Origin of the sequence: Paenibacillus xylanilyticus (assembly GCF_047246825.1) — a bacterium.
GTDB lineage: Bacteria > Bacillota > Bacilli > Paenibacillales > Paenibacillaceae > Paenibacillus > Paenibacillus xylanilyticus_B.
This window is the reverse complement of record NZ_JBFOLB010000002.1, coordinates 909,054-966,724: the sequence shown is the minus strand read 5'-3', so window position 1 is coordinate 966,724 and position 57,671 is coordinate 909,054. Positions and strand designations below refer to the sequence as shown.

Below are 57,671 nucleotides of genomic sequence, written 5' to 3'. Positions count from 1 at the left end.
TGACGCCGGAAGATTCGGTGGGTGTCAGCCATATTCTTCTCATGGTTGGGCCGAGGGAATTATCCAGGGAGAGCCTGGAGGTTCTCAGCGAGATCAGTGCATTGTTGCTGCAGGACGAAATGATTGTGCTGCTGGAAAAGGGAATACGGGATGATCTTATCCATTACCTTTCCCGGGAGCTGGTTGGATTTTATCGAAGTAAAACTGAAATTGGAGGTTAACAAAAATGAGTATACTTACAACAGATAAAGTGGTTATGAACGCGACGGCACAGGACAAATATGAGGCTATTCGCATGGCAGGACAAATTTTGAAAGACGCAGGACATATTACCGCAGATTATATCGACAAGATGCTTGAGCGTGAGGAAATTGTATCCACCTATGTGGGCAACGGACTTGCGATTCCGCACGGAACCAAAGAATCCAAATCGTTCATTCTGTCCACGGGTATTTCTGTCATCCAGTTCCCGCAAGGTGTAGATTTTGGGGAAGAAAAAGCTTACATGGTCATCGGCATTGCCGCTCAGGGCGGTGAGCACATGGAGATCCTGACGAGCATTGCGGTGATCTGTGCCGAGGATGAGAACATGGAAGCACTCCGTTATGCCAAAACGGCAGAAGAAATCATTACCATTCTCGAAAGTGAAATGGAACTATGAAGGCCCTTCATTTTGGAGCAGGGAATATCGGACGTGGGTTTATCGGATTAATCCTGTCTCGCGCAGGATATAACGTTATGTTCTCGGATGTGAATCAGGAGCTCGTTACCGCACTCCAGCAGCGCGGGCAGTACACGGTGGAACTGGCGAACGAGTTCAAGGATACGGAGACGGTAACAGGTGTGAGTGCGATTGATGGAACACAGCTGGAGACGGTTGCCCAAAACGTTGCGGAAGCAGATCTCGTTACAACCGCAGTCGGTGTGGGGATTCTGAAACATATCGCGCCAGGCATTGCCAAGGGTCTTGAGGCGAGATTGAATGCAGGTTTGGTACAGAAACCTCTTCATATTATCGCATGTGAAAATGCCATCGGTGCCAGCACGCAGCTAAAAGAACATGTGTATGCTTTGTTGGAAGAACCTGTTCGGGTTCTTGCCGATCAGTATGTATATTTTCCTGACTCCGCAGTAGACCGGATCGTACCTATACAGCATCATGAAGACTCGCTGCATGTGCAGGTTGAACCTTTTTATGAGTGGGTTGTGGATCGTTCACAGATGGCACCTGCGTTCCTTCCGATCGAAGGAGTACTCTATGTTGATGATCTCGAACCTTATATTGAGCGCAAACTGTTTACCGTAAACACGGGACACTGCTGTGCCGCGTATATCGGTTATGTGAACGGATACGATACGATTCAAAAGGCGATTGCCGACGACAAGGTGAAATCCCTAGTCTATGGAGCCTTGCAGGAAACGGGTGAGGTTCTTGTGAAACGATTTGGTTTCAACCCGGAGGACCATCAGCAGTATATATCGAAAATACTTGGACGCTTCGTGAATCCACATCTCACGGATGAAGTTACCCGGGTAGGCCGCTCCCCGCTGCGGAAGCTGTCCCCCAATGACCGTTTGGTCCGTCCGGCACTTCAGGCATATGAGTATGGGATGGAAACGACTAATCTGGCAAGAGGCATGGCAGCAGCCTGCAAATTTGATGTACCGGATGACTCCGAGGCAGCAGAACTGCAGGATCTGATCAAACAAAAGGGTATCGCTGCAGCACTCAGTCACTACACATCCATGGATGAGCAGCACCCGGTGCTCAAGCAGGCTGTGGAACATTATCATCAAATGTAAATTGAAATTCAACCCCATATATTGATTGAGGTCTATAATAGCAACTCAATAGCAACCCAATCGCAAAACAAGAGCCTCACAGTGGTTAACTGTGAGGCTCTTGTTCATGTTCAGCCTGATTCTTATACGTCTCCAGGCATCGCTGACAGATGCATGACTTGCGCCGCTGCTCCGCCGGAATGCGATCAAACACGCCTTCGGGAAATTTAGCGTGATTACACCAGCATTCGGAGTGAGGGCGGCCGGCCGCATAAGAGCAGCCATTGGCTTCACCACACAATGGGCATATGAGCACATTGGGTTTGGATGCAGTTGTATCTGTCGTTTTGGCCTGTGAATTCGAACTTCCGCTCATGGATGGTACGCCTACTTTCTCCATATCGTCATACCTCATAGTATAACAGGGACGGACTTATTCTTCAGGTGGTAATTCAATCATCAGCCCTTCGACATGTTTGCGTCCCATTAATTTGCGCTTCTTCCGATTCTCCTTCGTCTCCAGCACAATATCCAGGTCATAGTCATCGCCTGGATACAGCTCATCTGCGGAAATATGAAGCGTTAGGCGTTTCTTATGAATCTTGACTTTGCGTCCGCGCAGCATCACCCCGATGTTTCCGCGGCTGTCTTCCACGTCACAGACTATTCCTGCTTGATTCAGATAGGCTGCGTAAACACGATCCCCTTTTCGGAATTTTTTTGCTGGGAGAGCAGGCTGCGTCCCTTCTGACAGACGGGATGAATTGCTTGCTTCACTCTTCACTGGCATCTCTGCTCTTTTCACCTTTTTCTGTACAGCTATGGGGTGAGGAGGCAGCTCCCGGGCAGGACGTTCTGTGAATGTTGGCTTGGCTGCAGGTTCAGTTGGACTGAGGCTGCTGGATTGACTTGGTGAAACACCTTGATTCGAGATGGATTTGGAGCGATCAATAATGCGCTGTGGCATCCCCAATTTTAATGCGATGGAATATGCGTAGCTCTCTCCAGCTTCCCCGATCCGCAAACGGTAAAGGGGCTGCAGCGTAACCGTATCAAATTCCATCCGTGCATTTTCAAATCCTGGCGTGGCAGCGGCAAAATGCTTGATCTCGCCGAAATGGGTCGTGGCCACTACAGTTGCTCCGCGGCTGTGAAGTTCCTCTAGCATAGCGATAGAGAGGCCCACACCTTCACCTGGATCCGTCCCGGAGGCCATCTCATCAATGAGCACAAGCGTGGATGCATCAGCCTGCTCCAGGATGCCGATCATGTTGCGGATATGTGCCGAGAAGGTGCTGAGTGCCTGCTCCAGACTCTGTCCGTCACCAATATCGACAGCCACTTCGTGATAAACGGCCATCTCGCCGCCTTCACCCACAGGAACAAGCAGACCGGACTGCATCATCAGGGTGAGCAGTCCCAGTGTCTTGAGCGCAACTGTTTTGCCGCCCGTGTTCGGTCCTGTAATAATGAGCGAGGAATAGTCCCTGCCGATAGCAAAATCCAGTGGAACCATGGAAGCACCCATTAAAGGATGACGTGCCTGTCGAAGCGTAACCAGGCCCGATGTATTCACTTGTACAGCACGTCCGTCCATGGTTGCAGCATATTTCGCTTTGGCAAACAGGAAATCCAGTACCCCTACCGTTTCGGTATTCAGTGCAATCTCGCGATTATACGACTCTGCCAAGGAAGTTAAGTCACCCAGGATTTTCATTTCTTCCCTGGACTCTTCGGCTTGCAGCGAAGTGAGCTCCATCTGCAGACCTACCAGCTCTGCCGGTTCAATATATACGGTTTGCCCGCTACCGGATTCATCCAGCACACTGCCTTTGACCTGTTTGCGGAATTCTTTCTTGATGGGCAATACGGTTCTGCCGCCGCGCTGACTGATCACGTTCTCCTGCATGATGGACCGGTGCTTGCTAACGAGGGAATCCAGCTTGCGCTTCATTCGTTCCTCGTGCACGGTCATCTTTTTCCGGATACGTGTCAGCTCCTTGCTCGCCTGATCCTGAATACGCCCGCTGTGGATGCAGCGTTCAATCTCGCTTAACAGGGATTCCATCCGCATCATGGAAGAAGCATAACGACTCACTGTGGGAGCTGCTTCGGATTTGCCCTCCATGTATTTCATGAGTTGTGCACAGCTTCGCAGAAATTGCGCAAGTTGACTGAAGTCGCGTTCACTGAACAGATAACCGGTACCGAGCAGGTCCATAATGGTTTCCATGCCGTCTAGCGAAGGGATGGGAACACTGGCGCCAAAACGGATCAATGCCGCTGCCTCTTCTGTTTCGGCGAGTCGCATCTGGATCAGTTGCGCGTCCACCATGGGTTTCAACTCCCTCGCGTACCGTTTGCCCAGATAGGAAAGGGCGCAGGATGCGACGTTGTTTTGAATGTGGTGATAGCCCAAAGTGTTCAATGTGTTTTCATTCATGCTTGATCTCTCCTTGAATATAAAATGTAATTTCGGTCGGTTCCAACTCTGAATCTATTCCTGAAAAACGCAAAAAGGGCGGAGAATGAACAAACGTCATTCTCCGCCCTAAATGTAGGGGAAAGCAGAGTCCATGATAGGTCTATACAAAAAAATCCACGCTGAACACAGCGCGGAAATAGACCCGGACAAGTACAATCCCGGAGGCGATTTATGATATCCGCTGTTCTTAACTAAGTACAGGGTTACGGCGCATCATGAAATACACGTATGCCATAAGGCACAAGCGACATGAAAAGCCAAACTCCTGAATATGAAACTTGATTAGTTAAGAACGCTCACCGACATCAAAATCTCTCCTTTGATTGAGGAATATGCCTCCACTATAAACTGGAAATTGCCCGAAAGTCAACCTTAAGAATAAATAGTGGACTTGAATAAGATTGGGTTTTAAAATAACAATAGTAAATTAATCCAATGAAAGCGATATTATACAGATGGTTTTACATACGAACAGGCATTAAAACATGCATATTCTATACAAAGGAGGATGCTCTCATTGCCTAAATATTTGCTGCGTTTGCTCTGCTTTACCATGATTCTTGGAGCCCTTCCGGTCATCGTGATTGGTTCAGTCTCTTATTCGATCGCTTCACGTGACATTGAACAGAAAGTACGTGAAAGCAATTTGCAGATTCTGCATCAAACCCAAATGCGAGTAGAGCAAGTTCTGCGCAGCCTGCAATTGTCATCCATCCAGTATGTGAATTCTCCATTGGTATTAAAAGCGATGAAAAAACCGCTGGACAGCTCTGAATTTCAAGAAATACGTGATCTCACGTCCGGGTTCAACAATCTGCAAGCGGTTACAAACATAGATCAGGCCTATCTGGTTAACCTGGATCAAGACTGGGTGGTTTCCATGAGGTCATTTGGGAAATTGGATGATTTCAGTATTCGGGATCGGATTGGCTCCTACCTCACGTATACGAACAGTCTGTTCTGGGTGACTCAGAATGAAAATTCGTCATTAGAAAGCGTGCCGGCTTCAGCGGGGCTGGGAGAAAGTTCACAAGAACAGATGCCCACACTTATTTCATCGGACAATGTGGTTAGCATGGTATTCAAAATCCCGATGGTACCGACCAATGTCAAGCCCAAGGGATTTCTCGTAATTGATATCGCAGATGCAGAGCTTAGCACCTTTTTGAGCCGGAATCCGAATTCCGGAGATATGTATGTGCTGGACCGGGAGCAGAAGTTTTTTCTGAATGATACGGAACAAGAGGGGAAATATGCTGCCCTGAATGAGCAGATCCATGAAAAGGTGGAATTGACCAGCCAGGCAGAGGGTTTCTTTAATGCTGAAGTGGAAGGAAACCCGGTGGCCGTCAGTTACAGGAAATCTCCACTCAATGGGTGGTTGTATGTATCGGTCGTATCCCTTGGACAGATCACCGCCCAGTCGCAGAAAATTGCACTGGTTACAGGAGTTGCTACACTGGTCATGTTATGCGTGACCGGATTGTTCGCCATATATGGCAGCCGCCGGATGTATTCTCCCATTTCCAGACTGCTGCAGTTTACCAAGGGGCTGGATTCGCCTGCCCTGCAGACGGGCCGGCGACAGGATGAATTTATTTATATTGAAGAGCGTTTATCGACATTGTTCAGCTCGGAAAAAACGCTGCGGGAACAGATGAAGGGACAGCATATTCATCTGGAGGAGTTTTTTATGACCAAACTGCTAACCGGCAAAATCTCCGAAGAGGATTTCAGATATCAGGGAGAACGTTATGACTTCCCGGCAGGCTGGTCGAGTTTGGGTGTACTTACGCTTCAGATTGATACTCTGGAAGGAACAAGGTACGAAGAACAGGACAGGGACCTGCTGCTGTTTGCCGTGAACAATATGGTTGGAGAGCTTCTGCCAGCGGAGCTGCGCTTCACGCCGGTTATGATCGATGACGCCCAGGTGACGGTGCTGGCATCCGAACTGAATGATGAGCTGCAGCTTAAGGAGTGGATGCACACACAGGCAGAATGGATTCGAGAACGGGTCGTAACCTATCTGAATCTGCCCGTAAGTATCGGCATAAGCCGTGCTTATTCTGCCATAGGAGACACACCGAGAGCGTATCAGGAGAGCCGGGAGGCACTGCAGGGCCGGGTGAGTCTGGGAAGCCGCATCATTTTGCATTATGAAGATATTCAGCCGCGTGGTCAGACAGAGGCTGCCTTATATACACAGCTCAGAATGATTGAGGATCAGCTTGCTTCGGCCTTGAAACAAGGGGATGAAGAGAAAACGGATGCGTATTTTACCCAGTATCTGGGGCTGCTTGCTGATAAGAAACTGCATTTCAGTGAATATCCGGTCATTATGGTTCAGCTTTTGTCCCGTGTATACCAGCTTGTGCAGGAACAGGGCGGAGATGTGGCGGAAGTGCTGGGTGAGAAGGCATCCATGGCCCATTTGCTGAAGCTTTCCACGCTCGATGAAATGACGAAATGGTTCCGAAAGCGTTTGTTTGTGCCCGTGATTCGGTTCTGGCGTGAGCAGGAAGAATCCCAGTACATGAATATTGCCCGGCGAATGATCCGATTGATTGAGGAGCGGTATGACCGTGAGCTATCCCTGGAAGCTTGTGCGGAAGAACTGAATTTTCATCCCGTCTATTTAAGCCGGGTATTCAAGAAGGAAGCCGGGGTGAATTTTACCGAATATCTGGCCGAGTACCGTATGGAAAAAGCCAAGACCTGGCTGCAGACGACCAACCTCAAAATATCGGAAATCGCCGAGAAACTAAACTACACCAATCCAACCGCATTTATTCGAACCTTTCGCAAAATCACGGGTACGACCCCCGGCAAGTACCGGGAACAGCAGCGGTAAAACAAGCCTGCTCTGCCTGCCACGGCGGGCAGGCTTTTTCATGTCTGTAACCCCCATGTAACCGGGCTGTCTTCTTCCGGGTTAAGACAGGAACATCGAGGTTAAAACGAGTTCATCCACGTCTGAGATCCAACAGAGTAATCGAGGAAAACCCTTGCAGGGCAAGGAAAAACAAGAAGCTAAAACCGGACGATAGCCAGTGATCCTTTTATCCTCCACAATGAAGGCATGAATTCAGGAAGTGATCTTTTGTAATCGTTTCCAATGTGGGGGAGGAAGACACTATGAAAGCCGAAACGGCGGCTCGAACACGGCCCGCTACCCGCAGTGACAAAAACCTGCTGTGGAGGGACATTATCAAAAACCGGTGGCTTTATATCATGTTGATACCGGGCGTGCTTTACTTTGTTATTTTCAAATATATACCCATGTATGGCATTACGATGGCTTTTCAGGATTACACACCTTACAAAGGCATTCTGGGGAGTGACTGGGTAGGATTCAAGCATTTCCAACGTTTCTTCGGGGAACCGCAGTTCTGGACATTGTTCCGGAATACGTTTTTGCTGGCGATCTATAATCTGGTCTTTTTCTTCCCGCTGCCAATTGTACTGGCATTGATGCTGAATGAAGTGCGCCGTGAGCGATTCAAGCGTTTTGTACAGACTCTGGTTTATGTACCTCACTTTGTTTCGTGGGTTGTCGTTGTTGGGGTGTTCTACATGCTGTTTACGACAGAAGGTGGCGCCATCAACGAATTACTGTACAGTCTCACGGGACAAAAGATAGCTTTCCTGCTGGAACCAGGCTGGTTCCGCTCCATGATTGTAGGACAATCCATCTGGAAAGAGGTTGGCTGGGGCACGATTATTTTCCTTGCGGCACTCTCCGGTGTAGACACACAGCTCTATGAAGCGGCACGGATTGATGGTGCCAATCGCTGGCGCCAGACATGGCATATTACGCTGCCTGCGATCCGCAGTACGATTGTTATTTTGCTCATTCTTCGTCTGGGCAACTTCCTGGACACAGGCTTTGAACAGATCTTCCTGATGCTGACGCCGACCAACCGGGATGTGGGTGAGGTATTTGATACCTACGTATATACCAAAGGTTTGACACAGGCACAGTACAGCTATAGTGCCGCAGTCGGTTTGTTCAAGTCGGTTGTTGGGCTGGCGCTTGTACTGGGTGCCAATAAACTGGCCAAAAAATTCGGGGAGGAAGGCGTCTACTGACATGAGGAAGCAGGCGTTTTCACCAGACAGGAGTGAACATTAAGATGCAACAGGATAAAACGTGGGGCAACCGCATCTTCGATATTGTCAATCATGGCTTGCTGCTGCTGATCGGAATCGTGACCGTCATTCCGTTTATCTACATTTTGGCTGTCTCGTTTACCAGCCCGCATGAAGTGGCAAAGGGAGGATTCATTCTTTTTCCGAAAGAATTCTCCCTGGCTGCCTATCGCTACATTTTCTCAACGGATACACTGATTCGCAGTCTTGGGGTCTCGATCTACATTACCGTGGTCGGCACATTAATAAACCTGCTGTTCACGTCACTGATGGCGTATCCACTATCCAGAAGATACTTGCGCGGACGACAGCCGATTCTGCTCGGTGTATTGTTCACCATGCTGTTCAGCGGAGGGATGATTCCAACCTATTTTGTAGTCAAATCGCTGCATTTGACCGATACATTATGGTCTCTGATGCTGCCCACCGCCATCAGTGCCTTTAACCTCATCGTACTCAAAAACTTCTTCCAGGCTATTCCGGATGAACTGGAGGATGCCGCCAAAATCGATGGTTGTAACGATGTGGGTGTTCTGTTCCGAATTGTATTGCCTTTGTCGATGCCGGCGATGGCCACCTTCTCCCTGTTCTATGCAGTGGCTCACTGGAACAGCTTCTTCAACGCTGTCATCTACATCAACGATAGTGAGAAGTGGCCGGTTCAGGTCTGGCTTCGTGAGATTGTCATCCTGGCACAGAGCCGAATTGGAGACACGAGTATTGAAGAGACGGAGATTCAGCCGCTGACCATACGCATGGCTGTCATTGTGTTCTCCACAATTCCAATCATGCTCGTATATCCGTTCCTGCAAAAGCACTTTGCCAAAGGAGTGATGCTGGGGTCGGTAAAAGGTTGAGATTGGGCGATTGAAATTGAATGATGCAAAACGCTGAATCAGCAATGTACAAAAGGGGAGGTTTTCATTTGATGAGAGCAACAAAAAAGAAAGCCCTGGCTGTCCTGAGCACACTTGCGCTGGTAACGGGACTGCTGGCTGGATGCGGATCAGACGAGGGGCAGGCTGCCGAGGGCGGCGTACAGAACATATCCATCGCGATTGCACAGGTGGGAGATGTACCGAGCAAGGGCAATGAGGTTCAGCAGAAAATTGAAGCCTTTACCAACACCAAACTGGATATCCAGTGGATTCCTGCTTCGGCGTACAATGACAAAATTAACGTCATGATCGCTTCCAGTGACATGCCGAAGATTGTCAAGGTGCAGTACAACCCGACGGTCACAAGCGCAATGCGTAACGATGTGTTTTGGGAAATTGGTCCCCTGCTCAAGGATTACAAAAATCTGTCTGCACAGAACGAGCGTTTCTTTAACAATATCAAGGTGGATGGCAAAATCTATGGTGTGCCGGTATTCTCCGATATTGCCCGGGCAACGGTCATTTACCGCAAAGACTGGTTTGACAAGCTGAATCTCAAGGTGCCAACCACACCGGATGAATGGTATGAAACGATCAAAACACTGGCGACTTCCGATCCGGATGGAGATGGTCAGGATAATACGTTTGGTCTGATGCTGTTCAAGAAATATAACGAAGATCAATATTCCTTCACGACGCGTCTTGGTGTAAGTTTTGGTGCACCGAACAAGTGGAAGGTAGAGGATGACGGCAGCTTCACACCGGAATTCATGACGCCGGAATACATGCAGGTACTGGATCTGCTGAAACGGCTCTATTCGGAGAAACTGCTGAATCAGGATTTTGCCGTATTTGATTCGACTGAAGCAGAGAAAAAATATGACTCCGGCGTCGTTGGCATACGAGTGGGCGTAGCTCAGAACGGTAAGAGTCAACAGGAGCGCTTGTCCAAAAATGTTCCGGATGGTGAGGTAGACATCGCAGGTTTGCTTGGAGCGAATGGAGATCGTGTTGCAGGGCAAACAGGCAACTCCGGTATTCTGGCTTTTCCAAAAGCAACGGTGAAATCTGAAGAAGAGCTGAGAAGCCTGCTGACCTTTCTGGATAAGCTTATGGAACCGGAGATGGCAACGCTGCTCATGCGCGGGATTGAAGACAAACATTTCAAAAAAGCTGGAGAAGATCTGGTGGAAATGAGCGACTTCGATGCGTTCCAGCGTGAAGTGAAGCCATATCGTGATAATTTGCCATACGTTGAAGGATACAATGTACCGAAATTGAAGGATACGGATCTTGGAGTCAAAGGCACTGAGCTCGCCAAAGAGCTGGCTGAACATGCCGTTCCGAATCCTGCGCTTACCCTCTACTCACCGACCTATGGTGATCGTGGAGCTGACCTGGATCAGATGATTGCAGATGCACAAACCAAATATATTATGGGCAAGATCGATGAAAATGGCTGGAAACAGGAAATAGAGAACTGGGCCAATGCAGGCGGAACCAAAATTCGCGAGGAGTATGCTGAAGACTATAAGAAACAGGCTCAATAAGCGAGCGGAAGCGGAGGTTATCGATGAAGGAAACATTGCAGTTCACACCGGTACGGATGGCGGAACAATTCATGGAAAGTTACCGCAACCACCAGCTGTATCCCACATGGCATTACGAGAACGGTTGCCTGCTGAAAGCGCTGGAAGAGCTGTACAGTCGTACGAGCGAACCAAAGTATTTCGATTACATCCGGGAGCTGATGGATAAGTTCATTCAGGAAGATGGCACGATCCGCACGTACAACGTTGAAGAGTACAATTTGGACCAGATTAATCAGGGGAAATCCCTGTTTCTCCTGCTGGACAAAACAGGCGAGGCGAAGTACCGCAAGGCAGCGGATCTGCTCATGGTACAGCTCAAGGGGCAGCCGCGTACGAGTGAAGGTGGATTTTGGCACAAGAAAATCTATCCTTTTCAGATGTGGCTGGATGGATTGTATATGGCGACCCCCTTTCTGACGCAATATGGTGCAGTAACAGGTGAAGAGAAGTGGTTTGACCGAGCGGCTCAGCAGCTGCTGCTGGTGGAGCGGCGTACACGTGATCCGCGAAGCGGTTTGCTGTACCATGCCTGGGATGAGAGCAAGGAGCAGCGCTGGAGTTCGGGTGAGTCCGGATGTTCTCCCCATGTCTGGAGCCGGGCAATGGGTTGGTATGTGATGGCTGTGGTGGATACACTGGATCATTTGCCGGTAGACCATGAACAGCGCGGACAGATTGTGGGTATCTTCGAACGTGTGGCGAATGCACTTCTACATGTGCAGGATCAACAGACGGGGTTATGGCCGCATTTGCTCGATCAGCCGGGACGGGAGCGCAATTATCTGGAAGCATCGGTACGTCGATGTTTGTATATGCGTTAGCCAAGGGTGTACGTAAGGGGTACTTGAGCGGCAAATTCCAAGAGGTTGCGGAAAAAGGGTACCAGGGTCTGCTGCAGCATTTGCTGCAAACGGACCGTGAAGGCGTATTGTCCCTGACACAGTGTAACGGCGGGGCAGGTCTTGGGGGAAGTCCGTATCGTGACGGGTCGTATGAATATTATGTAACCGAATCCATTCGCATCAATGATCCGAAATCGGTTGCTCCATTTATTTTGGCAGGGGTAGAGATGGAACTGGCTTAAAGCTGGTTCTTTTCTTCAGACCATTCATGATAACGCATACATGTTTGTTTGAATCCATTGAGGAAAAATGCTGAAAAATTTCGGTATTCAAAAGGAGAGATGGTTCATGAGTCCAAAAGGTCGGATGTCCCGTTTAGGCGGAATCGTTCTTGTTGGTGCAATGTCCGCTGGACTGCTTGCAGGCTGCGGGGGAGAAAAGGCTCCAGCTGCCGGGGAAGGCAAGTTTCCCATTTCCATCTCTTTGATGCAGGTAGGCGATGTGCCCGCCAAGGAAAACGGGGTGGAGCAAAAGATTGAGGAATATACAAATACGGATGTCAATGTTCAGTGGATTCCACAGTCTGCTTTTGATGATAAGGTGAACGTCATGGTTGCCTCCGGAGAGATGCCTACGATTATGCGCGTGAATTACGTACCGACCACGTTCAATGCAGCCAAAACGGGACTGTTCTGGGAACTGGGCCCTTACCTGAAGGATTATAAAAACCTGTCTGCACAATCCGAGGCGTATTTTAACAATATCAAGATTGAAGGCAAAATCTATGGCATTCCCAACTTCCGCGATATCGGACGAACGGCCATCGTTTACCGCAAGGATTGGTTCGACAAGTTGAAGCTGGATGTGCCCAAAACGCTGGATGACTGGTATGAAGTGATGCGTTCCATGCGCAAGGATGATCCCGATGGGAATGGCAAGGAAGATACGTATGGTGCGCTGCTCTTCAAAAAATACAACGAAGGGGTGTCTTCCCCGCTGACGCGGATTGCCGTGAGTATTGGAGGGGTGAACAAGTGGGGCGTGGATGATGCGGGCAAACTGACCCCGGAATTCCTGACCACAGAATATGTGGACACCATGAAGCTGTTCAAACGACTGTTCAGCGAAGGGCTGATCAACAGTGATTTCCCTGCTCTCGATCCTTCGGATGCGGACAAAAAAATGGACTCTGGCCTGATTGGCATGAAGCTGAACGGTGTGGCGCAGAACGGAAAGTCATCTCAGCAGCGGCTTACGCCTAACGCTCCAGACGGGGTAATCGATGTAGCTCCGTTCCAGGGAACGGACGGCATACGCATCGCCGGGGAGCCAGGAAACTACGGAATGCTGGTGATCCCGAAGGCTGCGGTGACGGATGAGGAGCAATTGAAAAAAGTGCTCACATTCCTCGATCAGCTGATGGATGAGGAGCTGAGTACGCTGCAGCTGCGCGGACTGCTCGATGTACACTATACCAAGACGGCCGATGGCAAAACCGAGCTTAAGGACTTCGACGCTTATCAGCGCGAAGTGAAGCCGTACCGCGATAATTTGCTAAGTGTTGAAGGGTACAACGTGGCTGAATTGGTTGATGTTCCGATTGGCATGAAGGGCACGAAGATGGCGCGTGAGAATGAGCAGTACGCCATTCCGAATCCTGCGCTCACGCTGTCGTCAGCCATTTACACCGAACGGGGCCAGGAGCTGGATCAGATGATCTGGGATGCACAGACCAAGTACATCATGGGCAAGATCGACGACGCAGGCTGGGAGCAGGAAGTGGCTAACTGGCGAAAAGCCGGGGGAGATCAGCTCATCTCTGAACTGGAGGCATCGTACGCCGAATTGAACGGAAAGTAACGAAAATGCTGTATGTGCACGTCTTTGAGAAGCTGTCTTTGCGTGAATAAACGTGAAGCACGGCTTCTTTTTCTTGCCTAGGATTATGGTTGGGCAGCAGAAAGGGTATAAAAAGAAAGGAGTATTCTTTCCATAACCTATTATACTCACCGAGAGGGGCATGTACATCATGATTGAAGAACATGACAAGCAAGAAATCTTATATGCAAAAGATACATACCAAGGAAGCGATCTTGGCGTTACGATTGAATCCGGATTCTGCCAATTCAAAGTATGGAGCCCTGATGCCGTTCAGATGGACGTGCTTCTCTATGATCCATCAACCATCGAAGTTCCTGGGGGGGAAGAAGGGCAGCGGGTCGTGTCCAAAGAAATACCGATGCAAAAACAGGAGCAGGGCATCTGGTTTTTGAAGCTGGATGGAGAGTGGGATGGCTATCACTATATGTACCGGGCCACTTTCAAAGATGGACGACAGGAGACAGCGGTGGATCCCTATGCAAGGGCTGTGACCATGAATGGTGAAATGGGTGTCATCATCAGGCTGGAACAGACGAATCCCGAAGGGTGGAATCAGGATGTCCGGCCAGAGCTGAAGAGTCCGGTGGATGCCGTATTGTACGAGCTGCATGTGCGCGATTTTTCAATTCACCCTTCATCCGGCATGATGAACAAAGGCAAGTATTTGGCTTTTACAGAAACAGGGCTGCGCGATTCCGAAGGCAATACGCTGGGGATTGATCATTTGGCCGAGCTGGGCATTACCCATGTGCACCTGCTGCCCGTGTTTGATTTTGCCACCGTGGACGAATCGAAGGCAGGCGACAGTGAATTCGGTGGTTCAGAGGATTCCAGCTACAATTGGGGTTATGATCCGCTCCATTACAACGTTCCCGAGGGCTCTTATGCTACACGGGCAGATGAGCCCGGGACACGCATTCGCGAGTTCAAGGCCATGGTGATGGCACTTCATCAGAAAGGCATCGGGGTCATTATGGATGTGGTGTACAACCATACGTTTAATACGGCAGATAGTTCGTTTGAGAAGCTGGTACCGGGATATTACTACCGCCAGAATGCGGATGGTACGTACAGCAACGGCTCGGGAACCGGCAATGAAGTGGCTACAGAACGTCCCATGGTTCGCAAATTTATTATGGAATCGGTACGCTATTGGGCAGAGGAATACCATATCGATGGGTTTCGGTTTGACCTGATGGGATTGATTGACACGACCACCATGAGAGAACTTGCTGCAGAGCTGCATGAACATGTGTCTCCATCCATCCTTCTGTACGGTGAGCCGTGGGCGGCAATGGAATCACCTCTAGGGGAGCGAATGACCCTTAAGGGAGATCAGAATAGGGCCGGACTTGCTGTATTCAACGATAATTTTCGCGGAGCAATCAAAGGGGACAGTGATGGAGCTGAGAAAGGATTCGCTACAGGAGCGGAGGGCAAGGAAGAGGATATCTGGACGGGGGTGAGGGGAGCCATTACCGATTTTACGGCAGGCCCGTCCGAGACAGTGAATTATGTAACGGTTCACGATAATCTTAACCTCTGGGACAAGGTTGCTCATACGCAAGGGATAGAAGAGCAGCTGGGGTTTATCTCCTATGATGATGAGGGACATGTTCGGGGATATGACAGTGTAGAGCGGGCTGTACAGGATGCGAATCCATATGGGCAGATTGATCCGAATCGCATGTTGGAGAACGAAATGGTTCGGCGCTGTTTACTTGCGAATGGCATTGTACTGACTTCTCAGGGAATTCCCCTTCTTGCGGCCGGGGACGAGTTTTTGCGCAGTAAATATGGCGATGCCAACAGTCACGAGAGTGGAGATGCGGTCAATGCGATTCGTTGGGAACAAAAGCAGCAGTTCAAGCCTGTGTTCGATTATTATTGCGGGCTGATTCGGCTTCGTCGTGAGCATCCGGCTTTCAGATTCCGCACCCGGGACGAGATAGATAAGCATGTACATTTACTTGAGCAAGACAAGAGGCTGCTTGCCTATGAGCTGTCAGGCAAGGCTGTCGGAGATTCATGGAGTCGTATTATCGTGATTTATAACGCGGCAAATGAAAGCCGCACCATCTCGATCCCCTCCGGGGTGTGGAACGTGGTTGCAGAGCGGGGACAGGCAGGACTCGATACGCTGCGTACCATTAAGGACGGGGAGGTCAGTGTACCGGCTGTATCCCTGATGGTCATGTATTCCAAGGGTTGAGTTCTGTATTGGTTAAGCACTTTTTCTCTCGATTACGGAGGGAGAGGGTGCTTTTTTGTCTTTTTTTCATCAGGACAGGTACAAATGCTGTCAATATGCGCCGCTTGTTTACATATGCTGTATTTTGTAAGCGATTGCTGCAGGTGTTTGACAATTATCCAGCGAGCGACTTCATGAAAGCCTCTGTTCAACCGATATGTTGAGTACAGACAACCCCAGGTTGACAAATGACGTCCCGCTCCGTAACATCGGGACAACACGAAATCAATGGATATAAAGGCGGTGGGAACGATGCCGGAATGGACATCCTTTCGTTATGAAGGCAACGATCTTGGCTTAACATATACTCGTGCGGCTAGTACATTCAAGCTGTGGGCCCCTACGGCCCGGCAGGTTTCTATATTGGTTTTTGAACATGAGGGCAGCTACAATGCCTCTGGATGGGTAACCGAACATGATGATGGGCAGGTAAGCGACATGGCCCGTGATGAAGACGGGATATGGAGTGTGAGGCTGGCAGGTGATTGGGCAGGACACTATTACATGTACCGTATTACGCATGACGATCAGCGTGTGGAAACAGCCGTGGATCCATATGCCCGCGCTGTGTCGGCGAATGGGCAGCGCACAGCCATTGTTGATCTCGATACAACACATCCACCGGATTGGGAGCTGGATGTAAAGCCCGTTTTTCAGCGTCCGGCAGATGCCGTTATTTATGAATTGCATGTCCGTGACTTCTCTTCTGACCCTTATGCCGACATTCCGTACAAAGGCAAATTCCTGGCGTTTACGGCTTCGGGGCTGACCGACAGGGAAGGTCACCGTATCGGTGTAGATCATCTGGCCGAGCTTGGCATTACCCATGTGCATCTTCTGCCCGTGGCGGACTATCAGACGGTAAATGAGCTGGAAGCCGCTGAAGACGGCTCGACGTTCAGAGCACCCTATAACTGGGGGTATGATCCGCAGCACTATAATGTTCCGGAGGGCTCCTATGCTACGGACCCGCGGGATCCGGCAACGCGAATTCGTGAGTTCAAGGCCTTGGTGCAGTCCCTGCATCGCCAAGGCATACGTGTTGTGCTTGATGTGGTCTACAATCATACGTATGGTGTGGATGAAGGTCCTTTTGACCGGATCGTCCCCGGGTACTTTTATCGCTATCGTGCAGACGGCACACTGAGTAATGGATCGGGTGTAGGCAATGAATTGGCTACGGAACGTCCAATGGTTCGGAAATATATTATAGACTCCCTACTGTATTGGGCTGAGGAATATCATGTGGACGGTTTTCGCTTCGATCTCATGGGTCTGATTGACACGGATACGATGAATGAATTGACCCGTGAGCTGCGGGAGCAGATTGATCCGGCGATTCTGATCTATGGAGAACCGTGGACTGGGGGAGAATCGCCACTGGATCGGAAAACCTTAAAAGGAACCCAGCGTGGTCAGGGTTTTGCCGTATTTAACGATCATTTCCGCAGTGCCATTAAAGGAGACAGTGATGGCAGCGGGAAAGGATTTGTTACCGGAGCGGATGGCAAGGAGTATGAGATGGTTACGGGATTAGCAGGGGCAATTGATGACTTTACATCCTCCCCCGTAGAGACCGTCAATTACGTCACCGCCCATGACAACCTGAATCTGTGGGACAAAATCGCAACAACGATGAATCTCAGACATGAACTGGGTTTTCCGACGTGGAGAGATGGGCTGCCTATGGAAGGTGGAAGTGCGGAATCGGCGGTAAAAGCAGCGGATCCTTATCGTTATGTGGATGCTGATGACGTGCTTCATCATGAGATGGTTCGCCGTTCTTTGCTGTCGTCCGGGATATTGCTTACCTCTCAGGGCATCCCGTTTCTGCATGCAGGGGATGAGATGCTGCGATCTAAAGCGGGGGATCAGAACAGCTACCGCAGTGGAGATGCTGTCAATGCAATTACTTGGGTCAACAAGTCCCGTTTCAGACCTGTCTTTGACTATTATCGCGGTTTGATTCATCTGCGCCGCACACATCCTGCCTTTCGCATGATCAGCGCAGACCAGATCCGCAATCATCTTCGTATTATTCGTGCAGATAGAAATGTCATTATATTCATGCTTCAGGATGGAGCGAATGGGGATACCTGGAATCGGATTATGGTCGTATATAACGCGACAGCATACCAGCAGCAGATTCAGCTTCCGGAAGGTGACTGGCATGTTGTAGTTAATGACCACCAAGCAGGTACGGATTCTATTGGGATAGTTAACGGCATGGTACCTGTAGAACGCTGGTCGTTGATGGTTCTCTATGATATCGAACATGCAGGCGGTACGGAACCGGCTACTATCGAGATTAATTCTCCGCGTCAGGTATATAGTCCGGGTGAAACCGCCGAGCTGCGGGCCATTGTACGTGATCGTCTTGGTAATGTTGTAGAGAATAGAGAGGTCATCTGGAGTTCCTCGGAACCGCAGTTGATCCAGATTGAGCCGGATGGAACGATTCATGCGAAGGAGACGGGGGATGCAGCAATAACGGTTCATTGCGGTCATATCCATGCAACATGCATACTGCAGGTGAAGCATCGACATGCCGAACGAATTGAGATTGTAGGTGAAACGGTTCTGTATACGACACGAATCAGCCGCTTCCGTGCATTGGTGCTGGATCAATTTGGGCAGCCACTCCAAGGGACCACAATACGCTGGAACGCCTCAAATTCGGATGTTGCATCAGTCAGTGCAGCCGGAATCGTCCGTGCCTTGTCACCAGGGACGACACAAATTACGGCCATGGCTGGCAGAATTCAGTCAACCATAACGATCAAAGTGCACAAACACATCTCACGGATCGTAACGCTGCGTTATGAACGGGAGGATCAACAGTACGAGGGATGGGACGTTTGGGTATGGGGCACAGGAATGGCCGATGGAGCGGTACCCCTTGAGCGGGTAGGCAATGCTGCAGAAGCTCGAATCCGTGTAGCTCCAGGTTTGCATCATCTCGGCTTGATCATCCGGCTGAATGAGTGGGAGGCCAAGGACACGTGTGGAGACCGGTACGTGGATATTGTGCCGGAGGATGGGGATGTGCAGATTATCGTGCATAGCGGCACAGATCAGATGCAGGTTATACGGGAAAGTGACGAGGAGGATAATCGTAACAGCGCTTAAGGTGTTATTTTTATGTGTCCATGTAAGGCTTAAAAAGCCATGAGTGTCAGACAGTCGGAAGAGATTCCGGCTGTCTTTTTTTGGTCTGCTGAGTTTGGATTTTCATGTGAAAACCTAAAAAATGTACAGGCCAGTGTTTGAGAAGCACATTCATTGGGGTAAATATAGATATGGCCCCAGATTTGGCCACAGAAAAAAAGACCCATTTGGTCTATGAGAGAAGTCTAAAGCTTCCCAAACCAATACGAAGTAGGGATCCCTTGAAGGAGGATGTTCAATCATGAAATCCAACGGAAAAATGGCTCAACTTACTGCAACCCCACGAACTGAAAAGAAAGGTGCGGCACTGCGCCAGTTAAGACAGGGCGGACGTGTTCCGGCGGTCGTTTACGGCCCGGGACTGGAAGGTGCCTCCATACATGTAGATGAGAAAGAAATGCTGAAAGTAGCGCGCACAGGCCGCTCCGAGATGTTCAACCTCAATGTGGAGGGTGGCAAAACGGTTCCGGTGCTGATCAAAGATCAGCAGGAACGTAATGGACGTCTGCTGCATGTGGACTTTTTGCAAATCTCCAAAAACAAGCCGATCAGTGTAAGTGTATCGATCGACTTCCAGGGCACTGCGGCCGGTTCCAAAGCAGGCGGTGTATTCCAGACGCAGGAGACCCAGCTGGAGGTCGAAGGTTTGCCAGCAGATCTGCCAACTTCCATTGAGGTGGATGTGAGCGGATTGGAAATTGGTGATCGCTTGACCGCTGCCGATATCAAACTGGACAAAGGTTTGACACTGGTCACATCACCGGAGTCGATCGTCGCTTCCGTTATGCCACCACAAGCGGCTGAGGAAGAACCAACGGCTTCTGCTGATGAGGCAGAACCGGCAGCTGTGCAAGAAGAGAAGGCTGCAGAGGAATAAATGGGACACGGGAGTTCGCTTCCGATCGCAAAAAAGCCCGGTCATCATGACCGGGCTTTTTTGCGATCGCAGAGATTGTTATAATGAGCATTCCGCATAAATCCAATAAGCGATGTCCAATCCCTAATATTTAGAACCAAATGGTTCTGTTCGTCTATTTATCGTACCCGGGAGATAGTAGAATCGAATTATGCATAATGCTGATAATACATAACAAGTGGAGGCATGGAGCCGGAACGCAGACCCCTAATTGCACCGATGTCAGTTTAAGTTAATGTGAAAGTGGGTAAATTTATGTTTGATCCAACCGTGTATGACAATCTCAAGGTGGGCTTCGAGAATCATCTGTATGATCTCGATAACTTGGATGAGATTATTCACATTTCGAATCGGAAAGATAACTTGGAGATGGCGAGTATGTCCAGAGAATTTATACTGGAATTCTGCCTGAGGCAGCATACTGAAGTTAAGGGTGAGGTTGTGCTGCGAAGTTCACTTGAGGCGATTGCAGCCGAAATTTTGGAGACTCCAGGCGGACAGCCAGGATGTCACCTTGAACTTCGTTTTAGCATGATGACGCAGGAGCCAGAGGTGTTATGTCCGGCGATTCGCTCCATCGTTCAGTTGAGCTGGCCTGCGCAGCGTTTGGTACAGAACATTCATTACGTGTATGGAGGGAACCCCACTTTGTACGACGTTTCAACCAATATTTATTTTGATCGTAGTGTGAATGAAGACCAGATGGGGGATATCCCGGAGTTATGTGAACATTTGGTCAATGTACTGACACAATTAGTGCAATTGCACAATTGATATTCCTCAAAGCCCGATCTCTTCTGGAGAGATCGGGCTTTTTTAATAAATTTTTTAGGAAATTTTATAGGTTTTCAGGCTTAGGTATAAGGGCTTGTGTCTAATATTTTATGCAAGGAAGTCAGGTGGAATATAAGAAAATTGGAGAAAAAGCGCAATTGGACTATACATAATTGGTGAAAATGCGAAATGATGAATGGGACTAAAGATTTATATCTGCACTAAAGGAACTAGTTTTCCTTGCCGATAAAATATCGAAGGGGAGAAACTACATGACAGAGAAATTAGTTCGTCTGCTGCGTATACTTCAAGCTATACAAGCGAATCCCGGAATCACCGCCAAGGAATTGGCTGTGAAATGTGATACCACAGTGCGCACAATCTATCGTGATCTCCGGATTTTGGACAGGGTTGCCCCTATTATGAACGAAGGCTACGGCAAGGGTTATCGATTTATTGGTAATTTCGCCTTGTATCCGCTCGATTTCACGGAACAGGAAGCCATGGTCTTTTCCATGCTTCCTTCTGTCGTGGATACTTCACAGCTGCCGGCTGAATTCGATTCAGCTTTTGACAAGGTGATGTCGGTCCATACCAAAGTAAAATCGAGAAACAGCGATATTGTCGAAAATATCGCGGGTATCATTCGCATGGGCACACCTGCATACCGGGAAGAAGGCAAAGACCCCAATCTGCTCATTCCGATTATTGAAGCAATTCTGAATGAGGAAACCATACGTACCCGGTACCACACACTTACCGACAACGAAATAACGGCCCGTGAAATTGATCCCTATTATCTTATTCCCCGTGATCAGCGCTTTTATCTCGTCGGGTACTGCCATTTGCTGCATAAGGTTCGATTGTTTCGCATTAGTCGTTTTCTCGACGTGACCCGGACAGATGCCCACTTTGATAAGGCGGATTTCAATATAGCGCAGTATATGAAAAATACGTGGTCTGTTGACCGAGGAGACGAACATATCCATTTCAAGGTGAAATTTACGGAGAGAATGGCACCCTACATAAAAGAAGAAGAGATGTTTGTTCGTCCGCGAATGACGGATTTGCCGGATGGTGGTTTGTTATTCGAAGTCACTTTAAACAGCAGTCGTGAGTTCCTCATGTGGTTATATCAATTTGGCCCTCAAGCGGAGGTTCTTGAGCCCCGTGAATTTCGTACAGAGATCCGCAAACAACTGATTCAATGGTTGCAGCACTATGAGGGTGATGAATAATTCGTTTTTTATCATGTTGACAAAAAGGAAAAGGAGAAGTTGTTATGACCAGTAAATTATTTGCGGCGATGGATCGAATGGAGCACTATCATGGTGTTCAGGCATTGAATGTAGGAGATACGGTATTTTTGGTCAAGGATCCAAATAATCGTACAGATCATCATGCGATTAAGGTTGTTATTCCTCCAATAGGAACCGTGGGATATATCGTTAACGATCCAGTAGTCGTTCCGCATGGGTGCTGGGCAGGCACTGGTTTCTATGATGTCTTTCATCAGCAGACCTGTGCGAGGGTTCGGTTTGCCATGAAGGATATGATTATCGTGGAACTGATTGAAATGGTACATGTGCCCGTCCCACAAATGGAGTCATGGATTACAAGCTGGCAGTCACGAGAAAAAGCATAACCAGTTCCTCAATAGCACAGATTGGGGCAGTTAGTTATGCTCTTGATCTCCTGATCATTCACATGTACCATCCAGCTCATTGGTGGATAAGTCTCGTATATGCTGCCTCCAGATGCATGGCGGTTCGTGACCAGCCAAACTGGTTCACTGCACTTGCCCGGCCTGCTTTTCCCAAAGACTGGGCAAGCGCAGGGTCTCTGGCAAGTTTAAGAATGCAGGTAGCGAAGGGTTGAGGTTTGTCATAAGGAGAGACAAGGTAGCCGCTGCTTCCTGATTCGATAATTTCGCGAATGCCTCCATTATCCGAAGCAATAACGGGCAATCCGGAAGCCATGGCTTCAACGTTAACCAGTCCGAAGGCTTCATGCATTTGAGAAGGGCACACCAGGCAATCTGCGGCCCGGTACAAGTGGTGTATTTGTTCATGGGCAATCTGTCCAAGAAAAGATGAACGTACCCGCAGTTTTCTGGCAAGCCGACGCAGCTTGCGGACATAGACCTGCGGTCCCTTCCCGGCGATGATTAGTTGTATATCCATCTTCTGCTGCACAAGGGCTACTGCGCGAATCAGAATGTCCACACCTTTGCCCGGAATCAGCCTGCCTGCATACAGCACGGAGAATGGCTGTGACGGCTCTGGCGTTTGGGGATGCTTACCCTCGTTAATCGCAGGAGCAAAACGAGTCAGATCGGCGCCCAGAGGGATCACATTCATCCGATATTTCACGGAAGGGAATCGGCGTCCCAATCTCTCCCGGAGCGAGAAACTGTTGACGGCGATGCAGTCGGCTTGTCGTAACAACGCTAATCTTGCTGGTCCAGGCTGAGCAAAGGTCAGGGAGTGAAGAAACAGGATAGCGGGAATGTCAGGCAGGCTTCGCTTGATCCGAGCCAGGCAGCGGGGTCTGTTATCCACCTGAATGATATCGAATGAACTGTCCTTTAGGAGACGGATGACGGCTTGAATGTATTGATCGGGACTGCCGGATGGAACGCGGCGGATTGTAATTCCTTCAAGCTGCTCTTTTGCCGCAAGACCAGGCATTTCACGGCTAATAATCGTGACTTCATGACGAAATGCAAGTTCGCGAGCGATACCCAAGATACTTATTTCGACTGAACCGTTACCAGGCACAGGTAATTTCTCGGGTGCAACCATCGCTATTCTCATTAAGCAGCTCCTCCTTGTCCCATACTTGTAACAGAATCTTCGTCATATCTTATGCTCCGAAAAGGCATTTGGCGCCTCTAGAATATAGGGGTTGAATACCAGCACGCTTATGACGGGAATTGTTACTAAAAGCGAGGATATGTGCAAGTACCGATGAGGGATGTATTTGTGATATAATGTACAGGTTGCATATCATTTCGTTACGTGTATAGAAACAGGAGGAAAATGATGTTACATTCAACGCTGGGCCGCTTCCGTTTGCTGTTGTGGCTGCAGGGACTTTCATATGTGTTACTGCTGTTTGTTGCTTTTCCCTTGAAAAATGCAGGGATCTTGCCGCAATCAGTTACATGGTTTGGCAATCTATACGGATTTCTTTTCTTGATGTATATGTTGTTTATGGTCAGTCTGTACACCACGCAAAAGTGGCGTTTGCGTCGACCGATCGCTATATTTTTTATTTCGTTTATCCCGCTTGGCAACTTCATATATGACTTTTTCGTATTTCGAAAACTGAATCAGAGTCAAAGTGCCACCAAATAAAGCTTGACTTTGAGCAGCGTTGTGAATATGATGAGAACAGGTTATTTGAACCGTATGATTGTACCAACTTAAAATTGAATATTCCTGATGTTAAAGGGGAGTAGCTTTCACAGTAAAGTCGTCAATTCGGGATTACATCCCCGGCTTTATTGGCAGCAATTTGTTGTTAGCGAGACCTTTACCAAGTTTTCATGCTGGGTAAAGGTCTCTTTTTATGGATAAAAAGGATCTTTGCCAGCAATGGTAAAGGTCCTTTTTTTTGTACATCATAAGGATACTAAGGAGGAGTCAAATTTGGATTTGTCATTATTATTGGAGTATGGCTGGGTGCTAATCGTCCTGGTGGTCCTGGAAGGATTGCTGGCAGCAGATAATGCTTTGGTGCTTGCGATTATGGTTAAGCATTTACCGGATGAGAAACGCAAAAAGGCGTTGTTCTACGGTTTGCTCGGAGCCTTTATTTTCCGGCTAGGTTCCTTGTTCCTGATCTCGTTCCTGGTCGATGTGTGGCAGGTTCAGGCAATCGGAGCGCTGTATCTTCTCTACATCTCGATTAACCACATCGTCAAGAAAATCATGGGCAGTCGGAACAAGACAGACGAAGCAGCAGATGATGCACCGAAGAAAACCAAAAAACAATCCGGTTTCTGGATGACGGTTTTCAAGGTGGAAGTGGCGGATATCGCATTCGCAGTCGATTCGATTCTGGCAGCTGTAGCGCTGGCTGTGGCGCTGCCACCAAGTGGATTGCCTCCAATTGGCGGCTTGGATGGTGGACAGTTTATCGTCATCTTCTTGGGAGGATTTATTGGTCTCGTCATTATGCGTTTTGCAGCTTCATTCTTCGTCAAACTGCTTCATTCCCGTCCGGGACTTGAAGTGGCAGCCTTCGTTATCGTAGGTTGGGTAGGGGTTAAGCTCGCAGTCATTACGTTGGCGCATCCTTCGCTGGGTGTACTGGATGAACATTTCCCGGAAAATAAAATTTGGAAATTCGGATTCTATATCGTTTTGATTACCATTGCGGTATGCGGTTGGTTCCTGTCTTCCAAGGTTCCTGCCAAAGAGGACGAAAATCCGGTTGAAGAGTTGGAAAAGCAAGCAGGACACTAAGTTATATGCTGATATAACAACTTATATTTCCATGAAAAGCAGGGGCTGTAGACATACAGAACCTGCTTTTTTATTCAGCATTTTGCATCATTCGATTCCACTCGCTCCGGGGTACGATATATAGACGAATAGGACCATTTCGATCTATATATTGTAGATTGGAAGTCGCTTATTGGATTTATGCGAAGATGCACTATTATATGCATAAGAATGCAGAATGAGTTAATTTCCAAGAAAAGGGTTGACATATCGAAATGAATCCCATTAATATAAGACTTAACATTTACGAAGGGAGGCCGAAAGACATGATGGTTGGTTATGATTTGAAAGGGATACAGACACCAAGTCGCATAGATACAACTGCATATTCAGCTCATCGTCTCATCGGCCTCATACGGGCGACATAGGAGAAGGGGCGTATCTTTAACTTGTGAACCAAGCAGGAATGGATATGCCAACCTCGGCTTATATAGCGATAGGGGACAGAGGTATGATATTTTCATGCCGCTCTGTTCTCTGTTATTGTCATGAAGAAGTCATGGGCGATCGGTCCCATGGCTTCTTTTTGTTGTACGTACAGATCCGGATATGAAGATGCATGATCAAAATCTCTTATTTTTAAAAACAACTAAAAGGACAAGAACAGGAAGGAAACGTTACATTTATGAATACAGAATACAATTTATTTACAAGTCAAAAGGAATTTCCTGGCGGCTACCGGCATGAAGTGAAATTACCTGCAGGAGATTTGACGGTATATGCCGCACAACAGTTGTTTTCCTCACTGGATTACAAAGTGTTTGAAATGGCCAACAACAATCTGCAAATCCCCGGTATTTCCTATATGAGTTATACCCCTGACGTTCATGTGGGCGTAGGAACCTGCATCGGCACGACGGCGGTATGGGACGCAAAGACAGGTTATGTGTCCCCATCCATTGTGGGCAGTGATATCGGTTGTGGCATGCGTGTGCACATGACCAACCTGCACAGGGATGATCTGAAAGATGTAAAACTGCGCCGCAAACTGGTCAAAGCCATTGAGAAAGTACTGCCGATGGAAGCAAGTCAACGCGGCCATTTCTCGGACATCAGGCTGGAGCATATTGTTCGCAAAGGCTTGCATGGTTTGCCCAAAAAATATATTCCGGACAGCTACACACCGAAGAAATCAACTTCCATCACCCATGTCGAAAGCAGTAAGTTTGCTTATGATGAGGAAGTGCTGAATCTCGTTCCGGATATGACATGGCATCGTGCCCATCGTCAGCTTGGCACCTTGGGTGGGGGCAATCATTTTGCCGAGATCCAGGCTATTGAAATTGCAGAAGAGAACCGAGCAATCGCTGAAGCCTGGGGCTTGTACGATGGTCAGATTGTAGTCATGATCCATTCCGGTTCACGCGCTTGGGGCGGACATGTGAGTCAGACCAGTTCCTCTGCCATTGCCAAAGTGATGCAGCGAAATGGGCTCGGTACATCCGATCCGAGACTGGTTTTTGCTCCGCTGGAGCACGCCGAGGGGCGTCATTATGTGAACATGATGTATTCTGCATTGAATTATGCTGTGGTGAACCGACATCTGATTGCCTACGCCATCCGGGAGGCATTCCGGGAAGTGTTTGGTCCCAAATGTGAATTCCGTACACTGTATGATCTGATGCACAATTATGCCTGGGAGGAATCTCATGCAAAAGAGGGATCTGTATTTGTCCATCGCAAAGGGGCGACGCGTGCACTGCCAGCAGGCCACCCGGATAATCCGAAACCTTATCTGGCCACAGGTCATCCGGCGCTGATTCCGGGTTCCATGGGAACGGCCTCATATATCATGGTAGGTCAGCCACAGGGCGCGGATAACTATTATTCAATTTGCCATGGAGCGGGACGCATCCGGTCACGTACCGCGACCAAACGCCTGGTTACGGTAGAGGATTTTGCATCAGCACTGGGTGTGGGTACAGAAGATGAGATTGTGGTGAACCAGCGTTCACTTGAATCGATCATTGATGAATCGCCGCAAGCGTATAAGAATGTGGATGAAATTATTGATAGTGTTACCGGGGCAGGCCTGGCTCAAGTTGTAGCCAAATGCAAACCGCTTGCAGCCGTGAAGGGAGCCAAGTAATGAAAGTACAGAAGGAAAAAGCAATTCATACCCAAGCCATTTACGTTTATGACAATCAACAGGATGACCAGATCCGAATTCAGGGCTATGCCACTTATGCTCGCCTGATTCGGGGCATTATTGAAGCACTAAACAGTCGTTACGGAGTTCATTATGAGCTGTTTGCCAGTGACGATCCGAACAACGAATACTGGGAGCTGCTGAAGGAAGATCTATTGAGCGACAGTACCGAAGTGGAACTGGTTGCCCGTATTTTCGAGGATCTCGAGCTGCGTACGCTGCACTATGAGGATGATGGTGACGTCCCTACATATGGTGTTCATTATTCCATTCGCAACAACGTATTCGCCTATCCCAAATGGGGGGTAGCTCTCGTCCGTATTCCATTCTTCCGGGATAACGGCATCTACAACGAGGACTTTGTTTTTGCTGTAGGCGAGGAGGAGCTGAAGCAGTTTCTGGGCAGTGTACGCGAACGGGAACGGCAGCAGAATATGAAAAAGGTTACGGTATATACGGATGCCCGCAATGGCAGTGAACGTCATGTCGAATCCATCACCCGCTCGGTAGGAAGAGACGATGTGGTTCTGTCAGCCCAGATCAAACAGGATATCTTCCGCTCACTCGATCAGTTCTTCGAGGCGGATCGCTCATTTTATCGGGAGTATGACATTCCGTATAAACGGGGAATCTTGCTGTATGGTCATCCGGGCAACGGAAAAACAACCTTGGTCAAATCCATTGCGGGCAGTATTCCGGGCCCGGCTGCATATTGGCAGATTACCGAATATACCAACAGTGAATCGGTTCGGGAAGTGTTTGAGGCAGCCAAACGCCTGGCGCCCATGGTGCTGATCATCGAAGATATCGATTCAATGCCGGATGAAGTGCGGTCCTTTTTCCTGAATACACTGGATGGAGCGACATCCAAAGAAGGCATTTTTCTAATCGGAACAACGAATTATCCGGAGAAAATAGATCCGGGCCTTATGAATCGTGCCGGACGGTTCGATCGGGCCTATGAGATCCCGCTGCCTGATGAAGCGCTGCGCCTGCAATATTTGCAGCAGCGGGGATTTCACGTCTTTGCCGGCGAAGAAGGCACGCATGAAGCAGCTCGGCTGACGGATACGTTCTCACTTGCACAGCTTGGTGAACTGTATGTCAGTGCTGCATTGGAATGGCATCAGAATGGCCAGACGGATATCGTGCAAGTGATTCAGTCCATGCGGGGAGAACTGGATAAAAGCCATAAACACAACTGGCTGACCCAGCCTGGAAAAGGACGAGCGGGCTTTTATTAATTCCATTCACCGCCAAATATTATAAATCTCAATTGGGTATACTACGGTTGTCTGCCTCAACATACAATGACTTTCGGGAGGTACATCACACCGTTTAAAGCAGTTCAGGCTGAACGGAAAACAATATGCGTTGTTTCCTTGCTGGGAAGGGCTTGTCGTGCGGAGATGAAGCATATGAACAAAAGGTAATATACAACAATTTTTAATCCAGTTGTTTAAATGCTTCTGTAGCGGTTAATAGTAGACAGACAACAACAAAAACTTTTAATTAGAGGTGAATGATATGAGTTGGTTATGGGCATTAATTGTCGGTGGTATCATTGGATGGTTGGCAGGTTTGATCGTGGGTCGTGACATTCCGGGTGGTGTGATCGGTAATATCATTGCCGGTTTCATCGGTGGATGGTTAGGCGGCGTGATCTTCGGAGAGATGGGTCCAGAGATGGGCGGGTTCTACATCGTACCGGCATTGATTGGTGCCATCGTACTTGTAGCAATCGTAAGCTTGATCTTCCGTTCAATGGGTCGTAGTCGCGGGTAACCATTTCACTGCGCTACGAATGCATGGGAAATCATGATGTTTCCCACCTGAGAATGAAGAGGTTGATGAGAAGCCATTCGAATGGCTTTCCATCAACCTCTTTTTGTTTTAAGATGTATAAGGAAAGACCAGTAACGAATCAGGTTACACCATCGTTTCATGATAATAGCGGGGTGCATGAAGGGAAGCGAGACAATGGAAAAAGCAACATTTGCCGGCGGGTGCTTTTGGTGTATGGTTACACCTTTTGAAGAGCAGCCAGGCATTCACGGAATCGTATCCGGGTATACAGGTGGTCACGTTGAACATCCAACATATGAACAGGTCAAAACGGGAGAGACTGGTCACGTGGAAGTTGTAGAAATTACGTTCGATCCGGAACTGTTCCCGTATGAACGACTGCTGGAGCTTTACTGGCCACAGATTGACCCAACCGATGACGGTGGGCAGTTCCAGGACCGTGGGACCCAATATCGTACAGCGATCTTCGTTCACAATGAACGTCAGCGTGAGCTGGCTGAGCAGTCCAAGCAGGAGCTGGCAGCAAGCGGACGTTTCAATCAACCGATTGTAACTGAGATTCGTGATGCCGCTGTATTCTATCCGGCCGAAGATTACCATCAGGATTATCACAAGAAAAATGAAAAGCATTACAAGGAAGACCGTGCCCTATCCGGGCGGGATGAATTTATTGAAGAGAATTGGAAATAAGGTAGTAGTCATATGACGAACTAAAAAGCCGTGCAGATTCCATAAGGAACCTGCACGGCTTTTGGGTCATTCTATTGTCCAGTGGATCGTGCGGGTAGTCGGCATTCCGAAATGATTATAAGCTTGTCCCCACTAATATCTCTACATCAATAGTGATCTCCGACAGGGAATCCTTCATTCGTGCCAAGCCCGATTCCGTTGCATGCCAGGAAAGAGGGGTCATGTGAATGAGAGATTCCAATAGATGCTCTGGTACAGGCTGTGTATATGTGAGCGGGATGGTGGCGAGAACATGGTTATATTTTGCAAAACGGTTGAAGGTATGATCGAAGCTGTTCTTGTGTTCAAAACGATCAGGAAACAACAGCTCTCTCATTTCGATTAAATATCGCTCCCGAGGGATGACTTTGATCGTCCAACCTCCAGCCTTCCGTATTCTGCGGAATTCCTCATAGTTGGAAGGTGAAAGGATATTCAGAATCAGGTCCATCTGTCCTGCTACAAATGGATTGCAAGCGAGATCTCCAACAAACCAGATCTGTTGCGGGTAAGCAGAGGCAGCCAAGGCGATCCCTTCTTTGGCTATATCGAGTCCCCAGCCCACGGCAGAAGTGTCTTTCGTAATTTGATTCAGAAAGGTTCCTTCTCCTGCGCCGGCATCCATAATGTGCACAGGATGACTGGTTTCCGTGGAATAGTCAGCAACCCATGCACGAAGCTTTTCTCCAAGCGGAGCATAGACGTCGGTTTCCGACAAAATTCTCCGTTTGGCTGTAAATAACCTTTTGCCATAGTTCCCCTTAAAATTGCGTGTCATGACATTGATATAACCTTGTTTTGCAAAGTCAAACGCATGGCGAGACGCGCACTGGATATGGTTCTGGTCAACCTTGACTATTGAGCCATGGCAGATCGGGCAACTCAACATGTGGATATAAGAGTTCATAAGCGCAGCGCTGTTTTCTCTGCGGCGAATTGACATGGATAAACACCCCATTCATTCAGAATTAGATAACTGAAGAAAAGGGCATAGCAAATAAACCTCTAAAATGTTGAAAAAAAGAGGTTTATTTCTATGCCCAAGTTATCTGTATCGAATAAATTGAATGATCATGGGGAGATTATGCTCCTTTGCCAATTCTAAATAAAATGTGAGATTACGATTTTATTATAACAAAAGGATTGAGGATGACAAGCAAGAAAGGAAAAGTGAAATAAAAAAGCACCCTGTCAACCGTGAGCCGGTCATCCAGGGCACTTCCTTATTTTCCTGTTGAAGCTTTGAGCACATATTTGGATAATGTGTCATTTTGAATAGCATAAAAGACATGATTGATATACGTTGAAGGACTTTCCATGGAAGGAACCGATGCACTTGTGGTGTATACATGTACGTCTTCCAGGGTTTCCGGGTCCACAATATAACCTGTTTTGGCGAAATCGAGTTGGTACAGTCCATCCTGTGTCCGTTCAACCTGCATCAGGACAGGCTGCTGGTCCTTGAACGTGCGCTCGGTTACTTTGCCTTTCATGGTGTACAGTTCCAGCTTGGAACCTGTAAACAGGGTATAACCGCTGCCTGCCGTCTGAATGAAGGCATTGCCAGCAATGGTGCGTCCCCAGGCGAGTTTGCCGTCTGTGCCGAAGCCCATCAATTTGTTGCCCGTGTTTTCAAAGTTGGCGCGCATGATGATGGATCCATCGTCCAGTATAGCAAGGGATTCACCGCCACCGTCTCCTTGCGTGTTGGCATTGCTCGGGAACTGATAGAAGGACAGGCGGGTCAGCGAACGATCGTAAATCTCCACTTTAGGATTTGCTGCAGGCTGCCAATAGCTGCCGACTTTGGTTCTTTTGCTGGCATCGACCACAATACGGTCATTGCCTGCTTGAAGCACAGCACCGTTAATCGTTTTCTCGGTAATGAGTTTGCCTTTCTTGTCATAGAGCGAGAGAGCGGTTCGAACCGAACCATTGGACTGAGCGCCCTGACTTGAAGCGATTAACAAAGTCTCGTCATCGAGAAGATACAGGTCAGATGGAGCGGTTACCGTTCTAACCCAGTTTGTCTTGCCAGATGTATTAAACGAGTATACCTTCTTGGTTCCGTCGGAATATTCCATATATACATAGGCTGTGCCGTAACTGGTGTATAGCGAATCGGAGTAGGTTGTATACGGCCCGCTCTTATCGTGGAAAATATAATTCCATTTCACTTTGCCTGTTGTCGCATCCAGTGCCTGAAGTGTATCGAGCTGCCAGGCCAGCGTCGTAGCGCTGCTTGTCTTGGTTACGGGCTGGGAGGTATGCACGTATACCAAATTTTTGGCAGGTACTGCGTTGATGTCCTTGATCATGACGTCTTTTTCCGTGTTAACTTGGGATTGCATCAGGGAGGATGAAGTCCAAGCAGGTTTGGGAAGCGGCGCACTCTGTACCGCAGCGTAACCTGTTGTATTCATGCTGAAGAGGAGCACGCCGCTGAGTAGCAGGGTTGCCCATGTTTTGGTGTTGCGTTTGTTTGATATAAGCAAGTTATAAACCACCTTTCTTCAGTTCAAAATAGAACCGATTGTTGAATTCTACCATTTAATACAATTGGAATTCAACCCGAGAGACTGTAACCTTTTATCAATGAAGTATAATATTGTCCTTGTTTTGTGAAGTGTTACGGTTACAGGGAATTCATCTTCTTCCGATCAGGGTGGAAGTTTGCTATATTTAGTGCGGTAATCATGATGAATTGCGCACAGGCATGATTCAGGCAGAGGAACTGACAAGGAGAACAGACATGAACTGGAATGACAACTTTACCCCCTGGGTGATCGGATTAATTGTTGTATTATTGCTGCTGGCCTGGGTGATTCGGCGAATCATCAGACGGGGGCAGCGCATACGAAGTGAAGCCAATCCCCGCAAGATTTCGATTAAGGATATCGATAAAATGGAAGATGGGTCTGAATTTGAGCTGTATCTCTTTCATTTATTTCAACAGCTTGGCTATAATGAGGTTCATAAGACGACCAGCAGCCGGGATTTTGGAGCAGATCTCGTTTTTACGGACCGGTTGGGCAGACGTAATGTCATTCAGGCGAAGCGCTACGGAGCGAATCATCCCGTTGGATTAAGCGCGGTACAGGAAATCTATACATCAATGCGTTATTATGAAGCAGACCGCTCGATCGTCTTGACTTCGGCAAGATACACGGAAGCCTGCCGGACGCTGGCTGCGGTAAATGGTGTAAAGCTGCTGGACCGCGAAGATCTGATGGAATTGATCGTTCTGTTCAAATCGAGAAGAGTGGAAGAAGCCATGGAACGGATTGAAGAAGATGATCAGGAGCCTGTGGAGACCTGGCAATCCAAGCGGAAGCGGGTTACACGCTAAGCGTAAAATGGTAAATGCAATTTCAGAGGTCCCCAGTGGGGCCTTTTTTATGAAAGTAGGCATGATTCACTTTCACTTGGTTGCCTGCACATGATATATTGAGTGTATATCAACCAAAGGAGTGTGTGAATACGTTATGGCACGTACCCAAACCCAAAAGGCATTACGCAGAGCAGAACGGTCAGGACAATATTGCCCGGAACAGAGCCGGAGAATGAACGGAGATTACGGTGCATTATCCCAGCATGTACGTCTCATGCCAACCAAACAGGAGAAATTGCAAAAGGTCAAACACAAGAAGCGGATCATCCAGGATGGTGGTGCTTCTTTTTATTTTGTCCAACGGGTATGCATGAGCGCATAAAAAATTCTTCCTTGTACACATCCTGGTTGGAATGCTTCATTAAAGACTGATAAAATGGATATTTCTGGCGAATACCTGCTTGACCATGAATCCTGTTAGAAGGGACGAATAATACATATGACCACCCCCATGCGCACGACAAAGACAGCTGTTCGGCGTTTTTTGCTGCACACCCAATTATTGCTGGAACGCTGGCCGGCAGCAGCGAGACCGTCCGGTCCTGATCAGGTCATGAATTTGATTCGTACATTAGGCTGCGTGCAGATCGATCCGGTTGCAGCAGTAGCCGGGAACCAGCATTTGGTGCTGGGTGCCCGTGATCCGGGGTACACCCCGGGATATTTACATACATTGCTCAGTGATCACAAGGTATTCGAGTATTTTGCCAATGCCGCATGTGTCATTCCAATAGAGGACTACGCACTTTTCGAACCTATACGTGCAAGATTGAGGGAACGGCTGGCTCCATCCCTGCAAGGTTTGGAAGGAACGGTACAGCATGTGCTGCAGCGCCTTGCGGAGGAAGGCCCATTACCCTCCAAAGCGTTTCGTGCGATTGATCGAGTCAGTGGATATTGGGATCGTCCAGATGCACCAAAGACCAAGGATACAAGCCTTGCTTTGAACCTGCTTCTGGATACCGCAGCCATCCGGGTGGTTGCACGACAAGGGAATGAACGATACTTCCAGATTACTGAATCGGATCTGCATCAGCAGGCACCTCACATAAGTGAAGAACGGGATGCTTATACACAACACCAAGCGCTTTTGGACAAATACATTTATGCCTATCGGGTGGTGGATACCCGTGATCCCAGACTCGGATGGTTGAAATGGAGCGCGGCTGAACGGCGTGCCCAGATCTCTGCACGAGTGACGGATGGACGATTGATTCCGCTGGAAATTGAGGGAGTAGGGACGCCTTATTACATTCGAGCAGAAGATGAAGAGATGCTGTTGAAGATGGAACAGGAAGAAGCACATTATGAGCCATCAGGTCCGGTTCGCTTCTTACCTCCATTGGACAACTTGTTGTGGAGAAGGGAACGGATCGTTGATTTGTTTGATTTCCATTATAAATGGGAGATTTATACCCCTGAATCCAAACGAACCTATGGCTATTATGCCATGCCCATTCTTCATGGAGATCGACTGATCGGTCGGATGGACCCCAGGCTGGATCGTAAAACGGGCGTACTCACGGTACGTTTATTAGCAATGGAAGAGGGTGCTCCCCCGGTGGAGGAATGGATATCGGATTTTCGGGAGGGACTTGCTTTTTTCGCCAGCATGCATGGAGCGCAATCCATCACGGTGGAAACGACCGCGCCAAAAACGCTAAAGAAACAGCTGAAGTCACTTTGATGCTGAGATGGATTCAAGGGATACGACGATTCACTCCACAAGTTTGAGATAACAAAAGGAGAGCCCGGGGCTCTCCTTTTGTTATGCCTTAATTCATTTGGTTTAGCGTACCGTGTTAACTTTAATTAGCGCAGATGCGGTACTTCAACATTGGGATCCACGTCTGCTTCATAGTCCACGCCATCCGTTTCGAAACCAAACAGCTGGAAGAACTCGCGGCGGTACCCTTCAAGGTCAGACAGATCGTAGATGTTTTCCGTGGTCAACTCATTCCAAAGTTTCGCCACTTCTTCCTGTACATCTTCTCTCATCTCCCAATCATCAATGCGGATGCGTCCTTTTTCGTCCGTTGGAACGTCTCCTCCGGCATACAGACGGTCTGCGAACAGACGCTGCAATTGCTGGGTACAGCCTTCGTGCAGCCCTTTTTCCTTCATGACTTTGTACAAAGCAGAGATATACAGCGGCACGACAGGGATTGCGGAGCTGGATTGAGTAACAAGTGCTTTCGCTACGGTCACATAGGCACGCCCACCTGTAGCACTCATGCGGTCATTCAGCTTGTGTGCTGTCGCCTCCAGATGATCCTTGGCCTGACCGATGGAGCCTTCACGATAGATGGCCTGCGTCAGTTCAGGACCGATATAGGAGAAAGCGATCGTGGTTGCGTCGTCAGCCAGCACGCCGCCTTGCTGCAGTGCATCCATCCACAGTTCCCAGTCTTCGCCGCCCATTACCGTTACAGTTTGGCGAATCTCTTCTTCGGTTGCAGGCTCAAGGGTAACGGAAGTGATTTCGCCCGTATGGAAGTTGACAGTTTTGTTCGTGTACGATTGTCCGATCGGCTTCAGCACGGAGTTGGAAACTTCACCCGTGCTCGGATCAGTACGCCGTGCGGACGCAACGCTGTAAACGACAAGGTCAACTTGGCCGAATTCGCTGCGGATCAGCTCAACCGCTCTTTCTCTCGTTTCGTTTGCAAAAGCGTCCCCAGTGATGCTGTACGATTTCAGGCCTGCTTCTTCCGCGGCCTTCTCGAATGCAGCAGAGTTATACCAGCCTGCGGAAGCGGTACGTTTGTCCGTGGAGCTGCTTGGGCGGTAAATACCGATCGTATTTGCTCCTGCGCCAAACGCGGAGACGATCCGTGAAGCCAGTCCATATCCAGTAGACGCGCCGATAACCAGCACGTTGCGTGGTCCTTTCAGCTCCGGCTGGGACTTCACGTATTCAATCTGTTCCTGCACCTGTGCGGCACAACCTACAGGATGGGAAGTTGTACAAATAAAACCACGCGTTCTTGGTTTAATAATCATTCATTTGCATCCTTTCATAATCAACTCTAGTGTCAGCATCCAGGCCAGATGCTCGTGTACATACTTCCTTATTGTAAAACAATTGTCTCCGAAACGGAAACCGTTTCATTTGTTCTCTCTTCAGAGGAACCGTCTTTTGGAATCTCTATTGAAGTTATCTCTACTCTATTGAAGTTATGAATGATGGCTGGACGCGAGCGGAATGAGCATATCCCGAAATGAAGTAAAAAGAGGTTTGGCCCAACCCTCAAGCTGTTCACGGCTTGGTGACTCATCGTTTACCAGGAACTCATGATCAAACCAAACGACAGCGTAATCCTCGTCCCCGTGTGGGTTACGGATATCCCAGCATACCGGTCCGGCATCATCTTCATATGTAGCAAATGGAACGTAGCCTTTGGAGATGAGTGGTTTCCAGGCTGACCACAGTCCATGCAAATCCTCTAATGGACGATCGGAGGGCAGATTCGGCAGCCCAATGACGAAATCGTCGTAACGGAGATAGACATTCAGTACATACCGGGTGCTAAGGAAGGCACGGTAAAGCGGCGGGATGGGAACAGGTAATTCACAGGATTGCTCAAGCTCACGAATCTGGTCTTCCGTTACCGTCGAAGGAAGCATTCTCCAGCGAACCCAGCCTTCTTCATCGACCGTTCCATCCTGCATTTCCACGGGCACGCCGTAGTCCTCCTCCTCCGTTTTGGCCGGATGGGACATCAGAATGTCGCGGTGAGGGGAGTCGAAGTACGCATCCAAACATTGTTCAATGAAGGCTCGATTTTGCTGCAAAACATTCGAATCATTCAAAGCAGTTCACTGCCTTTCTTTCCGGTGGAGTCTGGATAGTGGGTGATGAGAATATCAGATGATACCCAGGCGCATGCGGTAAGAAAATAGTACGGTTCTCGATTGTCCGTCAAATATCCGTGCTGCCAGCGCTCTGAACTCATCTGCAGCGGTTAACAGTTCATCTGCTCCCAGCTTGAGAGCGGTTTGCAAGCCGCCCTGGCTTAATGCCAGATTGACGTAACGATCCGCATCAAACGTCTCATGGTGATGAAACACAATCTCACGGACATAGCGGAACAGGCCAGATTGATTAATCTGCTGCAAATGCCCGTCCTTGCTCCATTTATGCGCCTGATTTTCCTGAGCTTCAAGTCTGGAGGCCTGCTCATCGGCTTCGGCGATCAACTGCTGGTAAGCTTGCTCCAGCTGCCAATCCAGGACAGGTGGCCAGTCACAGTCATAAGCAGCAAATATGCCTCCCGGCCGCAGTACACGTGCGAATTCGCGGAGTGTCGATTGCGGCTCCATCCAGTGGAACGATTGGGAGCATGTCACGATATCAACACTGCCGTCCGGCAGCCCCAGTTCATGGGACAACCCCGATACAAATCGCAGATGGTCAGGCTTGCCCGCCGCCTCCCATTTGGCCTCCGCCACAGCTCTCATGTCATCGCTTGGTTCTATACCGATAATTCGTTCAGCCTCATTAAGCCAGATCCATGAGGATAATCCGGTACCGCAACCCACATCTGCAACCAATCTCGGTTTGGTGCCGAGGTAGGTGTTCAGAATTTCCACGACCTCTGTCGGTGCAGACGGACGATTCTGGTCATATAACGTCCCGAAGCCTTTGAAACGTTCCACATTGTTGCGTCTGATGTCTTGCATGGACAAACCTCCTCTACAAAATGGATGAATTGAAGTTCATATAGCCCCTGGATGCTCAGGATTCCATTATATCATTCATTCTGCTTCATGCTTGTCATGAATGACATTTTGCAAGTGTTGCGCGGCCTTCATATGTCTCTGGAGCAATTCATGTCTAACGTGAGGAGGTCCAAGCACAGTCAGTTCTGCGCCAAATGACATCAGAAACGAATACAGCCGCTCACCTTCATGAATGTCCAGCGTCACGCGTAGCTGACCATCCGGCTGCTTGTCGATTCGGGATGGTTCAAAAAAATCATGTGCCCGATAAGCAATGGCGCTTGAAAATAACAACTCCAGGGATACAGGAGCGTTCGCAGTAGTCTTTCCCACATCGGCTACAGCGGAGGCTGAACGAGGCTCCTGCAGCCTTGGCAGCAAACGGAGCTCGGAAATCCGTTTCATCTTGAATGTCTGTCTTTCGGTATGAGGCGGCTTGCTTTCGTCCTGTCCTTCGATATACCATGTACTATTTTTGAAAATGAGTTTGATCGGTGCAATCGTCTCCACACTTGGTTCTCCGTCAGAGTCGATGTAGTTGAATGTCATCCCCTGCTTGGTCAGTATGGCCTGCTTCACCAGATTGAACATCTCTCTTTCCTGCGCAGGAATACTGCCCCATGGAGAGTAATCGAACTCGATCCAGTCCAGCTTGTGATCAAACATGGATGTCAGTCGTTTAAGCATATGGGCACTGTTCAGGTGGGGAATGGCACTGATGCTGTAAAGCCCAAGCAAAATTTCATTCTGATCTTCTTCAGACAGCAGGGACTTGTCCATGACATAGTTGTCCATCAGATGGATGCCACCATGTTTGCCCGTGGTGGTATAGACGGGAATTCCCGCCGCGCTCAGCCTGTCAATATCACGGTAAACCGTACGTACCGAGATTTCGAACAAACGGGCCAGTTCGGGAGCTGTGGTTTTCTTTTTTTCTAGTAACAGCAGCAGCATTCGAAATAATCGGTTATTTTCCATGCCTAGATTATACCATGACAACAGGTGTCAGGGTATGAATGCTACACTGGTGTAAAAGTCATATCAATTAAACAGGACTTAAAAAAAGATCAGTATTTCACCAAATGTGAAAGTAGTGGAGGGGACGAAATCGATTCTGGAGAAACAACGTGTTCGCCTTTATCATCGGATTTTTTCCTTGGAAAGGATAATAAAAAAATACGAGGATAACAGCGATCGGAAGAACGATTCGTAGCCGAAACGGCTACTTCACATGTTTACCAAAAGCACTGATATTTGAAAATGGGAAAAATTTAAAGGAGGATTTATCATGAAAATGAAAGACGGATTTTACTGGGGCGGCGCTACGGCTGCCAATCAATTCGAAGGCGGATGGAACAAGGGCGGCAAAGGCCCGAGTACATCCGATATGATGACGGGTGGAACCCACACGACTCCGCGGCGGATTACCCCAGTACTTGAAGAGGGCACGTATTATCCGAGCCATGAGGCCGTAGACTTTTACGGACATTACAAAGAGGATATTGCCATGATGGCAGAGATGGGCTTCAAAATGTTCCGCATGTCCATCAACTGGTCGCGGATCTATCCGAACGGTTATGATCTGGAGCCAAACGAAGAGGGACTGCAGTTCTATGACAATGTTTTTGCCGAGCTGAAAAAATATAACATCGAACCGCTGGTGACCATCTCTCACTATGAGACACCATTTGGTCTGACCCAAAAGTATAACGGCTGGGCATCACGTGAAGTAATCGATTGTTATACCCGATATTGTACAACCCTGTTCAACCGTTATAAGGACCAGGTGAAATATTGGCTGACGTTTAACGAGATCAACTGTCTGACCATGCCGATGGGAGCGTATATGGCGGCTGGCATCCTGTTTGAAGGCAAAGAAACGTTGACGGACGGCATTGACGATCCACAGACCCGCTTTCAGGCACTGCATCACCAGTTCGTGGCGAGTGCGAAAGCAGTTAAGCTTGGACACGAGATTAACCCCGATTTCCAAATCGGTTGCATGGTTGCGTTTATGACAACCTATCCGAACACCTGTAATCCAGACGATATATTGCTCGCACAGAAGAAGGATCAGCTTTCAAACATGATCTGCGGAGACGTGCAGGTGAGAGGGGCATATCCTGGTTTCGCCAAACGTTTCTTCGCAGAGCAGGGCATTCAGATCGAAATGCAGCCGGAAGATGAGCAAACCCTGCGTGAGGGCTGCGTAGACTTTTATTCCTTCAGCTATTATATGTCCCTGGTTGAAAGTGCGGATGAGTCTCTGGAGAGAGCAGAAGGCAACCTGCTGGGCGGGATCAAAAATCCGTACCTTGAAGCTTCCGACTGGGGCTGGCAGATCGATCCGAAAGGATTGCGTTACACACTGAATCATCTGTATGATCGCTATCAGGTGCCATTGATGGTAGTTGAGAACGGTCTGGGTGCAGTTGATGTGGTGGAGGAAGACGGCTCCATTCAGGATGACTATCGCATTGATTATTTGAGAGGTCACATTGAGCAAATGAAAGAAGCGGTAGCTGATGGAGTGGATCTGATAGCCTACACGATGTGGGGATGTATTGACCTGGTCAGCGCATCGACCGGAGAGATGAAGAAGCGTTATGGCTTCATTCATGTGAACAAGGATAACGATGGAAACGGCGACCTTAGCAGAACGCCGAAGAAGAGCTTCCACTGGTACAAAAAAGTCATTGAATCCAATGGCGAAGAGCTGTAGATTAATGTAGTAAAAAAGAGATATCGCACCCGCTTGTTCCTTCGAAGGGAATAGGCGGGTGTTTGCTTTTGAATAAAAAGTTGAATTATTTACATACTTAACTCAAGCAACTGAACATAAGTGCAGTGAACGCAAGACGTGATCATTTCAGCAGATTCATATGATTCGTTCAGAAAAGGGGAGAACTCTGTGAACACTTCCGGGAACCGCTACAGCATGTCGCCCATTCATCTGTTTTTTGTGCTCTATGTAAGTTTGGTTGGTGTCGGTTTGATGAATTTTCAGTATAAAATGCTGCGAGGGGCAGAGAAAGATGGATGGATCAGCATTTTGGCCGCGGCTGTCATCATCTCCATCATTATGAAAATGATGTTTGTTCTGCTGTCTCGCCAATCCCCCGATCAATCCTCTCTGGTTCATATCAATCAACGCTATTGGGGCCGAATTGCAGGTTCGATCCTGAATTGGATCTTTATTGTATATTTTATGCTGGGCTCCTTCGTAGCTTATCGCTCCTATATTCATATTATCCAGCTATGGATTCTCCCAACGCAAAATAACTGGCTGCTGGGCATGGTGGTCCTGGTACTTATCTATTACTGTGTTTCGGGCGGAATTCAGTCGGTAAGTGGGATGTGTCTTTGGGGAACCCTCTTCATTCTTGTATTTGTATTTCCCCAGACATTTCTGGTCTCTTCCTATCTTCATCCCCGAAATCTTCTTCCTGTATTGGATCATGATGTCGCCTCCTTATGGCTGTCCACACGGGACATGCTCCATGAATTTATCGGCTGCGGCATTCTGCTGGTAGTCTACCCTTTCATCAAGACTCCTGGACGTTCGCTCAAATGGGCTTATGCCGCGGTGGTCACTGCAACTATAGTGTATCTGATTTTCTTCATCTATTCTTTCATGTACTTCAGTCATGGACAGATGAAAGAACATTTATGGCCAACCCTGAGCCTCATCAGCATTATTGAAATGCCCTTGATCCAGCGAATGGAGTATCTGGTGTTATCGTTTTGGCTGCTTAAAATCCTGTCCATCATCACATTGGGCCTGTGGGCAGCTTGCCATTGTCTGAAGCTGGATAGATCGATTAAGCCCAGTCTAGGCCTGAAATTTGCCATGGTTATTTTCGCAGTACTGTTGTTTGTTATTCGTGACACTGTGGATATTGATAAGGTTACCGAGCTGTACACCAGAATGGGCGAAATATTGATTCTAATATATGTCCCACTCGTATTTCTGTTCTCCTTGATCCGGAAAAATCTGGGGGATCACACTGGTAATCAGGATATGTCAGATCGGCATAAAGGAGAGGGAGCATGAATTCACCTGTCAATGATGTGAAGCAGGGGTCCAGGTCACCACAAGACCCGCTGGACCCATGCCGCCGTTCCGATGATTTTATGATAAGTGCCATGACGATATCCGGGATGTCGGTTGAAATCTGTTACTATAAAACGCTCGTGGACAGCCACCTATTGGAAGTCGTCATCCATTCGCTGCAGGAACGTATCCCTTCAAGCGAAGAATTGAATCTGCATGACGTGCTCTCACATATTCCCATAGAGGAAACCAAAGTTACCGATCAAAACGAGGAAATGGTCAAAGCCCTTCTTCAAGGCGACCTGCTAATTCGTCAGTGCGATCAAATCCAGGAGGCGCTCCTTGTTCCCATGCCCGGTAAGGAAGGGGTCAGAAGTGATAATGATACGGAAAATGAATTCAGTATCATCGGCCCAAAGGTCGGATTTGTCGAGGCATTGCCGGTTAACCTGCATTTGATCCGTATGCAGCTGCGGACACCCAATCTGATCGTCAAGGAGATGACACTGGGCTCATTATCCCAATCCAAAGTGGCCATTCTGTATGTGGATGGCATAGCGCACCCTGAGAACGTGAGCAGGATGGAGGAGAGGCTGAAAGGAATTGATTTTGACGCTGTATTGGATACCTCGCAGCTGGACCAGCTTATAGCCGATAATTCACTCACGCCCTTTCCACTGTTTACGACGACCGAACGAAGGGACAGAGTGATCTTTGCCCTGATTACAGGGCAGGTTGCGGTCATTAGCGAGGGCTCGCCAAGCTCTATAACGGGTCCATCAACGTTATTTGATTTTTTTGTTTCGCCGGAAGATTATTATTTGCCTTGGGCGCTCGGTTCCTTTTTTCGCTTAATCCGCATTTTTGGTGTCATTTTCTCGCTGTTTGCCTCCGCCCTCTATGTGGCATTGATGACTTTTCACTACGAAGTGATACCCAAAGAGCTGCTTGGCAAATTGATTTCGTCCAGACAAAATGTACCGTTCCCTCCTTTGGTGGAAGTTATATTTCTGGAAACCACCATTGAATTTTTGCGTGAAGCCGGGGCCAGGCTGCCGAACCGCATTGGACAGACGCTGGGTATTGTAGGCGGGATTATTCTTGGGCAGGCAGCGGTGGAGGCCGCACTTACCAGCAATGTGCTGATCATTATTGTATCCCTGTCAGCGCTGGCTTCCTTTGTGACACCGATCTATAAAATGTCCAACGCCATTCGTTTTCTGCGATTTCCGATCATTATACTGGCTGCCATCTGGGGGGCATTTGGCATCGCGATTGGACTCTGCTTCCTCCTGGTCCATCTGTCGAGATTAAAATCGCTGGGATCGCCTTATATGGCTCCTTTTTATCCCATACAGTTCCGTGATTTGAAAGACAGCCTGATTCGTGCTTCCTATGAGCAGACGGATACGAGACCCAGCTACTTAAGGCCCCTTTCCATCATCCGTTACAAACCAGGCAAGATCCACCAAGCGAATCAGCTGGATGAGGAGTGAGAGAGGATGATGAGACTATCCAAAATAATACTGGCCGGAATGGCGATGCTGCTGCTCAGCTCCTGTCAGGATACGAGCATTGTGAACGAAATCAGTCTTGTCCTTACTTCCGCGTATGACCGGAAAGATAATCAGATTCACAACAGTGTGCTCATCGGTGAGTATACCGACAAAGACAAAAGTGATGTCGAGCTGCTGGAGATCGACTCAACCAACAGCTTTGATGTCATGCCAAGAATGAATATGCAGGCAAAAGAGCCGATTGAATATGGTCAATTAAGAATGATGGTGCTGGGGAAGGCCTATGCAAACCACGGCATTGGCGATATTCTGCGCGTACTGTCCCACAATACCCGTGTGTCCAGGCGTATGCAGTTTGCTGTGGCAGAAGGAAAAGCGCTGGATATTATTAAGGCATCCATTCCGGCTCATGACCCCTTGTATCTGATGAAATTGATCGAGCAGAACTCCAATTTTGCCAACCTGCCTCATTTCAATCTGCATCAAACGTTATTCCAATATTTTAGCAAAGGGCAGGATATCTACCTCCCACGACTACGATTGAACGATCAGGGAAAAGTGGCTCTGGATGGCCTGGTGGTATTCAAAGGGGAAAAGGCTGAACTTCTGCTGAGTGAGGAAGAGGGGCTTTGTTTAAAACTGCTCACAGAGGACGCCAAGAATGGCAAGTTTCTGGCACCGATCAATCAGCTGGAGGGAGCGCAGAAGCAAGCGTCTGAAACGACAGAGAACAGTGCGCTGATTAGAATTTTGTCTTCCTCGGTAAAGCATGGGATGGCTTCAGAACCACCGGCAACGACCCTAAATACGACCATTCACATTAACGCTTCGGTAATCAAGGCTTCGCGGAATGATTTTCTGTTATCCGGTAAGCAGATGAAGGAATTGGAAACCGAAATGAAAAGTCATTTGGAATCCAAAATCAATCAATTGATACGGAAGTGTCAGAAAGAGAATGTAGATCCCGTCGCATATGGAGAGTATGTACGAAGCCGTACGCACCACTGGAGTCATGAAAAGTTTTATAAGGACTATGGCACGATGGACATCCGTGCTTACGTGAAACTGAATCTTGTTCAGGATGGTATTCAGGAATAGAAAGAATGAACAAAGACCCGCTCTCAAACTCGATTTGAGGATGGCGGGTCTTAGGTATATTCCAATTGCAGTGTCCTATGTCAAAGGTTTGGAATGAAGCAGGGACATTCGCTCCAAATAACGCTGATAGAACCAAATGCATATGGCCAGCCAGCTGCCGCTCAGAAAGTAACCTCCGGCAATATCACTGGGGTAATGCACACCCAAATAAATACGGCTCATGCCGATGATCAAAATAAAGGCTGCACTTACGATTATCATCAACACACGTCCTGTCGCTGTAGGGATATGCTTCCAGATCAGAAAAGCCAGTCCGCCATACAAGCTGAACGCCGCCATGGAGTGTCCGCTCGGGAAGCTGTATCCACTCGCTTCTATAATCCGGTGAATGGTAGGCCTTGCACGCTGAAATGCCAGTTTCAACAAGGTGTTCAGCAATGTGGAGCCTACAATGACCGCTGCCAAAAACAGAAGTTCCCGCCTGTGTCCCAGGAAAAGATACAATACAACCATGGAAATGATCGTGATGATGATGACCAGCAATCCGCTGCCAATCCAGGTGAATACCTGCATCCACTTGGTCATGCCGGGTGCTTCCATACCCTGAATCCATCCGATCAGGTTATCATCAAACCGGTGGATCTGGTTATCGCTGATGGACAGGGCTATCAGTGCAAATATGGTGAGGCTTAATGCTGCTATAAGCAGTGGGATGGAGAAGTTCTTTTTTCCATGCTGTATCAAATGTCGTGATCCTCCAAGATGTCTGAATTTCATATGTAAATCAGTCATACGATACTTGTATTATGCTATAATCTTACAATAAATATTTAAGTAGTCAAAAGTGTAATATCATACAAAGCTGTATCAAAGATGGAGACCGGAGGTGGCAGATGAAGGGCATCTCATTCGTTATGATCATCCTGTTTATGGTTGCCATTGGGCTAACGGTATTCCCTGGAGAGAAGGCTTATGCGTGCAGTTGTGCTTACATTGAGATTCCGAAAAGGCTGGAAGGTGCCACAGCGGCATTTACAGGGAAAGTAGTCAAAAGGGGAGTTACTCCAATATTCAGCCACAATGGATTCAGAGAATACACCTTCGAAGTGGACAAGGCCTGGAAGGGCGTTCATGCCAAGCAGATGAAGATCATGGCAGATGATAGCGGCTCCAGTTCATGTGGAGTTCAGTTTGATCACAATCAGTCCTATTTAATATTTGCATATCAGAAAGAAAAAGACGGCAGGCTTCACACCGATCTATGTAGTGGTAATTTGACGCTCTCTGAAGCCGGAGAGACGTTGAAGCTTCTGGGTGCTGGCAAGTCCGTAACCGAGGATGACTTTCAAGAGATTGGCCGAGGTTTGGGTGTGACTCTCCTTCGATATGCCGGAGGTCTTCTCTTGGTGGGAATCGTGTTAGCGTGGATCTGGAAAAGAAAGAAAGGATCCGGATTCAGGCGGTGATTCCGGGCTCGAATGGAGTAAAACGAAATCAAAAAATTCCCCACACTGTGCAAGTCTTGTGTGGGGAATTTCAGTTCATGCTGGCTTTGCGGCTCAGTTAAGTTGAAGCATATATTCATATGCAGTAACGCCAAAGACACGCTTAAAGTGTCTGTTTAGATGCGTCAGATCCACGAATCCGCAATCCGCTACAGCGGAGTATATGTCCTTATGCTTTTCTATAGCTTGGCGGGCACGTTCAACCTTGCAATTCAGGAAAAACTGGTAGGGGGATATACCTGCCTGTGACTTGAATTCACGAATAAACTGGAACTTGGACATGTTAAATTCGGAGCAGAGGTCATCCAGCTTTAGCACATCATCAAATCTGCAGAACATCATTTCTTTTGCTTTTCTCACAAGGCCGTCACGAGGTCCGGAAGTGGTGGTGTCGATCTCCGACTGGGACAGCAGATGTACCAGGCTGAAAAGCAGTTCACTGCATTTGGCTTCATCTTGTCCATTCTGAACAGCATGGTTCAGCATAAGAATGCTTCGTGCCAGCCCGGGATCATAAACGATGGGGGTGGAGAAACGCAATTCTTTTCTCCCGAGAATCTCTTCTACCACGTCGGGCTTCAGATACAACATGACGTAGTCGATTCCAGCCTTGTCGTAAGAGCTGCCATCGTGGGACTGCTCCCGATTAAATAGCATGACACCGTTTTGGTGGGAAGCCTGATAGTGACCGTCCAGGTGATATTGCTGGATGCCGCGCAGTGTCACGCCAACCGCGTATTCCTCGTGGCAATGCTTCTTATACGTAAAATCGGTAAAACTGGCCGAGAGGGCCAGAATATCTGACGACTTTTTATAGTTGAACAGCTCCACTTCATACACCCCTCCAATCTAGATGATTCCCGATACCATAATGGCTGAGTATACCAAAAAGAGCGCCATCACGATACTAAAAGCTTTTTGATGATCTTGCAGGAATTTCCTGAAGACCGAGCCGAAAACGACCCAGCTGGAAAAGGCCAAAAATCCAATCACTGTAATAAGCAAGACGAACAGAACCGACGACAGCGAGGAGTCATAATAGGGCAGTACATAGCTGGGAATAACAGTGAACGTGAACAGAATCACCTTTGGATTCACAAACTGCATGATTAATCCGCTCCGAAATCCGGTGGCCTGTTTGGGTGCTTCCTCGGAAGAACCCATTTTGTAGATCTGGTAGGCCAGATACAGCATATACAGGCTGCCTACGATCTGCATCACATGCAGGATACCAGGCAAAACACCGGCCAGGAGATGGTTGAGAAAGGCGGATGCGGCAAGCAGGATACCAAACGCCACTGTGGCTCCCCACACATAACGCATGGTTTGGCGCGCACCCACGTGCTGCACGGAAGATAAAATGACAATATTGCTGGGTCCTGGTGTGAAGGTAACCACAATGCAATAGATTAAAAAGGATGTAAGATTCATAGTGCCTCCCCGAGTTGTAGTTCCATGATCATACTGCGGGAAGGAATGGACTGATAGTACATTATTGCAGCGGCTGTTCCTTGTACAAAAGGATGAGGAAACCGTAATTGGGTCAGAAAGCGGTTTCTTTTTTGCGTGATTGCGTTTACAATTTATTCGAAAAGAAAGTGGACAGATTTCTCAAGGAAGTGAAACCGATATGAAAAAAACGTTGCTGGTCTATATTTTGCTAATCTCGGCTTTTGCACTGTATGTGCTCAGGTACGAATACTCCAGCGAGGCGAATGGCTCATGGGAAGACAGGGGACTCCGTGGAGATATCGGTGAAACATACATCATGATCACATTCCAGTCCGGGCTGGAATATTGGAAAAGCGTACTCAAAGGCTTCGAGGATGCCGGGGATACGCTTGGGGTTACCGTCGAGTACCGGGGAGCTACCCGGTATGACCCGAAGGAACAGACGACGATCATCGAGCAGGCGATTGCACGGAAGCCGGCCGGTATCGCCATTTCCGCCATCGACCCGCAATCGCTTATTCCCGTCATTAACAAAGCACTGGATGCGGATATCCCGGTGGTCTTGTTTGATGCCGATGCGCCGGGCAGCAGGGCATATTCTTTTCTCGGTACGGACAATTACCAAGCAGGGGTAACTGCTGCGGACAAAATGGCCGAGCTCATGGGCCGTGAGGGAGAAGTCGCCGTTCTGACCATGCCGGGCCAGCAAAATCATGAGGAACGAACTCAAGGATTCCGCGATACGATTAAACAGCAGTACCCTTCCATGAAAGTTGTTGAAGTCGCAGATGGACACGGAGATGTCATGAGATCAAGAGACGAAGCGATGAGGTTAATGAAGGCTTATCCGAAGCTCGGCGGCATTTTTGTCACCGAAGCGACGGGAGCAGCTGGTGTCGGTGAAGCGGTACAGAATGCTAGAGCAGATGAGCCGTTCCAGATTATATCCTTTGATACGAATAAGGATACGCTTGATATGATCAAGAGCGGCACGATCTCTGCAACGATTGCACAGGGAACGTGGAATATGGGGTATTGGTCCCTTCAGTATTTGTTCCATTTGCATCACCAATTGACTGTACCTGCTCCGTCCTCTTCCGATAAGAATGCACCGCTGCCGGTTAAGGTGGACACCGGAATATCTGTCGTGACACGCTCGAATGTAGATGATTACTATGCCAAATAAAAATAATCGGTCAAGGATGTCCCTGAGCTTGAAAAGAATCCGTTTCCGCATGAAGGGTGGACTGCAGCGTTTGCGCTTGCGCAATATGCCACTGCGATATCAGCTGATGCTGCTTTTTTTGTTTTTTGCCATTGTTCCTTCGGTGGGACTCGGGCTGCTGGTCAACTGGACGGTGGAACGGATTGTTGAAAGACAGGTTGAGGGACATACAATGCAGTTGATCGGCAAAGTCAATGAAGCACTCGACAGCAAGATGGAGAATTTGCAAAACATGACCTATCTGATCGGATTTGATCCGGATATCCGTGCTTTTATGGAGGGGAAAACGGATAGCGATGGTCATACGGGCATAGCTGAACCGGATAACGATCTGAACCAGGTCAAAGCTCAGGATCAACTCTATGGGATCAAGCAATATTTGCAGGGATTCACGACATTGTATCCGGAAATTGCAGGTATTGTTCTTGTTAACGGAAACGGAAACTACATCAGCAATGAGATGTACCCGAAAACCAATCAAAGCCTAATCCAGGAGGAATGGTATAAAAGTGCTGCCGGGAATGCTGGCATTTTTACCGTTCTAGGACAGCCCAGCCAGCGGAACATTACGACGCATGTACGTTATAAGGACAGTGAAATTGTGTCCGTGGCACGTTCCATCACGGATGAAACAACGGGACGCGTACTCGGTGTCATTATGATTGATCTTAAGCTGCGTACCGTCTCTCAGGCCGCCAGGGATGTAACACTGGGGAAATCCGGATATGTCATGGTGACCGATGCAGAAGGACGAAGTGTCTATATGCCGGATAACCCACTCGTTGAGCAGATTCCCTCGGCGTGGTTCCAATCCGGGGATAGCGGAACATTTAACGCAGAAGCGGAAGGGAAGGAATTGTTATTCATGTATCAGTCTTCCGCGTTTACGGGATGGAGAACCGTAGGGGTATTCCCTGCACGAGAAACGATCGCAGAGGTCCGTCAGATTCAGTTTTACGTTGTCAGCTTCGTCTTTGTGGTATGTCTCTTCGGCCTAAGCGCCTCCCTGCGATTTTCCCGTTCCATCGCTCAGCCCATTTTCCGGCTGATGTCCTATATGCGCAGGGCAGAGACGGGGAACCTCAGATCCGGCCGCTGGAGTGACCGGGCTGATGAAATCGGCATGCTGGGCAGAAGTTTCAACCGAATGCTGGCACAGATCCGGCAGCTCATGTCCCTTAACGAACTGCGGGAGCGTCAGAAACGGGAGGCTGAAATGCGAAGTCTGCAGGAGCATATCAAACCTCATTTTCTATATAACACTCTTGATACGATTCATTGGATGGCGCGCAAGAAAGGCGTGGACGATGTATCCGAGATGGTTGGTGCCCTCTCCAGACTGTTTCGTATCGGGCTCAGTAAAGGGAAGGATTATATCCCTTTGCATTCGGAGATTGAACATATATCCAGTTATCTGCAAATTCAACAGACCCGGTATCGGGACCGTCTTCAATGTGAATTGATCATTCCCGAGGAACTTAGGGAGCTGTTCGTGCTTAAGCTGCTGCTGCAGCCCATCGTGGAAAATGCCATTTATCACGGGATCAAAGCTAGACGGGGGCCCGGTACCATTCGGATCGAAGCGAAAATAACAGATGGGAAGCTGTCTCTGACGGTACAGGATAATGGGGCTGGGATGTCCAGTGAGCGGCTGCGAGACATGACTGGTCTTCTTAATACACCGTTGGAAAGCATGGAAACACAGGAAGCCGGTCAGGGGGGCAAAAGCTACGGCATGCTGAATGTTCAGGCCCGCTTACAGCTTTCTTTTGGTGAAGAATACGGGATTAGGCTGGATAGTAAAGAAGGCGAAGGTACTTGTGTGACCATCATTCAGCCTTTGATGAAGGAACTTCCACAAGCGTTGCCATTCGATATTGAAGGAAGGCGGGAGAGTTAATGAAGAGAGCAACTATATCAAGAGCCTGGACAAATCAGGAGGATGCGGCAGCATCGGTGGCGGCAGCCCAGACATTACAAACGGCCGAGCGCTACCAAGTGCTGATTGCAGATGATGAACCAATTATTCGCGAAGGCATACGGGATGCCATAGACTGGGATGGGCTGGGCATGGAGGTTGTCGGTGAAGCAGAGGACGGTGAAGAGGCGTTGGAATTGGCTGTCCAGCTGGGTGTCGATATCATCCTGGTAGACATGAACATGCCATTCCTGAACGGGATCGATCTGATCCGCCGTCTTCAGGACGAGTGTCCGGGCTGCCGCTGTCTGATCATTTCCGGACACGATGAATTTGCTTATGCCCAGGAGGCCGTGCGGCTTGGCGTGGAGGACTATATATTAAAGCCGGTAGATGCGGGTCGACTGCATGCTGCACTCGAGCGTTTGCATCAGCGGATGGACGAAGAGCGTAAGCGGACTGCTTACGTCAAGCAGGCTGCCGATCAGATCGAACGCAATATACCGCTGCTCCGTCAGCGTTTTTGCCTGGAGTGGCTGGAAGGGCTGGCTGAAGGGAAAGATCTGACAGAGCAGCTGGCGTTCCTGCGTCTGCCACCCGAGCCGCCTGTGCAGATTGGGATCGTCCGCTGGCCTGCAGCTGAAGCGCGGCAGACCGTTATGCGGGAGAACGATCGCCAGTTGTTTCTTTTTGCTGTGGAGAATATTATCAGTGAATTGCTTGGAGACCTGCCGCATGTTCTGTTCCGGGACCCGAATGGGTTAATTGGCATGTGCCTGTGGCAGAAGGCCCCGGAAGAGCTGGATTGTACCATTGAACAGCAAATCAGTTCCTGTTTGAATATCGCCGTTCATGCCCATGTGGAGCAATATACAGGTGAGTTGGAGGGAGCACCGAATACGTACCGGCTGTGCCGTGAACTCGTTTATGGCGAAGCCCGGCTGTCTCCACTGGTGCGAAGAGCTCGGCAGCTTATTCAAGAGGGGTACGCGGATCGGGACCTGACCCTGGAATCGCTAGCTTCCCGTTTGCAAGTCTCTGCCGTATATCTCAGCAGGGTGCTCAAGAAAGAGCTGAACGATTCTTTCGTAACTCTGGTCACACATACCCGTATCCGCAAAGCGGTACAGCTGCTGGATTCCACAACACTACCCATCCATAACATTGCAGAACGGGTTGGTTACGATACCCAGCATTATTTCAGCACAGCGTTCAAAAAAACGATGGGAATTTCGCCTGCGCAGTATCGAAAGGACGGGGGCACTGGGCGTAATGTATCAGCAGACCGGGTATAGTGTTAACAGACGTTGGTCAAGACAACGGAGTTGTTCTACTTCTGTGAAGTGGAGCAGCTCTTTTTTTGTCCACTTCAATAACGGTATTCAAAGATAATGAGCTTCTGCCAGCTTTATAAAAGTTAAAATTTTATAAAAAAAGTTCAAAAGCAGCAAAGACCACTCTCATGTCACAGTGCTACGATGGGGTCATGCAGAAACAACAGCAGTTTGAACTCACACCATACGTTGTAAGCGTTATCTTATGATTCATTCAGATCCGCATGATTTGAGGAAAGGGGAACTTGATATGAAAAAAGGAGCAGTATTTATCTGGCTTCTGGTGATGGCCCTGATGCTATCGGCTTGCAATTTGGCTGAGAGCGGGGCAGGCAGCAAGGAAAAAGGATATGTCGGCATCTCCATGCCAACCAAATCCTCCGAGCGCTGGGTTGGCGACGGAGAAAACATGGTCCGTTTATTTCAGGAACAGGGGTATAAAACGGATCTGCAATACGCTGAGGATGTGGTCGAAAATCAGATTTCACAGATTGAAAACATGATCACCAAGGGAGTGGATGTGATGGTGATTGCATCCGTGGACGGCAATACGCTGACGGATGTGATCAAGAAGGCCCATGATGAGGGCATCCAAGTCATTTCTTACGATCGCCTGATTCGTAATACGCCCTATTTAACGTACTACGCGACGTTCGATAACTTTAAGGTGGGTGTGCTCCAGGCTTCCTATATTGAACAGAAGCTTGGCCTCAAGGAAGGCAAGGGGCCATACAACATCGAGCTGTTTGGCGGCTCACCTGACGACAACAACGCTTACTTCTTCTTCGATGGTGCGATGTCTGTACTGCAGCCGTACATCGATTCAGGCAAGCTTGTGGTACGAAGCAAACAAACAACGATGGCACAGATTGCGACCTTGCGCTGGGATGGCGCGCTGGCCCAATCGCGGATGGATAACCTGCTCAGTGCCTATTATTCAGGTGAGAATCTGGACGCGGTGTTATCCCCGTATGACGGAATCAGCATTGGTATCATCTCATCACTAAAAGGCGTCGGTTACGGATCAGAGAACAAACCTCTGCCCGTCATTACCGGTCAGGACGCGGAGCTGGCCTCGATCAAATCCATTGTGGCCGGGGAGCAGACGCAGACGGTATTTAAGGATACCCGCAAGCTGGCGGAGCAGACGGTAGAGATGGCCAATAGCATTTTACAAGGGAAACAAGCGGAAGTGAATGACGAAAAGTCATATAACAACGGAATTAAGATCATACCGGCCTACTTACTGGATCCAATTTCAGTGGACCGGACAAATGTAGAGAAGGATATTGTGGGCAGCAAGTATTACACCAAAGAAGAAATTGGACTGAAATAACAATGGAAAGGAGCACATCCCATGTCCGACATCATATTGGAGATGAAAGGTATCACCAAAACCTTTCCTGGCGTCAAAGCGCTGGAAAATGTCAATCTCAAAGTGCGAGAAGGGGAAATTCATTCGCTGTGCGGTGAAAACGGTGCAGGGAAATCCACGCTGATGAAAGTGCTTAGCGGTGTATATCCACACGGATCGTACGAAGGGGATATTTTATTTCAAGGCAAAACGTGTGAGTTCAAAAGCATCAAGCAGAGCGAGGATCTGGGAATCGTCATCATCCACCAGGAGCTGGCACTGATCCCCTACCTTTCCATCGCGGAAAATATCTATTTGGGCAATGAACGTGCGAGCAAAGGCATCATTGATTGGAGAGAGACGTTGGTTGGTACACGTGAGTTGCTCTCCAAGGTGGGATTAAGCGAAAATCCGAATACGCTTGTATCCAACATCGGTGTGGGCAAGCAGCAGCTGGTTGAAATTGCGAAAGCGCTCTCCAAGAAGGTCCGTCTGCTCATTCTGGACGAGCCAACGGCGGCGCTTAATGAGGATGACAGTGAAAACCTGCTTCAATTAATGCTGGAATTCAAGAAACAGGGCATTGCGTGTATTCTGATTTCCCACAAGCTGAATGAGGTATCCAAGGTGTCGGACTCCGTTACGATTTTGCGGGATGGCAAGACGATTGAGACACTGGACATGAAAAAGGATCATGTCACCGAAGATCGGATTATCAGCGGGATGGTAGGCCGTGATCTGACAAGCCGCTATCCGGAACGCCATGCGAATATCGGAGAAGTTGTATTGGAAGTGAAGGACTGGACCGTCTATCACGAACATCATGCCGATCGCAAGGTGCTGGATCAGATTAACATGAACATCCGGCGCGGTGAGATTGTGGGCATTGCCGGACTGATGGGTGCGGGACGAACGGAACTGGCCATGAGCATATTCGGCAAATCCTATGGACGCAGCATATCAGGGCAGTTGATCAAGGATGGCAAACCGATTCAGAACAACAGCGTAACGGAAGCCATTCAAAATGGTTTCGCTTATGTAACGGAGGATCGGAAGGAATACGGTCTTATTCTTATGGATGATATCAAACGCAATATCTCACTGACCGGTCTAGGCAAGCTGGCCAAAGGTGCAGTTGTGAACGAACGTGAAGAAGTGCTGGTTGCCGAAGAGATGAAAAAAAGCATGAATATCAAGGCACCGAGCATTTTGCAGAAAACAGGCAACCTGAGCGGAGGAAATCAGCAGAAAGTGGTACTGAGCAAATGGATTTTTGCCGGACCGGATATTCTCATTCTGGATGAACCGACCCGTGGAATTGATGTAGGCGCCAAATTCGAAATTTATACGATTATTCACCGGCTTGCTGCTGAGGGCAAGGGCGTGCTGGTCATTTCATCCGAGCTTCCAGAGGTTCTGGGACTGTGTGACCGGATTTATGTCATGAATGCCGGACGAATCACGGGAGAAGTCAGCCGCGAGGATGCAACACAGGAAACGTTGATGAGATATATGACGAAGTCTGGAGGCGAGAAGCATGGAAATGCTAACTAAACTGTTCAAAAACAATATACGTCAATACGGCATGATCATCGCGCTGGTCGTGATTATGATTTTGTTCGAGGTGCTGACTGGCGGGTTGCTGCTAAAACCAATTAATATTACGAATCTGATCCTGCAGAACAGCTATATCCTTGTACTGGCCATCGGGATGGTACTTGTCATTATTACCGGGCATATCGATCTGTCGGTGGGATCCGTTGCAGCCTTTGTCGGTGCGGTGGCGGCGATCATGATGGTCGATTGGGAACTTCCGGCTTGGCTGGCTGTCATTGCCTCTTTGCTGGTCGGGGCGTTAATTGGAGCCTGGCAGGGCTTCTGGATCGCATATGTGCGAATTCCTGCATTTATCGTAACACTGGCCGGCATGCTGCTGTTCCGCGGATTAACGATGATCGTGCTGGAGGGGCAATCCATCTCTCCTTTTCCGGGAGGATTCCAAAAGATTAGCTCCGGCTTCCTGCCTGATATCCAATTCTCGGGATTCGGTCTGGTCTCGATCCTTGTAGGTGTTGCACTTACGGTCTGGTATATCGTGAATGAACTGCGGGAACGTCGCTCTCAGCGGAAATACGGGTTTCAGGTAGCACCTCAGGGGCTTTTTCTACTCAAGCTGATTGTGGTGGCTGCCGTTACGAACCTGTTTACTCTCGTCCTGGCAAGTTACGCCGGAATTCCAAATATTTTGATTCTGCTGTTTGTATTAATCATCGTTTACTCCTTTGTCATGAATCGTACGGTTATGGGACGTCATGTATATGCGCTCGGAGGGAATGAAAAGGCCGCAGGCCTGTCCGGTGTTAAAACCAAAAAAGTGACGTTTTGGGTATTTGTAAACATGGGCGTACTTGCCGCCGTTTCCGGTCTAATCTTCGCCGCTCGTCTGAATGCAGCAACTCCAAGAGCGGGTACCAACTTTGAACTGGATGCCATTGCGGCCTGCTTTATCGGTGGTGCTTCAGCTTCCGGGGGGATTGGAACCGTGTTTGGTGCGATCATCGGTGGTCTGGTCATGGGGGTACTGAATAACGGGATGTCCCTCATTGGCCTGGGTATTGACTGGCAGCAGGGAATCAAAGGTTTGGTGCTTTTGCTTGCCGTAGCCTTCGATATCTACAATAAAAACAAAAGATCGGCATAATGCTGTAGAAGACACAATCTTGTACAGGAAATGCAGAAACAGACCGCTATCCCTCATAGCTGGTCTGTTTTTCTGCGTGTAGGACGTGAGAAATTCACATCAAAGCATCCAGGAAGCGGGTTGCGATGCCAAAGTAGATGAAGAGGGACAAGATGTCGTTCAGCGTGGTGATCAGAGGTCCGGAAGCGACAGCCGGATCAACCTTGAAGCGACTCAGCAGCAGCGGGATACAGGTACCTGTCAGGGTGCCAATGACCAGTGTGAAGAAGAGGGAGACACCGATAATCGCGCCAAGCAGCCAATCTCCCTGCCAGAAATAAGCGATAACCATAATCATCACTCCGCATACGAGCCCAATCATTGTACCTACCTTGATTTCCCGGCCAATTAATGCCAGTACGGTTGATTTATCAAGTTTGCGTCCAATAAGTCCCCGTACCACGACAGCCAGCGACTGTGTTCCCGTGTTACCGGTCATGCCGGCGATCATGGGCATAAAAAATGCGAGTGCGACGACCTGATTAAGTGTATCTTCGAAAAAATCCACAATACTTCCTGAAATCAGTCCAATCAGCAATAATAAAATGAGCCAGGGAAGCCTGCGTCTGACCGCAACGAGCGGTTTGGTATCAAAATCGATATCCTTGCCACCGCCGCCCATTTTTGCAAGGTCTTCACTTGCTTCATGCATGATAATATCGATGACATCATCCATCTGGATCACACCACATAGTCTGTGATTCTCATCAACGACGGGTAATGCGATAAATTCATAGCGCTGCAAAAGCTGTGCGGCTTCTTCCTGATCCATGTCTACTGTTGCGTGAATCACACGCTTGGTCATCAGTTCTTCAACCCTGGTCTTGTCGTTGGCCTGCAGCAGGGATTGGTGACTCACGACACCAACGAGTTTGCCTTCTTCATCGGTAACATACAAATAGCGGGTTAACGGAATATGCGGAGTACCCTGTGTTTCTCGGATAGCCTCCTTTGCTGTCTCATGGGCCAAAAGGGTGCGGTAACGGTCGGTCATGATCCGGCCAGCCGTCTCAGGCGGGTAATTCAGTACCGAACGAATAATTGCAGAATGGTCGAGATGCATGTTGGATAGCAGCTGTTCCCTGCGTTTGGCAGGCAAATCATGCATAAACCGAATCAGATCACTCTTGTTCATCTGCTGCATGACCTCAAGCGTACGTTCCGGGCCAAGCTGTTCGAAAAGAGTGATCTGCTCGTGAAGGGTGAGTGACTCAGCCATATTCGCGAGAACATCGGGCTTAAACAGGAGCAGAAAACGCTTGATCTCCTGTTCGGGAAACTTTTTATATACGAGAGTAAGATCGTAGGGATGTAATTCTTTTACCGTTTTATAAAACCCAGACAGGTCTTGGGCTTGCACATATTGAACCAGCAGTTCGGTTATATCTTCGATGGAGACGTCTTTAGGGGTTTGAGGTCCGTTCTTGTTCATATCAAAACTCCTT

The 57,671-nt window shown here is 48.5% G+C and carries 47 protein-coding genes and 1 pseudogene (1 of these 48 only partly in view); 35 read left to right on the top strand and 13 right to left on the bottom strand.

Annotated elements, in window-relative coordinates; translation table 11 throughout:
- The 3 genes in view from AB3N00_RS19100 to AB3N00_RS19090 are tightly spaced (at most 5 nt apart) and all read left to right on the top strand, a layout consistent with a single transcriptional unit that may run on beyond the window.
- On the top strand, positions 1-221 hold the end of the coding sequence (locus AB3N00_RS19100; RefSeq protein ID WP_413035985.1) for a BglG family transcription antiterminator. It extends 1,870 nt beyond the left edge of the window; only the last 221 of its 2,091 coding nucleotides appear in the window; its start codon lies beyond the left edge, outside the window; its stop codon occupies positions 219-221.
- Positions 222-226: 5 nt separating this feature from the next.
- Entirely contained in the window at positions 227-661 is a 435-nt protein-coding gene (locus AB3N00_RS19095; RefSeq protein WP_175397218.1) for a PTS sugar transporter subunit IIA, read from the top strand.
- On the top strand, positions 658-1,803 hold the full coding sequence (locus tag AB3N00_RS19090) for a mannitol-1-phosphate 5-dehydrogenase (protein WP_413035984.1): 1,146 nt from the start codon (positions 658-660) through the stop codon (positions 1,801-1,803). Before AB3N00_RS19095 ends, AB3N00_RS19090 begins: the two co-directional genes overlap by 4 nt.
- A gap of 85 nt (positions 1,804-1,888) precedes the next feature.
- On the opposite strand, the gene AB3N00_RS19085 is transcribed toward AB3N00_RS19090, so the two are convergent.
- Both AB3N00_RS19085 and AB3N00_RS19080 read right to left on the bottom strand, forming a co-directional pair.
- Positions 1,889-2,182, bottom strand: a complete 294-nt coding sequence (locus AB3N00_RS19085) for a cysteine-rich CWC family protein (RefSeq protein ID WP_413035983.1) — start codon at positions 2,180-2,182, stop codon at positions 1,889-1,891.
- A gap of 33 nt (positions 2,183-2,215) precedes the next feature.
- The gene (locus AB3N00_RS19080; RefSeq protein ID WP_413035982.1) at positions 2,216-4,225 is read right to left on the bottom strand and encodes an endonuclease MutS2; all 2,010 of its coding nucleotides are present in this window, start codon (positions 4,223-4,225) and stop codon (positions 2,216-2,218) included.
- Between the two features lie 559 nt (positions 4,226-4,784).
- Here AB3N00_RS19080 and AB3N00_RS19075 point away from each other — a divergent pair.
- The 12 genes and pseudogenes from AB3N00_RS19075 (at position 4,785) to AB3N00_RS19020 (ending at position 22,366) form a co-directional block, all read left to right on the top strand.
- Complete coding sequence (locus AB3N00_RS19075) at positions 4,785-7,121, top strand: helix-turn-helix domain-containing protein (protein ID WP_413035981.1); 2,337 nt, start codon at positions 4,785-4,787, stop codon at positions 7,119-7,121.
- 284 nt (positions 7,122-7,405) lie between these two features.
- Positions 7,406-8,359 carry an ABC transporter permease gene (locus tag AB3N00_RS19070; protein ID WP_413035980.1) on the top strand — a complete coding sequence of 318 codons (954 nt, stop codon included), beginning with the start codon at positions 7,406-7,408 and terminating at the stop codon, positions 8,357-8,359.
- A gap of 44 nt (positions 8,360-8,403) precedes the next feature.
- Positions 8,404-9,276, top strand: coding sequence for a carbohydrate ABC transporter permease (locus AB3N00_RS19065; protein WP_095289558.1), 873 nt, complete (start codon positions 8,404-8,406; stop codon positions 9,274-9,276).
- A 71-nt stretch (positions 9,277-9,347) separates the two neighbouring features.
- The gene (locus tag AB3N00_RS19060) at positions 9,348-10,847 is read left to right on the top strand and encodes an extracellular solute-binding protein (RefSeq protein WP_413035979.1); all 1,500 of its coding nucleotides are present in this window, start codon (positions 9,348-9,350) and stop codon (positions 10,845-10,847) included.
- 23 nt (positions 10,848-10,870) lie between these two features.
- A pseudogene (locus AB3N00_RS19055) lies at positions 10,871-11,973 on the top strand (glycoside hydrolase family 88/105 protein).
- Positions 11,974-12,079: 106 nt separating this feature from the next.
- Positions 12,080-13,591 (top strand): extracellular solute-binding protein, encoded by a 1,512-nt coding sequence (locus AB3N00_RS19050; protein WP_413035978.1) that lies wholly within the window; start codon positions 12,080-12,082, stop codon positions 13,589-13,591.
- Between the two features lie 169 nt (positions 13,592-13,760).
- Positions 13,761-15,824 carry a type I pullulanase gene (gene pulA, locus AB3N00_RS19045; protein ID WP_413035977.1) on the top strand — a complete coding sequence of 688 codons (2,064 nt, stop codon included), beginning with the start codon at positions 13,761-13,763 and terminating at the stop codon, positions 15,822-15,824.
- Between the two features lie 291 nt (positions 15,825-16,115).
- Complete coding sequence (gene pulA, locus AB3N00_RS19040; RefSeq protein WP_413035976.1) at positions 16,116-18,992, top strand: type I pullulanase; 2,877 nt, start codon at positions 16,116-16,118, stop codon at positions 18,990-18,992.
- Between the two features lie 280 nt (positions 18,993-19,272).
- Positions 19,273-19,908, top strand: a complete 636-nt coding sequence (locus tag AB3N00_RS19035) for a 50S ribosomal protein L25 (RefSeq protein WP_175397228.1) — start codon at positions 19,273-19,275, stop codon at positions 19,906-19,908.
- Positions 19,909-20,202: 294 nt separating this feature from the next.
- Complete coding sequence (locus tag AB3N00_RS19030; protein WP_413035975.1) at positions 20,203-20,721, top strand: hypothetical protein; 519 nt, start codon at positions 20,203-20,205, stop codon at positions 20,719-20,721.
- Positions 20,722-20,993: 272 nt separating this feature from the next.
- Positions 20,994-21,959, top strand: coding sequence for a helix-turn-helix transcriptional regulator (locus AB3N00_RS19025; RefSeq protein ID WP_413035974.1), 966 nt, complete (start codon positions 20,994-20,996; stop codon positions 21,957-21,959).
- A 44-nt stretch (positions 21,960-22,003) separates the two neighbouring features.
- Positions 22,004-22,366, top strand: coding sequence for an HIRAN domain-containing protein (locus AB3N00_RS19020; protein WP_413035973.1), 363 nt, complete (start codon positions 22,004-22,006; stop codon positions 22,364-22,366).
- A 76-nt stretch (positions 22,367-22,442) separates the two neighbouring features.
- Here AB3N00_RS19020 and AB3N00_RS19015 read toward each other — a convergent pair whose 3' ends face one another.
- Positions 22,443-23,537 carry a glycosyltransferase family 4 protein gene (locus AB3N00_RS19015; protein WP_413035972.1) on the bottom strand — a complete coding sequence of 365 codons (1,095 nt, stop codon included), beginning with the start codon at positions 23,535-23,537 and terminating at the stop codon, positions 22,443-22,445.
- A 228-nt stretch (positions 23,538-23,765) separates the two neighbouring features.
- Between AB3N00_RS19015 and AB3N00_RS19010 the strand changes: the two genes are divergently transcribed.
- The 6 genes from AB3N00_RS19010 to msrA all read left to right on the top strand — a co-directional run bounded on the left by AB3N00_RS19010 (position 23,766) and on the right by msrA (position 29,877).
- Complete coding sequence (locus tag AB3N00_RS19010; RefSeq protein WP_413035971.1) at positions 23,766-24,080, top strand: DUF3817 domain-containing protein; 315 nt, start codon at positions 23,766-23,768, stop codon at positions 24,078-24,080.
- 294 nt (positions 24,081-24,374) lie between these two features.
- The gene (locus tag AB3N00_RS19005) at positions 24,375-25,193 is read left to right on the top strand and encodes a TerC family protein (protein WP_413035970.1); all 819 of its coding nucleotides are present in this window, start codon (positions 24,375-24,377) and stop codon (positions 25,191-25,193) included.
- 664 nt (positions 25,194-25,857) lie between these two features.
- Positions 25,858-27,321 (top strand): RtcB family protein, encoded by a 1,464-nt coding sequence (locus AB3N00_RS19000; protein ID WP_413035969.1) that lies wholly within the window; start codon positions 25,858-25,860, stop codon positions 27,319-27,321.
- Positions 27,321-28,625 carry an AAA family ATPase gene (locus AB3N00_RS18995; RefSeq protein WP_413035968.1) on the top strand — a complete coding sequence of 435 codons (1,305 nt, stop codon included), beginning with the start codon at positions 27,321-27,323 and terminating at the stop codon, positions 28,623-28,625. The genes AB3N00_RS19000 and AB3N00_RS18995 overlap by 1 nt, the downstream gene beginning before the upstream one ends.
- Before the next feature lie 283 nt (positions 28,626-28,908).
- The gene (locus AB3N00_RS18990) at positions 28,909-29,166 is read left to right on the top strand and encodes a GlsB/YeaQ/YmgE family stress response membrane protein (protein ID WP_175397236.1); all 258 of its coding nucleotides are present in this window, start codon (positions 28,909-28,911) and stop codon (positions 29,164-29,166) included.
- A 195-nt stretch (positions 29,167-29,361) separates the two neighbouring features.
- On the top strand, positions 29,362-29,877 hold the full coding sequence (msrA, locus tag AB3N00_RS18985; protein WP_413035967.1) for a peptide-methionine (S)-S-oxide reductase MsrA: 516 nt from the start codon (positions 29,362-29,364) through the stop codon (positions 29,875-29,877).
- 115 nt (positions 29,878-29,992) lie between these two features.
- Here the strand turns inward: msrA and AB3N00_RS18980 are convergent, their stop codons facing one another.
- Both AB3N00_RS18980 and AB3N00_RS18975 read right to left on the bottom strand, forming a co-directional pair.
- The gene (locus tag AB3N00_RS18980) at positions 29,993-30,805 is read right to left on the bottom strand and encodes a putative RNA methyltransferase (protein WP_413036081.1); all 813 of its coding nucleotides are present in this window, start codon (positions 30,803-30,805) and stop codon (positions 29,993-29,995) included.
- 334 nt (positions 30,806-31,139) lie between these two features.
- Positions 31,140-32,411: a hypothetical protein gene (locus AB3N00_RS18975; protein WP_413035966.1), complete on the bottom strand. Its 1,272-nt coding sequence runs from the start codon at positions 32,409-32,411 to the stop codon at positions 31,140-31,142.
- Positions 32,412-32,668: 257 nt separating this feature from the next.
- Here AB3N00_RS18975 and AB3N00_RS18970 point away from each other — a divergent pair, with 257 nt between their 5' ends.
- The 3 genes from AB3N00_RS18970 to AB3N00_RS18960 all read left to right on the top strand — a co-directional run bounded on the left by AB3N00_RS18970 (position 32,669) and on the right by AB3N00_RS18960 (position 34,994).
- Positions 32,669-33,265, top strand: a complete 597-nt coding sequence (locus AB3N00_RS18970; protein WP_413035965.1) for a restriction endonuclease — start codon at positions 32,669-32,671, stop codon at positions 33,263-33,265.
- Between the two features lie 136 nt (positions 33,266-33,401).
- Entirely contained in the window at positions 33,402-33,629 is a 228-nt protein-coding gene (locus AB3N00_RS18965; protein ID WP_175397241.1) for a hypothetical protein, read from the top strand.
- Positions 33,630-33,758: 129 nt separating this feature from the next.
- Positions 33,759-34,994, top strand: a complete 1,236-nt coding sequence (locus AB3N00_RS18960; protein ID WP_413035964.1) for a winged helix-turn-helix domain-containing protein — start codon at positions 33,759-33,761, stop codon at positions 34,992-34,994.
- A 125-nt stretch (positions 34,995-35,119) separates the two neighbouring features.
- Here AB3N00_RS18960 and fabV read toward each other — a convergent pair whose 3' ends face one another.
- From fabV to AB3N00_RS18940, 4 genes are all read right to left on the bottom strand, one after another.
- A complete protein-coding gene (fabV, locus tag AB3N00_RS18955) occupies positions 35,120-36,310 on the bottom strand; it encodes an enoyl-ACP reductase FabV (RefSeq protein WP_413035963.1) in 1,191 nt (396 codons plus the stop codon).
- A gap of 174 nt (positions 36,311-36,484) precedes the next feature.
- On the bottom strand, positions 36,485-37,102 hold the full coding sequence (locus AB3N00_RS18950) for an SMI1/KNR4 family protein (RefSeq protein ID WP_413035962.1): 618 nt from the start codon (positions 37,100-37,102) through the stop codon (positions 36,485-36,487).
- A 72-nt stretch (positions 37,103-37,174) separates the two neighbouring features.
- On the bottom strand, positions 37,175-37,990 hold the full coding sequence (locus tag AB3N00_RS18945; RefSeq protein ID WP_413035961.1) for a class I SAM-dependent methyltransferase: 816 nt from the start codon (positions 37,988-37,990) through the stop codon (positions 37,175-37,177).
- 75 nt (positions 37,991-38,065) lie between these two features.
- Entirely contained in the window at positions 38,066-38,983 is a 918-nt protein-coding gene (locus AB3N00_RS18940; protein ID WP_413035960.1) for a helix-turn-helix transcriptional regulator, read from the bottom strand.
- A gap of 334 nt (positions 38,984-39,317) precedes the next feature.
- Between AB3N00_RS18940 and AB3N00_RS18935 the strand changes: the two genes are divergently transcribed.
- The 4 genes from AB3N00_RS18935 (at position 39,318) to AB3N00_RS18920 (ending at position 44,698) form a co-directional block, all read left to right on the top strand.
- Positions 39,318-40,751 carry a glycoside hydrolase family 1 protein gene (locus AB3N00_RS18935; RefSeq protein ID WP_413035959.1) on the top strand — a complete coding sequence of 478 codons (1,434 nt, stop codon included), beginning with the start codon at positions 39,318-39,320 and terminating at the stop codon, positions 40,749-40,751.
- A gap of 189 nt (positions 40,752-40,940) precedes the next feature.
- A complete protein-coding gene (locus tag AB3N00_RS18930) occupies positions 40,941-42,083 on the top strand; it encodes a GerAB/ArcD/ProY family transporter (protein WP_413035958.1) in 1,143 nt (380 codons plus the stop codon).
- Entirely contained in the window at positions 42,080-43,579 is a 1,500-nt protein-coding gene (locus tag AB3N00_RS18925) for a spore germination protein (RefSeq protein ID WP_413035957.1), read from the top strand. Before AB3N00_RS18930 ends, AB3N00_RS18925 begins: the two co-directional genes overlap by 4 nt.
- Positions 43,580-43,585: 6 nt before the next feature.
- Entirely contained in the window at positions 43,586-44,698 is a 1,113-nt protein-coding gene (locus AB3N00_RS18920; protein ID WP_413035956.1) for a Ger(x)C family spore germination protein, read from the top strand.
- A gap of 75 nt (positions 44,699-44,773) precedes the next feature.
- Here the strand turns inward: AB3N00_RS18920 and AB3N00_RS18915 are convergent, their stop codons facing one another.
- On the bottom strand, positions 44,774-45,442 hold the full coding sequence (locus AB3N00_RS18915) for a phosphatase PAP2 family protein (protein ID WP_413035955.1): 669 nt from the start codon (positions 45,440-45,442) through the stop codon (positions 44,774-44,776).
- Between the two features lie 149 nt (positions 45,443-45,591).
- Between AB3N00_RS18915 and AB3N00_RS18910 the strand changes: the two genes are divergently transcribed.
- On the top strand, positions 45,592-46,164 hold the full coding sequence (locus AB3N00_RS18910) for a hypothetical protein (protein ID WP_413035954.1): 573 nt from the start codon (positions 45,592-45,594) through the stop codon (positions 46,162-46,164).
- Between the two features lie 93 nt (positions 46,165-46,257).
- On the opposite strand, the gene AB3N00_RS18905 is transcribed toward AB3N00_RS18910, so the two are convergent.
- Both AB3N00_RS18905 and AB3N00_RS18900 read right to left on the bottom strand, forming a co-directional pair.
- On the bottom strand, positions 46,258-47,034 hold the full coding sequence (locus AB3N00_RS18905; protein WP_413035953.1) for an AraC family ligand binding domain-containing protein: 777 nt from the start codon (positions 47,032-47,034) through the stop codon (positions 46,258-46,260).
- An 18-nt stretch (positions 47,035-47,052) separates the two neighbouring features.
- Positions 47,053-47,634 carry a LysE family translocator gene (locus AB3N00_RS18900; protein ID WP_413035952.1) on the bottom strand — a complete coding sequence of 194 codons (582 nt, stop codon included), beginning with the start codon at positions 47,632-47,634 and terminating at the stop codon, positions 47,053-47,055.
- A 199-nt stretch (positions 47,635-47,833) separates the two neighbouring features.
- Between AB3N00_RS18900 and AB3N00_RS18895 the strand changes: the two genes are divergently transcribed.
- The 6 genes from AB3N00_RS18895 to mmsB all read left to right on the top strand — a co-directional run bounded on the left by AB3N00_RS18895 (position 47,834) and on the right by mmsB (position 56,187).
- Positions 47,834-48,841: a substrate-binding domain-containing protein gene (locus AB3N00_RS18895; RefSeq protein WP_413035951.1), complete on the top strand. Its 1,008-nt coding sequence runs from the start codon at positions 47,834-47,836 to the stop codon at positions 48,839-48,841.
- Positions 48,842-48,857: 16 nt separating this feature from the next.
- Positions 48,858-50,780, top strand: coding sequence for a cache domain-containing sensor histidine kinase (locus AB3N00_RS18890; protein WP_413035950.1), 1,923 nt, complete (start codon positions 48,858-48,860; stop codon positions 50,778-50,780).
- The gene (locus AB3N00_RS18885) at positions 50,780-52,093 is read left to right on the top strand and encodes a response regulator transcription factor (protein ID WP_413035949.1); all 1,314 of its coding nucleotides are present in this window, start codon (positions 50,780-50,782) and stop codon (positions 52,091-52,093) included. Before AB3N00_RS18890 ends, AB3N00_RS18885 begins: the two co-directional genes overlap by 1 nt.
- Positions 52,094-52,382: 289 nt before the next feature.
- Complete coding sequence (chvE, locus tag AB3N00_RS18880; protein ID WP_413035948.1) at positions 52,383-53,468, top strand: multiple monosaccharide ABC transporter substrate-binding protein; 1,086 nt, start codon at positions 52,383-52,385, stop codon at positions 53,466-53,468.
- Positions 53,469-53,489: 21 nt separating this feature from the next.
- Entirely contained in the window at positions 53,490-55,040 is a 1,551-nt protein-coding gene (mmsA, locus tag AB3N00_RS18875; protein ID WP_413035947.1) for a multiple monosaccharide ABC transporter ATP-binding protein, read from the top strand.
- Positions 55,024-56,187, top strand: a complete 1,164-nt coding sequence (gene mmsB, locus AB3N00_RS18870) for a multiple monosaccharide ABC transporter permease (RefSeq protein WP_413035946.1) — start codon at positions 55,024-55,026, stop codon at positions 56,185-56,187. Before mmsA ends, mmsB begins: the two co-directional genes overlap by 17 nt.
- Before the next feature lie 94 nt (positions 56,188-56,281).
- Here mmsB and mgtE read toward each other — a convergent pair whose 3' ends face one another.
- Positions 56,282-57,658: a magnesium transporter gene (gene mgtE / locus AB3N00_RS18865; protein WP_413035945.1), complete on the bottom strand. Its 1,377-nt coding sequence runs from the start codon at positions 57,656-57,658 to the stop codon at positions 56,282-56,284.
- Positions 57,659-57,671: the final 13 nt, after the last annotated feature.

Excerpts from the sequence above, each read along its gene's own strand:
- AB3N00_RS18895 (WP_413035951.1), top strand. The coding sequence starts at position 47,834 with ATGAAAAAAACGTTGCTGGTCTATATTTTGCTAATCTCGGCTTTTGCA.
- fabV (WP_413035963.1), bottom strand. The coding sequence starts at position 36,310 with ATGATTATTAAACCAAGAACGCGTGGTTTTATTTGTACAACTTCCCAT.
- AB3N00_RS18965 (WP_175397241.1), top strand. The coding sequence starts at position 33,402 with ATGGCACGTACCCAAACCCAAAAGGCATTACGCAGAGCAGAACGGTCA.
- chvE (WP_413035948.1), top strand. The coding sequence starts at position 52,383 with ATGAAAAAAGGAGCAGTATTTATCTGGCTTCTGGTGATGGCCCTGATG.
- AB3N00_RS18935 (WP_413035959.1), top strand. The coding sequence starts at position 39,318 with ATGAAAATGAAAGACGGATTTTACTGGGGCGGCGCTACGGCTGCCAAT.
- AB3N00_RS19025 (WP_413035974.1), top strand. The coding sequence starts at position 20,994 with ATGACAGAGAAATTAGTTCGTCTGCTGCGTATACTTCAAGCTATACAA.
- AB3N00_RS18890 (WP_413035950.1), top strand. The coding sequence starts at position 48,858 with ATGTCCCTGAGCTTGAAAAGAATCCGTTTCCGCATGAAGGGTGGACTG.
- AB3N00_RS19095 (WP_175397218.1), top strand. The coding sequence starts at position 227 with ATGAGTATACTTACAACAGATAAAGTGGTTATGAACGCGACGGCACAG.
- mmsA (WP_413035947.1), top strand. The coding sequence starts at position 53,490 with ATGTCCGACATCATATTGGAGATGAAAGGTATCACCAAAACCTTTCCT.
- AB3N00_RS18920 (WP_413035956.1), top strand. The coding sequence starts at position 43,586 with ATGATGAGACTATCCAAAATAATACTGGCCGGAATGGCGATGCTGCTG.
- AB3N00_RS19065 (WP_095289558.1), top strand. The coding sequence starts at position 8,404 with ATGCAACAGGATAAAACGTGGGGCAACCGCATCTTCGATATTGTCAAT.
- AB3N00_RS19070 (WP_413035980.1), top strand. The coding sequence starts at position 7,406 with ATGAAAGCCGAAACGGCGGCTCGAACACGGCCCGCTACCCGCAGTGAC.
- AB3N00_RS18925 (WP_413035957.1), top strand. The coding sequence starts at position 42,080 with ATGAATTCACCTGTCAATGATGTGAAGCAGGGGTCCAGGTCACCACAA.
- pulA (WP_413035976.1), top strand. The coding sequence starts at position 16,116 with ATGCCGGAATGGACATCCTTTCGTTATGAAGGCAACGATCTTGGCTTA.
- AB3N00_RS18990 (WP_175397236.1), top strand. The coding sequence starts at position 28,909 with ATGAGTTGGTTATGGGCATTAATTGTCGGTGGTATCATTGGATGGTTG.
- AB3N00_RS19085 (WP_413035983.1), bottom strand. The coding sequence starts at position 2,182 with ATGGAGAAAGTAGGCGTACCATCCATGAGCGGAAGTTCGAATTCACAG.
- msrA (WP_413035967.1), top strand. The coding sequence starts at position 29,362 with ATGGAAAAAGCAACATTTGCCGGCGGGTGCTTTTGGTGTATGGTTACA.
- AB3N00_RS18900 (WP_413035952.1), bottom strand. The coding sequence starts at position 47,634 with ATGAATCTTACATCCTTTTTAATCTATTGCATTGTGGTTACCTTCACA.
- mgtE (WP_413035945.1), bottom strand. The coding sequence starts at position 57,658 with ATGAACAAGAACGGACCTCAAACCCCTAAAGACGTCTCCATCGAAGAT.
- AB3N00_RS18940 (WP_413035960.1), bottom strand. The coding sequence starts at position 38,983 with ATGCTGCTGCTGTTACTAGAAAAAAAGAAAACCACAGCTCCCGAACTG.
- mmsB (WP_413035946.1), top strand. The coding sequence starts at position 55,024 with ATGGAAATGCTAACTAAACTGTTCAAAAACAATATACGTCAATACGGC.
- AB3N00_RS18885 (WP_413035949.1), top strand. The coding sequence starts at position 50,780 with ATGAAGAGAGCAACTATATCAAGAGCCTGGACAAATCAGGAGGATGCG.
- AB3N00_RS18995 (WP_413035968.1), top strand. The coding sequence starts at position 27,321 with ATGAAAGTACAGAAGGAAAAAGCAATTCATACCCAAGCCATTTACGTT.
- AB3N00_RS18960 (WP_413035964.1), top strand. The coding sequence starts at position 33,759 with ATGCGCACGACAAAGACAGCTGTTCGGCGTTTTTTGCTGCACACCCAA.
- AB3N00_RS19030 (WP_413035975.1), top strand. The coding sequence starts at position 20,203 with ATGTTTGATCCAACCGTGTATGACAATCTCAAGGTGGGCTTCGAGAAT.
- AB3N00_RS18910 (WP_413035954.1), top strand. The coding sequence starts at position 45,592 with ATGAAGGGCATCTCATTCGTTATGATCATCCTGTTTATGGTTGCCATT.
- AB3N00_RS19020 (WP_413035973.1), top strand. The coding sequence starts at position 22,004 with ATGACCAGTAAATTATTTGCGGCGATGGATCGAATGGAGCACTATCAT.
- AB3N00_RS19010 (WP_413035971.1), top strand. The coding sequence starts at position 23,766 with ATGTTACATTCAACGCTGGGCCGCTTCCGTTTGCTGTTGTGGCTGCAG.
- AB3N00_RS19015 (WP_413035972.1), bottom strand. The coding sequence starts at position 23,537 with ATGAGAATAGCGATGGTTGCACCCGAGAAATTACCTGTGCCTGGTAAC.
- AB3N00_RS19050 (WP_413035978.1), top strand. The coding sequence starts at position 12,080 with ATGAGTCCAAAAGGTCGGATGTCCCGTTTAGGCGGAATCGTTCTTGTT.
- AB3N00_RS19060 (WP_413035979.1), top strand. The coding sequence starts at position 9,348 with ATGAGAGCAACAAAAAAGAAAGCCCTGGCTGTCCTGAGCACACTTGCG.
- AB3N00_RS18980 (WP_413036081.1), bottom strand. The coding sequence starts at position 30,805 with ATGTTGAGTTGCCCGATCTGCCATGGCTCAATAGTCAAGGTTGACCAG.
- AB3N00_RS19000 (WP_413035969.1), top strand. The coding sequence starts at position 25,858 with ATGAATACAGAATACAATTTATTTACAAGTCAAAAGGAATTTCCTGGC.
- AB3N00_RS19035 (WP_175397228.1), top strand. The coding sequence starts at position 19,273 with ATGAAATCCAACGGAAAAATGGCTCAACTTACTGCAACCCCACGAACT.
- AB3N00_RS18945 (WP_413035961.1), bottom strand. The coding sequence starts at position 37,990 with ATGCAAGACATCAGACGCAACAATGTGGAACGTTTCAAAGGCTTCGGG.
- pulA (WP_413035977.1), top strand. The coding sequence starts at position 13,761 with ATGATTGAAGAACATGACAAGCAAGAAATCTTATATGCAAAAGATACA.
- AB3N00_RS18970 (WP_413035965.1), top strand. The coding sequence starts at position 32,669 with ATGAACTGGAATGACAACTTTACCCCCTGGGTGATCGGATTAATTGTT.
- AB3N00_RS19080 (WP_413035982.1), bottom strand. The coding sequence starts at position 4,225 with ATGAATGAAAACACATTGAACACTTTGGGCTATCACCACATTCAAAAC.
- AB3N00_RS19090 (WP_413035984.1), top strand. The coding sequence starts at position 658 with ATGAAGGCCCTTCATTTTGGAGCAGGGAATATCGGACGTGGGTTTATC.